Below are 57,671 nucleotides of genomic sequence, written 5' to 3'. Positions count from 1 at the left end.
AGGCAACTGGGTTCAAGCTATCGGCCTGGCCATCTATGGCGGTGCAGTCATTTCACAGCTCGACAACCTGATACGCTTCATCATCCAGAAGAAAATGGCAGACATTCATCCGCTTATCACTGTCTTCGGAGTTGTAATCGGCTTGTCCCTTTTCGGATTCATGGGTGTCATCTTCGGGCCACTGCTCTTGTCACTATTCTTTCTGTTCGTGGATATGTTTAAAAGAGGGTATTTGGATGCAAGGGGGAAGACGACGGAATAAGTACTTAATAAAGCATGACCATAATAGGGTTACCTTCCTCTTCTACTCCCATTCTCCGTTGATTATCATCACTGAGTTCATCCGGTTGTAACAAAGCAAAAAAATGTCCATCCGAAGTGACTCCCCTGATTTGGATATGCTGATTATTCATTTTATCAAATAAGCTATCACCCTTTTGGCAAACAACAGTTTTCTTTTCCTTATGGTAAAATCCACAATATGACTGACTTTCTTCTAAATATAAGCTTGTATGAAAATGGAAATAGATGTACTCTGCATTCTCCAGAATATAGTCTATGGCTATTTTTTTATCACATCCTTCTACATCCAATTGCTGCTGCTCATTCCAGTGCCACTCACCCAGTTCAAAAACCAGATATGGAGTAAGTCCCTGCTCTGAAATAGTATAGATAGTATCATTAAAAGCTTGTTTCACTCGGATGGCATCCTTAGATTTCCATAACGAAGGGCTATTGATTGCCGTATAATATTTCCGGTCACCAACAAATTCTGCCATTGCCAAGTCACCTCCATAAGCAACATTGCCCCCCAACAAATTTGAAACCGACAAAACCTCATCCATGGGAAGCAGGGCTGAATTCCATGTAGCAATACCGGTCAATGACATCGTATTTCTATCCATATAAAAGACTGATGGCGTCTCCGGAGAGAGTTTCATTTTATTATGTCCCCAAATTCTGTCCGCATCCATCAAATAGTAATTTTGGGACAGAATACAATTGACTGTATCTTGCAATCGAATTCTATCCTTATATTTCCCATCAAATCCATATAGTAGGAAATCATTATTCCATCCCAATAGATAAACGGTTCTCCGAACCGCATCAGCCCAAAAGCTCACTTTCCCCCATGAATCCTTTGCATATCCTTCCGGATCAGTACCTACGTGTCCAATATCCCGAATATACTTCCCGTTAGTACGGTCAAAAAGCTTCAGATTCTGATGGACAGAAGATACCAATATCGCACTATCCATAATTATGCACTCCGGATATTTTCCTATAATAGCCTGCTCATTAGTCTCCAAAGGAATATAACTTATGCTGGAAAACAAATTTTGTACAGATTGTCCTTCTGACAATCTACTCATTGCTTCCGCAACATTAATTACATTGCCATCAATCTGCTTTTCGGAACACGAAGTTACAACCAACATCAATAATAAAAAGAATTTCCACATATATCTCATACCATTTCTATTCATTACTCTGAAAGTAGTAAAATATCACTTATCATCATTAATTACATTATTTAATCGATTCCGGCTCCATCACAAGGCGAAAACCTCCATACTCGTCACTATAATTCTCAATGTCGTAATCAATGTACGACACCCGACACCCCTTTGCTGTTCCTCCCCAACTTCCACCTCGCAATATTCGGCGGAAAAAAAGATAAGTACCCTCAAAAGGCCATCCCGGATGGATAGACTTACCACCTTGCTTGTATTCTTTAGTGTACAAATCACCACACCACTCCCAAACATTGCCACTCATATCATACAATCCCAATTCATTGCTTTTTTTCAGACCTACCGGACGGGTAGTTCCAGCTTCTCCATATTGTCCGCCAGAGGAATTCCCAACATACCAAGCCACCTCACTTACCTGATTGCTGCCACTGTATTTATAGTGCTTACTTTTGTGTCCACCACGCGCTGCGTATTCCCATTCGGCCTCAGTCGGAAGACGAAATGTTTTACCGGTCATAGCATTTAATCTACCGATAAACTCCTGCGCATTTTTCCAGCTTACATTTTCCATCGGGCAATCTTCGCATCCCCCATTAAACGGCAAAATGGAATCAGTATCCATAACCGCCCTCCACAGCCTTTGAGTAACTTCATATTTTCCTATGTAAAAATCAGATACCGACTCCTTACGTGCTGGTTTCTCGTTATCCTCACAGTCACATCCCTGCTCATCTGTACATCCCATCATAAATGTACCTCCTTTCACAAAAACCATCTCAATAGAATCCCCATTCACAACAACTATAAGTTGCTGAATAGGAGTTTCATTCGACTGACATCGAATAAAAACAGTTATAAGACATATTGCCAAAACAACAGTCAATGCTTTAACTCTTCTTTTCATACTTTCATTAAGAACATTCTCTTCCTTAGTATTTCATACTATATATACGAATAGCACAAACATACTAAAAACAAATGAATTACGAAATTTACATAGAACTATTTTTCATATTCCACCACTTTCCTCAACGGAGCCAACAACCTTTCCAATACATTCTTGTCAGCAAGGATAATGTCTGCCGTACCTTTCAACTCACGCGAAACAGGCAGCTGTTTGCCGTAGTTGGTCTGCATGCCGTCAGGCAAAGTTATTTCTACTATATACATTCCCTCTTCCGTTGGAGCAGGAGAGATACTTGCAACCTGCCCTTTTACATAGCCAAACTCCTGGTCGGGATAATTATTCAGACGTATATGCACCCGCTGTCCCACATGTACCTTACCCGAACCCTGCAAAGGAAGTAGAGCCTTACCTAACACCCTTGAACTGTCGGATGGCTGAATCGTGAAAACCGTCTCACCGGCTTTCACATTCTGGTTACGACTCCAAACCGTCATAAAAGTAACCTTCCCCCTGACCGGACTTTTCAATAAATAAGAGTGCTCCCATGCACTCAATTGCGCGGCTAACTGCCCTATGGCATTCTTTAAATCAGTCCGACGACTCTGTTCCTCATCGTATGCTTGCTTACGTATATCCAACATATTCTCCTCATGTTGCACCAACTGCATTTCTGCCTGAAGCAAACTCATACGTACCTCTTCTTTAGAACGCAAACTTTGCAAATATCTGCTTCCAGACTCCTCAAATTCCGCAGCAATCATCGCCTTGCGCACATATAAAATAGAATCACGGATATACATACTCTCGGCAAGCTTTATATCCTTATCAATCAACTCATATTCCCGCTCTGCCAACCGAAGATAGGAGCGTTGTCCACCCAGTTGTTTTTCCTGAAAACAAAGTTTCCGAGCGTAATAGTCCAACTCCATAAAACGTGCATATTCTGTAAGTGAAGTAATGAAAGCTGCAAAAGCCGATTGCAGTTCCCCCAACTGCCAGCGCCTGCCGATAAAAAGCTCCACTCCTTTCTGCCAATCATAATCCTGCGTTTCCCATGCCTTCATCCATTTCTTAAGGAGACGTACATCTTCAGAACATGCCGCATTACCAATCACACCCAAATCCGTATCTGCCTCCACCGAACTCCCGTTCTTCACATAAAGCGTATCGAGTTTCCCAGTAGCATGTGACAGCACAAAGGCGGGAGGTTCCTCCGTGGCCAGAGTCACCTCTGCCGCCAAGGTGTCCGGATACCTGAATATCCAACAACCAACCAGTACCATCAACAGAATCACTGCCAAGACAGTAATCCCACACCTCACCACCCAAGGAGAAATGTGGTTCATCACCTCCTGCACTTCTTCACTGCGAAGTTCTATATCCTTATATATCTTCTCTTCCTCCATTCATTAGCTACCCAATTCCAGCTGATTCTTAACCAGCCGATAATACATTCCTTTCCGCTCCGTCAGTTCCCGATGGGTACCTTCTTCCGCAATGCATCCCCTATCCAGCACCACAATCTTGTCGGCATCCTTCACCGTACTGAGCCTATGCGCCACTACCACTACGGTTTTCCCTTTATAGAATTCATGCAGATGTTCCATAATCTCCTTTTCATTATTCGCATCCAAGGCATTGGTGGCTTCGTCGAAGAAAAGAAATTCCGGATTTTTATACACGGCACGCGCTATCAGCAAACGTTGTTTCTGCCCCTGACTGATACCGTTTCCCTCCATACCGATTTTGGTGTTATACCCCAATGGAAGCGAGTCTATGAAATCACGGATATTGGCTACCGCCACGGCATGGCGCAGCCGCTCCACATCAATCTGCTCCTCTCCCACAGCAATATTCTGCGCAATGGTTTCCGAAAAGATAAAGCCGTCCTGCATCACGGCTCCCGTCTTGGCACGCCACAAGTGGGGATTTATGTTCTCTAACGAAGCATCACCCACCTTCACAGCCCCCTTATTGGGCGAATAGAAACCAAGCATCAGTTTCACCAGAGTAGTCTTTCCACTCCCGCTCGCACCTACAATAGCTGTCACTTTATGTTCGGGAATCACTAAAGAGACATTATCCAGCACATAGTCTCTATCCGCTCCATCGTAACTGAAGCACACATTTTCCATCTTTATATCCCGTCTCTCAGGCAAAACGGACAATTTGGAAGCAATATCCTGCTCCTCATCCGGTTTCCCATGTACCTCATTCAGCCGTTCCAGACTTATCTTGGCGTCCTGAAACTGCTGCGCAAATCCTATAAAAGAAGAGACCGGCGCACTGAGCTGACCGATGATATAAGTCAGAGACATCATCATACCCAGTGTCATCTCCCCTTCCACCACCGCCTTTGCCGCAATAAACGAGATTATAATATTCGTGGTCTGATTGAAAAATACAGAACCTACTTGTTGTACTTGCCCCAAAGCCAACCCTTTTACGCTGATTTTAAACAGTTTCACCTGAATACGCTCCCACTGCCAGCGCTTCTGTGTCTCGCAGTTATTCAACTTTATTTCCTGCATAGCGGTCACCATCTGCACAAGGTTACTCTGCTCTCCGGCTGCTTGTGCAAACCGACGGATATCCAATTCACGGCGATATTTCATAAAAGCAAGTATCCAGGCAATATACAAGCTGTTACCTAAAAGAAAGATTCCCAATACCACCAAATTGTAGTAAGCAAGTACAATAGCAAAGATGAAAAAACTGACAAAGGAAAAGAGCGTACTAATAGAAGAACCTGTCAGAAAATTCTTTATACGGTCATGGTCACCAATGCGCTGTATAATGTCTCCCACCATCTTCGTATCAAAAAAATGAAGCGGCAACTTCATCAACTTTGCCAAAAAGTCCGAAATAAGGGAGATGGATATACGCGTATTCACATGCAACAATATCCAGCTACGGATAAACTCTACCGATAGTTGTGATACCGAGATTATAATCTGCGCAACCAGCACTAAGGTAATAAAGCTCAAATTTCCGTCACTGATACCCACATCCACCAAGGCTTGCGTAAGAAAAGGTAGGATAAGCTGAAGTAAGCTCACCACCAACATGCCCAATATCAGCTGAAACAACTCTTTCCTATAGGGAGTCAGATAACGGAAGAAAAAACGCAACCCTCTTTCTTTCAGTTCCGGTTCTCCCTCACCATTATAAAAGTCAGGAGTGGGTTCCAGTGCAAGTGCAGTCCCCTTCTCTTCTCCGTCCGATTTGGTAGCTAACCAGCATCGCTTCAATTCCAGTTCATTATACGTAACCAACTGAGTTGCAGGGTCTGCTATTCTAAACGAGTATTGCCCTTTCTTTTTCTTAACATCATAGCAAACCACAAAATGACTCTGATTCCAATGCAAAATGCAAGGCAGAGGAACATCTTCCGCCAATTGTTCAAAAGAGACACGAACTCCGGACGTTCTGAAACCAATAGACTCAGCGGCATCGCTGATGCCTAACATGGAAACACCATTGCGAGAAATAAAAGAACGGGCACGCAAAGTCTGCAAAGAATAGCTCTTACCATAAAACTTAGCTATCATACGTAGGCAAGTAGGACCACAATCCATGGCATCAAGCTGACGATAATATGGGAATACGTCCACTTATTCAATTGGTATATTACATAAATTGTTTTTTCCTATCACCAGCTCATAATTAGAGATAGAGGGACATAAATCCCTATTAACACATTGGTTACAAGGTTTTTCATTGCCTCTAATTCTAAGCCAAGCATTTCCTTCTGTTATTTCTTTATAGAGAAGTTCCTTTAAAGATGAATCTTGTATATTTCCTAATACACTGCAATTCACATTGGCATAGACTTCTCCCGAAGGATAAATTGTTAACTTACCGAAAAAATTATCATTCAAAGTCCGATGCCTAAATATCGTTTTTCTATCAATAGGGGCAGCCAATATATCTTGCATATCCAAGTAGACATACTCTCTAAAGAAATCTTTATTTTCCGCTGTATAAAAAGGTTTTATTTGAACTACCGTTTCTGCAGGTATCTCCATTTTTTCTATACGTTCCATATCAGATTCATTGGATACTATCAAATTCCACTTCACTCTATCGTACGGGAACTTCTGCATATCTTCAGTCAGCTGATTACCAAAACCTTCAGCATGGACTAAAACTTCTAAAACACATTTGGTCTGTTGCACCAATTCTTCATATTCACTACACAAGAATGTATTATCCAAATACAAATGCACATCTACCTTTGATTTTTCCATGTCAGGAAGCAATTGCCTAACATAGCTATTTTTATTCGGATTTCCTCCTGCAAATATATTAATCCGTTTAATGCCATTCATCAAGAATTGGCGTATTAATCGACGATAATCGTCTGTTTTCAGTCCATCACCGGAGTGAACAGTACAGTGATTTATTTGATGGAAGTAAGAAGTACAAGCCGGACACTCCAACTCACACGTTGCCGGTAAATACAGATTTACTTCATTAAGGTTTTCCATAACACGATTTCCCAAAGAGGCTTTTTTTTCCTCATCTTTGACACGTATATCTGAATTCAAGAACAAAGTTGGCTGAAAGATATAAGGCTTAGGAAATTTCCCGTCATATTCTATACAATCACCCGAAAACAATTCTCTTACAGCCTCAACAAAATGTCTTACAACTTCGTTTTCCATCATTTCCTTATCCAACAAAACACTATACCCATTCGTCGGATTTTGCCACTGTTCAATAATCAACTGTACAATCGGATAATCAGGACAAATCAAATAAGTTGCATTCAGAGTATTATAAACTACTGTTTTGTCATTACTACGCAACAAAAACGCATAAGGCTCCAAATAAAATAAATAATTCATTGCATTTACTCCTTTTTCAATTAATCGACTACAATAGAAGATAACAACTCCTCATAATGATTCGGATAATTCTCAGCATACGTTAAAAAAATCCCAAACTCCTCTTTCAACTTAGCATCCGTTTGTATGCCGGGACATATCAATTGCCCATTCTTTTCCTTCAACAAAAACAAGCACTGACCGCAGCTCCTTTTTAAATAACAGTGTCGACAGCTTTTTACTACCTTTTCGTACATCGAACTATAATATTTAGCTACAGCTGCACAGTCCAAATTCAGTTTTCCATCCTTCAGATATCCAATAGCATGTTCTTGTCCAATCTTTTCGCATGGAAGAATTTTTCCACGAACTGTCAAAAATAATTTGCGTTCAAAAGGGCGACAAGTGCCTGTGGGAATGTATCGGTCTTCCCACCCCGTATCAAACAAATCCAAATAAGTAGCATAACGATTACCACCATATCGCATCAACATCGAATGATAGCTCACGGAACGGCTGCCATCCTTAATGAAAGTATACTTCAAATCCTCGTGTTGCACTGCTTCATCAAAGCTCCTCACTCTATCATTAAACATTTTAGAAAACTCTTCAACACGTTCCGGAATAAGCCCAGTAGTATTTAGCTGCGCCATACGAGGATTCTTCCCAAACAGTTCTTTGATGGAATAATAACATTCTGCAACAGAATTCAAGTTATGCAATACAGAGTTGAAATTTACTTTCTTTTCAAAATAATCCGGATAGGTTTCTTGCAGTTTCTTTACGTTTCTGACTACACGTGAGAAAGACGAATTTCCATGCTTATCTACCCGATAAGCAGATTGCACCTCATTCCCGTCCAAACTAATCAGAATACTAAAATTCTTTTCCACCAAATAGTCCATATACCGGTCCAGTAGCATAGCATTCGTGGTTGTATTGTAATTAAAAATCAAAGAAGGCAAATTCAAACTCTCAATATAGGCAATTGTTTCCTTCACCAGTTTCATATTCAGCAGAGGTTCTCCGCCATAAAATCCAATTGTAATCTCATTTTTATGAGAAACATTATAATCAGAACACCATAGTTTAGTCAAATAATCTACCAATAGTTTTACGTTTTCAAAAGACTGGTCACCTGTTTCTCGCCGGTCATAATTAGAATAAAATTCACCATAACCACAATACTTACATTCCAAATTACACCTATCAGTTACTTCAATCAATAATTGCCGCAACCCTGCAAGGTTTCGTTTTACCAATTCTTCACTATAATCTGTTTGAAATGTTACCTCTCTCTTTTCAAAAAAACAATGTTCTTTCAGAAATTTCAGTTTACGTTCGTAATAATTTGTTCTATCAACAAGTGATGCATCCATATGTTCCATTACAGTTGCCATTTCTTCCGGCACATAAAGAAAATAGCACAAAGCATCCGAATATACATATTGATGCTGATTCCCAGTAGTTATCAAAAAAGACTTATCCATCATTTACTATTTTAATGTAGCAATTACCAATATCGGATTACTCTCTTCCTCTACATTCTCCAAAGTATGGATGAATTTTGCTTTTAGAGATTCATCCTTTACGTCAGAAGTTCTCATCTCGTCTATATCTATCCAGTTGTCTTCACTGTTCGGAATAAGTACATCTATCCAATACTTTCCTTGTGAACGATAATCTACATGGAACGACCCTCCACACAAATCATTATCCAAGATAAAGTACTTAGCACCTTCCAGCCTACGAAGGGTGTGATTACCCAGCATTCGTTCCGTAATCTCGGATTTTCGCTCTTTTACTTTCACTTTTCCAGTCTGTTTGCCATAACAATAAGTATAAATGGTTTCCCCCTTACTGCACAGCAGATAGATATTATCCTTACTCGGATAATAAGAATATATGGAAAAATAATCGAAAGCGCTTCTTTCCCTAAACCAAACATGAGTCGCCCCATAATCACCTTTTTCTTCATGGGTTGAAATGATATATTGAGGTACCAACTCATTCGCAGGGCTGTCATAACGATAAATCGTATCGGTATCCGGATATTTCAAGGTCAACTGATTGCCATAGGTATCTATACTGGTAAAAGGTTCTAACCAATAGTTAACAAACTGCTGGAAATTAATTCCGTTCTTCATAATTTCCTCTTCACGCCCGATATGTGCCGGATTTTTGAATATCTTTTTTTTCTGGTAAGTACTATCAACCCATGCAAAAGACCATACCGAATCTTTTGGTGTCGGTTTATTGATAAATGCCAGATTTTGAGCTATAAAGAACTTGTTATCATACAATGCAAATTGGAAATACATTGTCATAAATACATCATCCGGAGATGTTTTTGCAGCTGTCCGCTTATAATTGCCTTCATAATCATAGACTTTAACTCCAACTATTGTCGTCTGGATATATACTTCTTTGGTGTTCTCGTCCACGAAGAAATCAGCCATTCTGATATATTCTTCCGGTCCTTGTCCAACTTTGCCTACCTTATTCAAGAACTTTCCGGAACGTGAAAATCGGAGGACATGATTGTCTTTATAATGTTTCACCCAGATGTCAGAATCAGTCACCTTCATTTTAGTAATTTCTCCTATTAGAGATTCGTCCGTCACCTCCAACGAAACAATCTCCACTTTCGCAGCAGCTTCGCTCAATGGTAGTAAAGCAACCTTAGACACATTGTCTGATGATAGATTAATAACTGGAGTACCCTCTTCATCTTGCAAAGTATTCTCCTTTTTATTGCCACTACATCCTAATAAGAATGAAGCAATAGCTATCAGTAAAAAACAATTTTTCATAAATACAATCATCAATATACCTCATTCTGAAAGTAGTAGAAAACACACATATCATGCACTTCCACTACTTCCAAAATAACGGTACAAATTACTTACTTCACAATTCAAACAGTTGCAAAATACAATTTTTATTCTCCTATAAACAAGGCAAGAATAAAAAACATCAAACTTGTATTATTTACTACTATTCCTACATGCTATGTGATCCATGAGTACCGCCAGTCCACGATGGAGAGTACAGACTACCTGCAACATTTGCATTAAAGTTGTCAACCGGTCCAGACGGTCCAGCGCAAGCACACAAACAACAGTTTTCTCCTCCCAAAAGGCGATTCAACTCCTTTTCACTGAGTTCAGCTTTATTAAGCTGATCCAATTTAATCTTACCTAACTTTTTCATTGTCATCAAAATTTTAATTAAACATTCAATTTATGTATAGCATAAAACTATCTCTATTATTTATCCACAAATATTATTTCACGATATTTCCAACGCAAAGTATTCTTTGGGAAATTACAATGTAACAAAAACTCCATTTCAGGTAAAGCATATAACTTAGCTAATACATTTTTTACCGACTCACATATACAAACTTTCTCCACACACAGTAACCATTCACCTAAATCTCGCCAAACATCAACTGGAAATAAAAACAATGGTTCAACATACCTCACTCTATACTCAAACTGACAGAAAAGCCGTTCAACACCTAATACTATTTGCTCCAACATCCAAGAAGTCCGAGAGCGAAACAAAGAATTCTCGTCATAGAAACGAAATAGAAAATAATCTCCTACCCACAATAAGAACTGAAATGTACCCATATAAGGCACTTTCATCTCTTGCCACAAAGCTATCAAGAATTCATCCACATCTGTAAGTTGTTCATCCACATCCATCTCTATCAAAGACTTTTGAGCTAAACATTCTATCAAACATCCCCATTTGGCAAGCCTAATCCCATTTTGTTCTGTAAACACTTTTTGTTGTATTTGCTCCAGCAAATTAAAGTTCTCTCCCTCCATTTGCTTTTTGCCTCCCACATAAGTATCACTCAAAAATCCGGAAAGGCAAAGTGTAAATTGTTTATCCAGCAATAAATCTAAATCCGGATATTGTATCTTATACTGATTCCAGACCAAAGAATTGTTAGGATAAAAGCACCACAAATCTTCTCCGAAAGGGAACTGTTTAGGATGGACTGACGGATTTTGATTCAAGAAAAGTAAAAAATGAGTATCGACCCTTTCCTGTATTTCAACCATATTCTCAATATCAAACGAAAAAGTGACTTTGATATGTTCTCCTTGTTGTTCAGAGAAATAAGCCACAAAATAATGAAACAAACTTTGGAACTCACGATAGAATGAGACAACCTCAGTCAAGAGGCTTCCCCACGCTTTTCGAGAATAAAAAACAGAAAAACAACACCACGCTTTTCCTCCCATCAACGTATAATTCTGTTTCATATTATGCCAAGAGTATTTTATTAGTATAATCAAAATTCCGATATACAATCCCTTGTCCGAACCCATTCGGATTTACCGTTTTACAATCATTATCCATTTTTTTCATCTTCAGATAGTTTATAGCCTCTGTTACACCCATGACAATTACCACTATCAGATTCGCATCTTTAACTTTATAATATTGATGATTAAAATCATACAAACAATTAGATTTGTTTCTAAGTATCATTTCCTCATCTTTAAAATTCAGTCGAATTCCGTTCTCCATCTCATCCCATATTCCTTCTTTCCATTCTCCTTTTATCACAAGTCGATATTTATCCCCTATACATTGTTTTAGCATGTCTGATTCATCCGGATGATTATAATTCATTGCAATATTGTTCTGTATCACTCCTATGCCAAAACGTTGTCCTTTATACAACATCAATACTCTCGTAGAGTAGGGATTTATATAATCCAGATAGACACTCTGCAACTTCTTCAACAAAAACTCTTGTGCTATCCGCTCTTCATCTGCATGCATCAAAACATTATAAAATTCCTTCTGATTAAAAATTTCCTGCACAAGCCCTCTACACAACAAACGATTGAAAAATTCAACATCTTCCAAACCATATCCTACAAACACTTCATTGTATCCTCTCGCCTCAACGAATTCCTTTCTTTCCAAGCAGACCCTTCCGAAAACATCACGATAACAAAGATTACTCGTATAAAATAGACGCTCTTTATTGTTAAATTCTTTTAACATAAACTCTGCAAACCCTCTACCTAAGTAATTATCTGCATCCAAATTGCATACTACTTCTCCTTCTGCCAATCTGAAAACCATATTCCTGCTATGGCTGCGTCGATAATAAGCTGGTTCAGTAGTCCTATAATAGACAAGAATACCCATCTCAATATATTTCATCATAGATTGAGCAATCCATTCTTCTAATCCATCTTGCGAATTATAATCCAGCACAACAAACTCGACCTCATCTACTAAGAAATTATCAAGAATATTCTTCTCCAAAGTTTCTTGTAAATGTTTAAGCCGATTCATACAAGTGATGCAAAATGAGATTTGTTTCATAGTGCTATATAGCCATTATTAATGAATAGTAAATCTACCGAATGCATAAGCTCCATCCAAACCTTTTATCTCAAGTAAAAAATCACCAACTAAGCCTTTCTGTAATTGTACTTTTCTCAATATTGGAGAGTCAATATTCTCAGTAGAAGAGTAAACAACATCCCCATTCTGAGAAATTACAATTTCAATCTCACCTATAGATTGATAGAACTCCAAGTCAATGGAGTGGTCATCATTCAAAAATGCTAAAAAAGGAGTCACTGGAGGAATAGAACGGTGACCATTCCCCGGACCATCCGGTAAATCAAAATCCTCATCCATGATGATTTCTACTCTTGAAGGAAAAGTTACTGACTTTCCATTCACTACATTTACCACAAAGAAGCAGTATAAACTTAACAAAATAAAAAATGATTTCATAGTATCTTTAGTTTTGAATGTAACAAAGATAGCCATTTAATCACTTCTTAGGGAAAGTACAAGTGGACAACACAAAAGAGAATAACAAACTATATATCAAGAAAATACTAAAAAAAAAGCTACTAAGTTAATGGACGAAAAGCAAGAAGTTCTTCTAATAAAGAGTTATAAATTCTTCCAATTTATCAGTAGTATCCAAATTTAAGCTCTCCCTCAATCTCCGTTTTTTCGTAAAAATAGAATTCATCTCGCAGTCAAAAGTAAACATCAACTCAGTGGTAGTGAAACCAACTTTAAGCAAAGCTATCAATATCAGGTTACCACTCGTTAATTTAAAATCTTTCTTTAACCGAGAAATCAAATTACCATATATCAAATCCATGTATTCAAGGAGCTGTTCTTTCTCTTGTTTGGTCATATTCTTCACAATCAGCTTTTCCTTCTTCAATTGATCCAAGAGATAAACACCATTTACACATACATTTTCACGTATTTTTTTATTCTCACTCTCCAACAGCAAAATCTTTTGATTCAATTTACCAACCTTCTCTCTATTTGTTTCCGCTGTTTCACCTGCTTTTTGTTTCAACACATCAAGTTCATAAACATATCGTTTAATCATGCACTCATTCTCCTTTATTACTTGCATATTTTTCCGGAACATCTCTTTGTATCTTTTTCTTAAAAGAAAATACAAAACAAGACATAATAGGATAATAAATAAAACGATTACCATCCCAAAATAAAACTGTATTTTCTTTTCGTGTTCAACTTGTTGCTTTTCTAAAAGAAGCTTTCCTTTTTCATATTTACGTTGCAAAGTCAAAATTTGAGATGCTTGTTTAGCATCCAGGTCAACGGACAACAACGAATCAGACTTCTCTTTGAAATAGAGAGCCATTGCATACTTTTTCTGCCTCTTTTCCAACAGATACAAATAGTGGTATGCCCCTGCCAGAGTACGAGGCCTTTCTGATTTCAAAGCTAAAGTAAAATATCTTTTTGCCTCATCCAACTTATTTTGATTTAAATAAATGTTCCCCAATGACATTGAACAGTGATGCATAGAATGCCTATCTTGTTCAGTCTCTACCGCAGTTTTCAACAAGATTATTGCATTTTCCAAATCTCCCTCATTTCTTTTTGCAATTCCTTTTACTTGTAACAAAGAAGGAGTTACTCGTTCAAAATCGATACATCCTTTCTTTTCTTCACACAAGGACAAAGCCCTATTGATGTAGTTATAAACACTGTCATATTGTTGTTCTACATAATAAATACGAGCAATATCCCGATAAGCATATATAACCCCTAAAGTATCGGCTGCCTTTTGAAAACAATATACCGAACTTTGATAATTATCAAGAGCATCTTTGTGTAGCTTTCTATCTGCATTCAAAATACCGATATACTCATATGCCAAGCCTTGTAGCTTATACTCTTCCGTTTTCTCCAATTTAGCCAAAGCATTCAAATAGGCTTGCATAGCCAGCGTATCATTCCCCTGCAAATCCATCACTTTGCCATAATAAAACAATGCCTTCCCCGCTTTCACGTTATCACCCCCATTCTTATAATAATCTACCGCCAACTTTATCAACGAATCCGACTGCATGCTATCCAGATAGTTCTTATCACGGGCTTGTGTCAACAGCAGCACATAGTCTGCCCGCTGCTTTCCACGAAGCTTCTCCGGATGAGGAATTTGCTCCAACAGCAGCAATGCACTGTCAGAATATACATCCATATACCTCTCTACCTTATCAAAAGCATTGAATACGTTCTTCTCTACGCAAGAACCTAACAGTACGCAAACGGACAAAAGTCCAAGATATAGCAGTTTTTTCATATGAACATGTTCTTTACCAGATTATCATTACGTATAACTCCTATGCCCACAGAATCCTTTTGGAGATAAATATTCACACCAGCCAACGGCAATCCTTTTTCCCCATCAGTCACAATGCCATTTGTCTACGCATTAGAAACAACTGCACAGCAGAATGTTATGAACAGTACTATACATCGCTTCATAATCCATGTATATATAATTAAACTTTGGATGAGAATAAGCTTTTTTACGGCCTCTCCCTTCAAAGATACAAAAAACCGCTTCAACAATGTACAAAAACAAGATAAATGTGGCAAACAAAACAAATAGCTCAGAGCTTGTTTCCCCTTACATAGGCTTCCTTTCCATTTTCTGTACGGAGTTATCAGCGCCTATCGGCCGTGATGCGCTCTGCCAACGGCCGTCAACCACTCGACTAACGACCGTCAACAAGGTGCTTCATAACCGTTGAACACCTATTATACTCATAGTTTCCCCATACTGTGCACCTATCTTATTCCTATTATGAGCCCAGCTGCAGTCTATCGGTAAACGGTCTTTTACGAAGTTAATACCGTGTTTACACGAAACGCTTATCGTGTAAACAAGATATTTGCAAAATGCTGCACATTCTATTAATACACTAACAAACAAGATATTAACTTACCTTCCGGCGTATTTCCGCTGTGGAAGCAAAAGTTGCTTCCACCTTTTTGAGTTGCTTCCACAGCACTTGTAATGCCGATGAATAAAGGGATGCAGGAAGTAGGTGGAAGTGTGGAAGCAGAAATGATAAAACTAAGCAGAGATAATTTTCCCTTAAAAGCAATAAAACTCCAGAATCTGCTGGAGCAAAGCATCCTGCTTTCCCGGACCTTTTTCCAACTCCACACTTTTCAGGTTATAGAGTTGTGCCAGCAAAGCTGACGACTGCTTCTCGCAAAGACGGGAATCATGTACCTGCTCCATCCAGCAGACGGTCTCTCCCCAAACATCTACCGAAAGATGTGACAAGACTTCTGTCGGGGCTCCCCCCTTCTCCACCTTACGGAAGATTTCGACCAAAGCACACAACAAGCTGGACATTATCTGTTTACAACGGGAATGGGAACGGGATTCCCGGTTTCTGAAACGTAGCAGGAAATAGTACCCCAGCCATAAATAAACGGTGGTGACTTCTGCATGGATTTTCTCTATCCTCTTCCAATGCGCAACCAAAGCAGCATCAATTTCTTCCAGAATCGCATCCGTATCATCTTCTATGTAGTATTTCTGCGCAAGACACTCTATCACGCACCCCCATTTCGCCATATCCACACACTCTTGCGTACGCCCCATCCATACATGGGCTTCCTCCAATATCCGGAATGCCTTTTCTCCACATTCTGGAGCATCATAAAACCGATACTGACGAAACAACAGAAGAGACTGACATAATAACTCATCCAAAGAGTACTCCGCACTTTCCATATTTAAAATTCAAGTATCCATTCAGGTAACAAAATCGAGCAAAAGTAATCATTTCCTAAGAAAATCACGCTGTTTCAGCACAAAAACCGGCAGGAAAAAGAAGATACCGATGACGGACATCACCAGTCCGCCAATGGTACCCGCCGCCAATGGAAACCAGAAAGCTTCCTTGTCCTCACCTATCATGAAAGGGATAAATCCCAGAATGGTAGAAACTACCGTGAGGAAAATAGGAACGACCTTCGCATTCCACGCCTTGACGTAGGCACGAAGAGCGGAAAGACGGGGGAAACGACGTCGGATGCTGTTGTACTCGTTCAGGATATAGATGCTGGCATTCACCGTGATGCCGCACAGCAGGACGAACGAGGCAAAACCGCCCTGGTCGAAGTTCAGCCGGAACCAATAGAAAGTAAGAAATACCCCGATATAAGAAACCGGAATCACAAAGATGATAGCAAGCGGCTGCTTCAGGGAGTTGAACAGAACGCTGGTCGTAAAGAAGATGATGGCTATCACCACCAGCAGAAGCAGGTATTGGCGGTTGTCCTTCTCGCCCCATGACCAACTGTTGCTGTCCGACTCGGCTGTATAACCCATCGGCAACAGTTTGTTGAACTCCTCCAGGACACGTTTCTGTATCTTGTTGCCCATCTCATTGGAGCCGATATATTCGTATTGCAGGCAGAGGCGGTACTGCTGGTTTTCTTTGGCAATCTCCTGCGGCATCTGTCCCTTTTCCACAGTAGTCAGTTCGGAAAGCTTGTAATGCTTGCCGTTTCCTACTCCATAGGGAAAGAACTGCATCGCCCAGATGTCATATTCGGCAGACTGGCGGGAAGAGAGCTTGATTTTCTCCGTTCCCTGCTCGGCCGCTACCGAGCCAATCTCCAGATTCTTGCCGAAGATGGGGCGCACCGCAGAGAAAAGCACTTGCGCGTCGATGCCCTCTTGCGCCATGCGCTCCTTGTTCAGGTTGAAGTAGAATTCCCGATAGTCATCCTTCCACCAGGAGAACTCCGAATTGATGAGCACTTCCTTGATACGCCGGTGCGTCAGCAGCTTGGCCTTCAGCTTCTCCGCCCACTCATAGAGTTCGTCGTAGTTGTAGCCGTACATCCTGATGCGGTAGGAGCCGGCACTCTCGCGGACGTCATTACTGAACCCCTGGTCCTGCAATCCGTAGATGCCCCAGCTGCCGCCTCCCAGTTCCAGTGCCTTGCTTATCATATTGGCTTTCAGTGTATAGGGAAAACCGCTGTTCCGGGCTTCCTTCTTGAAATAAATCTGCATACTGGCACGCCGGGGGCTGTAAATGGAAGTATGAAACTGCCTGATTTCCTTGAACCGGCTGAGGTAGGTCTCCATACGTTTCATCAAAGTGTTCATCTGCTCGAGGGTGCTGCCATTGGGAAGGTTGGCGTTGGCATAGAGCACCACCTCCTCATTACGGGTGAAGTAACTGCCTTCGTACACCTTCTGTATGAAAAGCCGCAAGCTGCCGCCCAGCGCCTTGTCCACAACGGGTTTCACCGACTCCTTATAGGTATCCGAACCGAATACCTTATTGTAAGCAGCTTTCCATTTTCCCCCTCCTTCCAGTTTGCCGGGCAACAGAAAAACGGGCAGACCGAAACCCAACAGTAACAGCAGGCATACAGCCCAGCGCCAACGGCACAGAAAACGGATGAGAGCAGAGTAGCAGCAGGAGAAATAAACGGGGAAACGTCTGAAAATCCGTCCCAACCTTGTTTTGAATGTTTGCGTCAGCCCCGGCAAGACAAGACGCCTCTTCTTCCCCGTAATCCGCCTCACCAGTCCTATCTTCTCAATCATCGACGGAACAAAGAACAACGCCACCATCAAGGAAACAGCCAGATTGATGATCACTACCGCTGCAAAGTCCTGCAGGTTGAGCCGTATCCTCTCGTCAAGGAAGAAAATGATAACAAGCGCACCCATCGTAGTGAGGGTTGCCGCCAACACCGACAGGAAGGCCTTGAGATTACGCCGGTGCAGAATGTGGTCGGTCATGACAATGGTACTGTCTATCACCAGATTCAGCGAGACAGTGATACCCGCCAGCGAATAAAGCTGCATCTCAAGTCCGAAGAGGTAGTAGAAGATAAGTGCCACCGCTATATTTACAGCCAGGCTGGTAACTATCAGAAAAAGATATTTCAACTTACGAGTAATGAGCCATACGAATACAAGCAGGATGAGTACCGTCAAGCCGGTACGGAAGTAAATCTTGTCCAGTTCTTCCCGTATGTACTCGGTCGCATCATAGCTGGTATGCACTTCATATCCGACAGGAAGTACCTGCCGAACAGCTTCCATCTCGTCCATCACGGCACGGTTCAGTTGCAACTGGTTGGCAGTTTCTTCCGCAGTAATGGATAGATAGACGGAATTCAGCCCATTGATGCGGTAATAGCTTTGCGGCTCCTCCTCCATACGAACAGCCGACACCAGTTCGTCCAAGCGGAGCAGTTTCCCGTCGGTAGCCGTCACGGTGATGGCAGCAGGATTAAAACCAAGGGAGTTGCTCTCCGGCACCAGTGCCAGGCGTATCCATTCCCGGCTACCGTTACCTGTATCCACATTGTGCGTACCCAAAAATTCCTTCCGGTAATGCCGCTGTACTGCCTCGCTGATGTCCGATAGGGTCACACCCAGCAAGCGCAACTGTTCACTGTCATATTCCAGTCTCCACTCCATGGGCGTGGCACCGCTGAGTTCCACCTTATAGATACCCGGAATATTTGCCAGCCGCGGCTTGATATGCTCCTCGGCATACTGCTGAATCAATATCGGAGTGGAAGGGGCATTCAGTGTGAAGGACATGAAAGGGCGTGAGGCGTTCTCGTCGGGCACTTTCATGTGAATGGTGGGATAGCTGACACCTTCGGGCAATTGGGGCCACGTCTGCCGGATGATGGTGGAAGCTTCGAAGCGGACTGCCTCGACATCGGCATGCTTGTCCAGCTCCACAGTAATGTTGCCGTAGCCGTTGCCCGAGGTGGAGTTCAGCCGCTTCACTCCGCGGATACGCGCCAGCATGGATTCCAGCTTGCTGGTCACTTCCATCTCCACCACCCGCGACGAAGTGCCAGGCATGCTGAAACCCACCGTGAAGCCGGGCAGGCTGCGTGACGGATTCAGCTTGACGGGAAGCAGCGGTATCAACGCCACCCCTACCAAAGCAAGGCAGACAAACGCCACTATGACGGTGAAGGAAGAAACTCGTTTCATCAGTTATTATAATCAAATTTTTCCGACAGCGAAAATCCGCTGGCAAAGTCGTGCAACGTCAGTTTCCGTATCTTGTAATAATTCAGCCAGTAGTCCTGCAAGGCGGAGATGTAATTGCGTTGCGCTTCCTGCTGGCGGTTCAGCGAGAGGGTCAGGCTGTTGATGTCTGCCTTGCCGATAATGAAGCGCTGGCGGGTTTCGTTATACGCCAGGATGGCAAGGTCGAGGGCCTCTTCGGCACTGGCGACGAGGGCTTGCTGGACGTTGAAGTCACTGACGGTCATGATAACCTCCTCCTCAATGCTGATTTCACTCTGCCGGGCAGAAGTCTTCACCACGTTCAGATTGTTCCTCGCCATGTTGTATTTGCCTTTCCTCACGCCCCAATCCACCAGTGGAATGGAGACACTGACCGACACCATCTCCTGCTGCATGGGATGCCTGTATGCTTCACCGAATTTCTCTGCCACCTGGTTGAAGCCGACGCTGGCGTTGATGCTGGCGTTGAAGCGCGATTCCTTCTTCGTCTTGTCTACTGTCTGCTCGGCTTCCAGCACTTCCTGACGAAGCCCCAGAAATTCCGGATTGTTGGCTTGAGCGGCCAGCAAAGCCTCATCAACCGGTATGGTCAGCGCCCTCGGACGTCCCGGAAGCGACACCCTGATATCCGTGTTCTTCTCCATATTCAGGAAAGATGCCAACGAAAACATGGCGCGCTTCAAGGCACTGGCGGCATTCTGCAAAGTATTGCGGGCGTTCACCACGTCGAGTTTCAGCGTCAGCAGGTCGGCACGGCTGATGGCGGCTATTTTCAAGCGCTGCATGCCGATGCGGTAGAGGGTATCGGTGGAGACGGCATTGTCCTTGGCCAAGTCATATTCCGCCTGTGCCATGGCAAGCGCAAAGAAATAGGTAGTGGCCTGCTCGGATACTCGCTCTGCATTGTAAATATACTCCTTCTTCACCTTTTCGTACTTCAGCGGCTCAATCCTGCGTTCCCAACGGAAAGGATTGTAACCGACCAGACTCTGCGAGTAGCCCAAACGAACCGGAACACTGGTGAACTGGGTATACTTGTTTCCACCGAAGCTCCGCATATAGCCCAGCTCCGTATCCAGATAGAACGTACCGCCCGTCAAGTCGAAATTCTGTCTGACGGCAAGATTGCCGTATGCATAGAAGGATTGCTGGCTGCGATAGATGTCAAGGTCCTGTTCGGAGTCGTAACGCTTGGTGATATCGCGGTTGTACTGTGCCGGAGTCATGTTCAGCGTCAGGCTGGGAAGGCGGTTTGCCTTATAGGTGCGGTATTCCCAATAACCGGCCAGATACATGTTCTTGGTGCGGAAGGCTTCCAGCGAACTGTCATTCGCCAGGGCAATGGTCTGCTGCAAATCGAGCGTTATCCGCTGTTGGGCAAAAGCGGAAAGGGCTCCCAGACTGAACAAAAGTATAAGACTTAATTTCTTCATGCTCTTTCTTTTCTATAAATAAACCAATATATCAACGGGATGATGAACAGACTGACCAGTGTCCCCACGAACATCGCCCCAATCATCGCTATGGAAAGCGGCTTCTGCAGCTCCGAGCCCATGTCGAACGAGAACAGCAGCGGAACCATAGCGAAAATGGTGGTGAGCGATGTCATGATGATGGGCCGGAGCCTTCTGCGCCCCGCCTCGTGGATGGCCTCGAGCAACGGCATACCAGCCCTCCGTAATTCATTAATGGCATCCAGCTTCAGGATGGAGTCGTTGATGATGATACCGCACGTCACAATCAGTCCGATGGCGGACATCAGGTTCAGGGTATGCCCGCATATCCACAACAGAAGCAGGGCAAACGCCACATCTATCGGAATTTCCAGCAGCACGATGAGCGGCTGCACGAAGCTTTCGAACTGGGCGGCAAGAATGAAATACATCAGCAGGACAGAGATGAAAAGAATCACCACCAACTCGTCCAGCATCTGGCGGTTGGAGAAGAAACTGCCGGAGAAGGCCGTATCCCAGTCACCCGTGGCATCTGCCTCCCGCTTCACCTTTTCCATCAACTCCGGAGCATCGTCCACTTCATAGAAACGGAACGGTATATATTCACCGTTGCGTCCTGCCGTAATCGTTTTCAAGTCCTCAGCCGGACGCACCTTTACCAGCTCCCGAAGCGGAATATACTCCACTTCGCCCTTACTGTCCGGACGGGTCTGTATCAATGTCTGCTGCAGCACCTCATTCACTGTCCGCTCCTCGCCCACAATGCTGATAGGCAGGTATTGCTGGTAGGAATGGAGCATAGCTACGCTGTTCTCCTTGAACGCTGTCCGCAGCGTACGGTAAAGCTCGTCATACGAAACGTCATAGAGCAACAGCTTTTCCTGCAGGATGCTTATGTCAAGCTGGTTCTCGAAAGCGATACCTACGGGCGCTGTCCCCGTAAGCTCCGCAAACTGTTGTTCCAGTCCGCGCAATTCTTCCGCCGCCGGCGCCTTCTCCTTATTGCGGGCATAAAGTCCCGCCACCACATCGGCCTCCCCGGTCACGAAAAGCTTCTCGAACACGGTTTCGGGTGGAGAAAAGGAGACTGTCGCCAACGGATATTCCCGTGTCAACCACTCGCCCGCCTGCTTCTGCAAGGGAGCAATCCCGTCAGGCGAGGAAGTCTTGAAATACAATTCTGCCTCCGAAGAAGAGAGAGCCTGCTCACGGTTCAGCAGATAGTCCTGCTGGCCTATGGCAGCCGTCTGTTCCACAGTCTTGTCCAACAACTGTCCGAACAGCACATTCACACGATGCCGGTTCTCGTCCACATGTATATTTTCGTTCCATTCCACATGGACTATCAGTTCATTCTGGTCTATCTGCGGCATACGCTCCTTGGCTATGGAATAGAACAGAAAGACACAAAGAGGAATAGAAACCACACAGAATATGATACTTACCGTCTTGTGGGAAAATACCCAGTCGATGCCCGCATCATAAAAACGGTCCAGCGTATGTTCCTTCAACGGATTGTTGATGCGGATGCGGGAGAACCACGACCTGCCGCGCAACCCCGTCCGGTAGACCAGCATATAGAGGACCGGCAGCAGCATGATACCCGTGAAGTAGGAAACCAGCAGCCCCACCGTAACAGAGAATGCCTGGTCGTAGAACAACGCCCCTGCAATGCCGCTCATGAATATCAGCGGCACAAATACGGCAATAGTGGTCAGCGACGAACTCAGCATGGGCGTAATCACCTCACTCGTTCCCGTCACGCAAGCCCGCCGCAACGAATAGCCCCGTTCGCGATACTGCGAAATGTTCTCCGTCACAATGATACTACTGTCAATCATCATACCCAACGCCAGGATTAATCCCGACAAAGAAATGATATTGAGTGACATCTTGAACAAGTAGAAGAACAGGAAGCAGATGACAATAGATACCACCATACTCAACCCGATGATGAACGGTGACTTGATGTCACCCAAGAAGAGTACCGCCACAATGCAGATGAACAGGAAACCCAACGACAAATTTTGCTGAAGATTGGAGATGGTATAGTCCAGCAACTCCGTCTGGTTACGGCTGATGCTAAAATCAATGTCGGGATATACTTTCTTGAAGTAGTCCATCGTGCTGTTGATGGCAAGCTTCATGTCTTCCATATTCTCGTCCACCTGCTTGATGACGGCAAGGGTAACGGCACGCTTGCCATTGCTCATGGAGACACCTTTCTCCTTGGCAGGAACAATCTCTACCCGGCAGAAGTCTCCCAAGCAGATGATACGTCCTTCCTTTCGCAGCAGGATGCCCTTCACGTCCTCCTCTGTCCGCAGCAGGGTGGAGAACTTAATGTTGTATTCGTAGTAGCCGTCGCGCACGGTCATGCTGCCCGGCTCCACGTTGTTTTGCGCCAGCACGTTTTCTATGTCTTCAATGGAGAGCCCCAACACAGCAAGCTTATCCGGGTCGGGCACAATCTGTAACTGGCGTTCGACCAAACCCGTGACATCCACCATTGCCACTTCCGCCAACTGCTCGATGCGACGCTTTATGACATTTTCGGCAAACTCGCACAAATCAAGAAACGCGCGTTCGTCCACCTTGCCGTATGCACTGTCGTTTTTTAGGGTCAGATTGAGGTAGAAGACAGGAATGTCCGTCGCACTTGCCTTTATCACCTTCGGGCGTTCGGCATCCTTGGGCAGATAGTTCATGGCGGCGTCAATCTTCTCGTTCACTTCTATGAAGGCAAGGTCGGTATTCGTACCGAAGTCGAAGCCCAGGCGGATGATGCCTGCACCATCGCGCGTCTCGCTGTCCATGTCCTTCAGTTTCGCCACCTGGATGAGCTGCTGCCGCAGAGGTTTCACCACCGTATTCTCTAATTCACGCGCCGAGGTATTCTGCGCCGACACCTGCACTGTAATTTCCGGGATGGCAATATCGGGCAGCAAGGATACCGGCAAGGTGAAGTAAGTCACCAGCCCGACAATGAAGCATGCTGTAAATGCCATCAGTACGGCAATAGGCCGCTGTATCAAAAACTTTATCAATTTTCAATTATGAATTTAAATTGTGAATTATGAATTTTCAACTTTCAATTTTCATCTTTCAATTTTCCACCACCTTCACCGGCGCCTCATGTGCCAAATTCACATTTCCCGTCACGATGACCGTATCGCCTTCTTTCAGGGCATCGTCGGCCATGCTGTAGCTTTCCGCATTCTCCAGTCCGGTCTGCACATAGTTCCACTGCGCCTTTCCGTCTTTCAGGGTAAAGACGACTTGCTTACCCGAACGCAGTACGACGGCACTTTTGGGTATCACGAGCTGACTGTCCAGAGAACGGTGTACATTTACCCTCACATTCATGCCGCTAAACAGACGTCCCCTGCCATTGACGGATGCCTTTACTTTCACCATTCCCTTATCATCTACCAGAGGATTGATTTGGGTGATGCGGCCCTCTTGTTTGGAAGCGGCATCCGAGTAAGGGGTGACAATCACCTTGTCGCCACTCTTTATCAGGGGGAGTTCACTTTCCAGTACCGTAAAGTCCACTTCCATGCTCTGAGTGCCAATGATGGAGCAGAAAGATTCCGAAGTGCTTGCCTCGTTAAAGGGCTTGGAAAAGAGGTTCGCCACCACGCCGTCGAAGGGGGCAACCAGCGTAGCATGCTCTTCTTCATAGGCGGCGAGTTCGTACTGGGAGAGACTTTGGTCGTAACCGCTCTTTACTCGTGCCAGCTTCATGATGTCGGCAGGAATTTTGGAAGTATCACCCACCGGATAGCCTTGCCCTATCAATACGTCCTGCAGCTCAAGTTCCGCTTTGTCCAGAGCATCCTTGGCTTGCGCGGTCTTGTTCTTCAGACGGAACTTATCCAGTTCGGCAAGTTTCTGCCCTTTGCGCACCGGGTCACCGTTCTTCACGTAGATGTGTGCCACTACACCGGTGGTCTCAAAACGCAAATCCGCCATGGCACCGGCGGTTACTTTTCCGTTGCTCACCAGTTCATGTTCAAAGGTCGCCCGCTTCAGGACTTTCACGGTCACTTCATTGCTTTCACTTGGCAGGACGGTTGCCACCCCTTCCTCGGACTCTTTTCCCTTTCCGGCATCGGAGCAGGCGGCAAGCAGTGCAACGGCCATGCATAGCAGGTATCGATAGTTCTGTGTCTTCATATTCATACTCAATTATAAATTGATAAAATTAATCGTTTCAAAAAAACGAACCGATATTTGCATGTGGACACTTTTTTCATAGCACTTTAGCAATTAGTTCGCTCATTATTAACACTTTCCGTTTTTATTCATCTTTTTTGATATGGACAAAAATAAGCTGAATCTTTTTTATTTCCTCCCTCATCTGTCGTATTGCCGTAGAATGCACTTTCGGCTCTTTCGTCAATACCATCCGCTTCATTTTTTCAAACTTGTCCGGTTGTCTGAATCCTGGTTCCGCATAAAGCTTCGCAAGCAGATAATAGGGATAAATACGCCCCGGCAACCGATGGGTGGAACGGATAAACCAGTCTTCCGCTGATAAGCAGTCACCCATCTGCTGATAATTCTTGCCTATCACATTCAGTATCATCGGATCACAGCTGCGCTGCAAAGCTTCTTTCAAAATACGGTTGGATTTACCGAACTGCTGCTGCTTGTGCAATCCATGCCCATATTCGAACAAGAAAGATGCCCGGTCTCTCAACAGAGGATAAAGGCGCCCGTACTCTTTCTCTGCCGATTGATACGCACCTGCACTATACAACACACGCGCATTCATCCACTCCCGACAGGCCTGCTCCACTTGCAAGTCATTCTTCAGGCGAAAACCGCCAATGATGCCTACTGATACAGCCAGCCCCAACCATTGCCAACGGTCGGCACCGGACAAGCACGCCACAAGCAATCCTCCAAATGTAACGATAAATACCGGAAGTTGTAGCGGATAGGAGGAAAAAGAGAATATCATCAAAGAAAGAATAGCCCCACAGATACCATAACGTCCTTTACGGACTCCCCTATACAAACACAGCACGACCACAACCAATAGACATACCGCCAAAGGAATGCCCAGTTCGACCGCAGCCTGCAGATATTCATTGAATGCATATTCCGGACTTCCCGCCACACGTTCCTCCCACGGTTCATAATCACCTGCTGCAAAATAAGTTTCCTGCGCATTTCCGTAGGCTGCTGCGAAATTATGAATCCCATATCCGGTCAACGGCTTTTCTGCAATGGCACGACAAGTTATCTTCCACATGAAAAGACGGCCACGTGCAGAATCGGGTTTCAAGACAAACAGTAAATAGCCTGCCAATAGCAAGACACAGAATCCACCGACCACTACCATCACCACACGCTGCCTTTGCTGCTGCCATAATAATCTGAACTTATCCGTCCAATCCATATGCCAAGCATATACACACAGACAGGAAACTCCTGCCGCCAACCATGCCGAACGGCTCATTCCTGCCGGAAGCACACAAAGGATAAGCAGCATCACACCACCAGCGACCATAGTTCCAGCCTTATCCATCACCTTTTCCCATCTTCTTCCATCATTCCGGTCAGAGCAGAGAATCTCCCCCCTCTTGGTCAGCCATTGATACAGACAGACCGGAAGTATCATGGCCAAATAGCCGGAATAAGGCCCCGGATTGAAGAAAGAACCTGTCAATACATACAAGGAATGGTTGGACACAGCATAACCATAAAGCTGCCTCAATCCCCAAACAGCCTCAATGCCCCCCAGCATTACCAATACCCACGAAACCGGTATAAAAAGAAAATACCTTTTTTCCATCATCAATCCAGCCATCAACAGACATCCTGCAACTACCAATGCACTTTTATCGAAATAGAGCCATTGCCCTATAACATCAGCTACAGGAAGTCCGGAAGAAACGTTACATGCCAAAGACAATAAAACTATACAAGCAATGTAGACCAAACTTCCAGTCAATAGATTACGTACATTATTCATTCTATCTATCAAATATTCAATAGTATTCTATAATTCACCAAAAGATTTGTTTCCCGTCTTTATATTCAAAAATCCGTTCATCTTTACCGGCTGTGTGATTCTTCAGATAAAATAAAGCACCTTGAAACCCTGAATAGACAATAGAATCTGACACAGCCATTTGCCGCCCGACAGAATTCCATTTTCCTCCACCCCAATAAAACAATTCATACAAATTACCTTTATAAATAAAATTCACCTCATTACGAGGAGTATACACCACCTTCTCCACACGATGGGGACTTCCAAAGTCCATCCCGGTCCATCCTCCATCCGGATGTATATAATCAAATGAAGTATCCGGATTACCGTCAAATGCGTTCAAATATTCATGTGTATTGTCTTCAAAACTTCCCGGAGTACCTATGATTTCCCCATATAGAGGTATGGTATCTTCCGTATTCTCATAAAAAGCCAGTTCCGAGATATTACAGAAACATCCGTCAGCACCCTTATAGCGCATATACCGATACGGTTTATCAGACTTCAACCGGGCCACAGTATATAGCCGATACGGAGCCTCCTTTATCAAAAGTAGAGTATCCTTCCACCCAAAGTCTGCCCGGTCGCTTCCTTCCACTACTCCCCCAATCATCCGGTCATTGAAAAGAACACTCAAAGTAAGATGGCACTTCCTATACAAGACCAATTCCTGCTTTTCAGCTTCCGGAACAATGAACCGTATCTTTCCGGTTTCACGCTCCAGAAGAAAAGGAGAAGATACTGCAGCGTATTCCTTTCCGTTCCAGGCAGCCAGCGTAAAGACCGCCCCGCCTCCCACATCCTCAAAACGAGCCTCCCCCTTCTTAAAGAAAGTATATCCTATAGGTTGCCATTGTAGTCTGTTGGCAAGGCACAAATACACCATATCCCCCTCACGAAACTGTCCGGAAAGCAAAGAATCCGGAAGAGCTACAGTCCAATTCCTGTTACCGGTATAAAGTGCAGTGACATCGCGGAAGAACGGACGTCGGAATGCCGGGTAAACATCGGAATATTTCCCCAGTTTCCGTACCGCCTCCTTATCAATACTATAGGTTGCCCGGTACATTTTTCCCCTCGAAATGCTATATTCTTCCGCTTTGCTCCATACTTCTTCATAAGGAAGATTTGCAATGTATGTCTTTCCTTCCTTATCCAAAACAAAATTCCAGAAATGAGAGGCATTGTTGTCTCCCAATACCATCACCCTATCTACTCCGCACGGAATGCCCAATGCCCGCAACACATATATCATGGCATCCGTAAACTCTCGGCAACTGCCCGTATGCCATTTCAGTACATCCGGTCCCAAATGAGGCCCCACCGGAAAAAGAGCCGTATTCCGGTAGTTCGCTTTCCGCAACGTATCCATCAACAACTGGGCGGCAACCTTAGGATTATCAGCCTCATCTGTCTTCCTGAATTCATCCAAAATCGGGCTATAGCACTCATAAATTTCTTTGCGCCAGAGAGAAAGCGGCTCATCCCCTATTCTATAAGGCAATATATATTCGCAGAAAGTATCAAAATCAACATGCTTTCCCCAAGGTTGCTCCCGCCAGACTTTGAATGCCCATTCTATATGATTGACCAAAAAAGCGGAATCCACCGTCATAATGTCCCTCTTATAAGTCAATTGATTTATAGAAAATTCTCCATCTGCTCTTTTCAAGGAATCAATCAACTCTTGCACATGCCTGGAATAAGGAAATGAAACGTATTCACTGAAATACTTCCTGTAATTCTCCAAGGCCTTTCCCTCGTAAGCACCATGAAAAGGCATATTCTCTATCAGAAAACAAGCAGCACGATATTTGTCACCGTCCTCTTCCTTGTAACGGTCCAGTACCTTTTGCAACTCCGCACGGTTATCACCGGCAAGATTCAAAGCTGTGTCCAACCACTGATTTTCCGAAGAACAAGCCATAAACAGACCTGCTGTAAACCATACCCATACACACCAATGTTTCATATCACTATTCCATTTTTTTCTATTCCAATCTGAAAGACAATCCAATCAATCCTTACAATCCGATACAAATACCTGCTTACCATCTTCCATATGAAATATCAGTTCTTCTTCTCCACGGGTACTGTCATGCAAATAGAGCAAAGCTCCCGATGGTATCCCGTCATATGGCAGAAAAGGTTTTTCTGCCATTTTCTTCCCCAATGAGTTCCAACAGCCCTCTCCCCAATAGAAGAGTTCATAACAATCCCCTATCCTGACAAAGTTATCATCGTTACGGGGCATATACATAAAATTGTCTATAGTAACAACCTTTCCAAAATCCACCGTTACACTTGCACCGGGTTTTGATGAAATGAAATACGACAACGGTTCATTATCATAGACCTGATAGGCAAAAGTATTTGCTGTGGCTGGAGCATCTCCCCAACTGTCTATAGGGACAATCTCTTCCTCTCCTTTATAAAAATGCATTTCGGCAACTTCCGCATATCCCTCTGCCGAAGAACAAAAACGGGCATAGCGACCCCTTACCGGTTTCTCAAGAATAACGTGATTATAATTGATACCGGGCGTATCTTTCACAGTACACAACAACTCCGCATTTTTAAAATCCTTATCACAAGCCGCCTCAAAATGCCCGTCTTTTATCCCTCCCATATAGTTCCTGATACGTTCCGAAAGAGGGTATTTCCGATACAATTCAGCAGAATAGCACTTGGAGGTATCTGCAACATAAGGATGTATATCCTTGCCATCAAAATAAAAAGGATTTCCAATAGGGCGATACTGCCCGTTTGCGAATGCCAACAATATATAAACCTGCCTCGAAGCCAAATTCCTGAAAAGCGCTTTTCCACTTTCTACCTTAGTAAAATCTATTCCCCGCCACCCATAAGCACTGAACAACCCCACATAAACATAATTCCCGTCCATCCCTTCTACCGGCAGTTCCAGATTCGAATCAAAATAATTATCCGACACTTTTCTTGCAAACACATCCTTAAAAGCAGCCGGTACGGACCGGTTCCGCATAAAATCACCATCCATGTCCCATTGCCTGCCAAAACACCGGCGGTAAACCACGCTCGGGCGCCGACTGTCAATATAGAAACTTCCCCGTTCCGGCTTCCGGGAAGGGAAAGTAAAAGGAAGGCAGACACCCGTTACATCCCTCACCACATTCCACACATGCCCTTTCCGTGTTTCCGCATTGAAAGTATAGAAATCATAGGCTACCGGGACGCCGATGGCCCGCATCACATAAATCATAAAATCACAAGCATCCTGACACTTGCCGATACGATTATGCAGCAGGTACTCTCCTCCCAAATGCGGATAGTTAAAGACCCACGTAAACCGGTAAGGGTCTTCCTTCTGCAAATACTCCCAAACTACGCTAATCGCCTCCACTACATCGATACCCGTATAAACCTCGTCCAGCAAAAAGGAATAACGGTCATGGTATATCTGCCGCCAGTTGTCCGGAGTCTCATTTCCGATACGATAGGGAAGCAGCCATTCACAGAAATCTGCAAAAGAAAGGGAAGCATTCCACGGACGCTTTTTCCAACCATCAAAAGCCAAATCAATGTTATTTATCAAGAATTCAGCCCTTATATTCAGTACATCCGGTTTTCTCTGCAATCCGGAAGGGGTATAATAATCCCAATCCGGTACGGCAGTATCCTTCAGCATCACCCCATAAGCATCTGCCGAAGCCAGCACTGTTTTCAAAGAATCCAGTTCTTCACCTTCAAGGGCATAGTGATAAGGCATATTTTCTATCAAGAAACAAGCGGCTTTATATTTTTCAGGCTCATCTTTATAATGTTCCAGTACCTTTTCCAGTTCGCCTTTGTTGGTTGCAGCACACTCCAGTGCGTACTCCAATCTGCCGGAAGCATTGCAAGCCTCCAATATCCCGGCAATCAATAATATCCAGAGCAATTTAAACAGAACTTTCATCTTAGTCTATTCTTTTAAAGATACGTTTCCATCTCATTTTTCCAGTATTCGGGCTGACGGACTTCCATACCAGCCATGCCCTTCCCACTATAAATGGTTCCGGCAGTAATCCCCAGTAGCGGGAATCTTTTGAATTCACCATCTTGTCACCCGAAACAAAATAATAGTTCTCACAGAAGCGGTAATTGTGTATCACACTGTCCCCCAGCAGAACCGAATCTCCATGCAATGTCAGTTTCTTTTTCTGTTCCCACTCTATCACGTTCCGATACAGCAACCGTGTTTCCGGATTCATTCCTACCACGCTGCCTTTGGCCGGTATATAAAGAGGCCCAAACTCGCTGATAGTCCACCCATTACAGCCACCATCGGGAAAGCTCTTAAGAACAAGGCCCCGTTCCTCCGTCATGCCCGAAGATATCAATTTACCTAATTCCTCCTGCGCCTGCACATTTCCTGCGATACCATCAAATCCGGACACACGATAATGTGTATTCCTTATCTCCAACGTATCACCCGGCACGGCGATACAGCGCTTCACGTAATACAACATCACGTCCAGCGCAATGCTGTCCCACCTGCCCGGATAAGGAAAATTGAACACTAGTACATCATTCCGCTGAAAATTTCTCCATCCGGACATACGTTGTATCTTCACCTCCTTTTTCTCCACGGCATCAAGCACATTGAATAGGCGTGCTCCACCCGAACATTTATCCACCAGAATACAATCACCCGCCAGCAACGATGGTTCCATCGAGTCCGACGGTATCTTGAAGGAGGTCACCACAAACACCTGCAATACTATCAGTATCACAACAAGCAGGCACAGACAGAATAATACATTCGTTATTCCATTCAACCATTTTTTCAATTGCAGCCGCTCCTTCATCCCATCAATCAGTTATTTTGCATCCCCGCTAATCTTCAATACCAACGGAGAAGTTTCTGCATTGCAATATACCGTTATCGTCTTGTCAAAGTGCTCCGGATGTTCAGCTTTATAAACCACTTCCAAATCTATTTCCTTACCCGGTAATGCCGGTTCCTTTGAATAAGCTACGGTAGTACAACCACAAGAAGTAGCAACATCTTGTATAACCAATGGGTTATCTCCGATATTCTTCAATATAAAAGTTGCTTTTTGTTCCTCCTGCCAATCAAAGTTACCTAAACGCAAAAATGAGACATCTATATGGACTTTAGTCTGGGTAATGCCTTTTCCAGCAGTTGATACAATATCATTCCCACGAATAATTTTCAGATACAATTCTTTTATTTTAGGATTAAGAATTGGATTCCCCATCGCTAACACTTTATTATCCTTATCCAGCAAAAAAGTTTGGAAAGCCATATCAGATGGAAAATGATTTAAGCGATTAAGTTTATCATTTTCATCTATACAAACTGGATAGTCAAAGCCATTCTTTTTTAAAGCATACAATAATTCTATTTCACTTTTTGAATGTAAAAACAGTAATACAGAAACCTTTCCTGGATAAGTTGAATCCAACCGATGTATAAACTCCCTCCACATAGGCAGTTGCAATTTACAACTGAAACATCCAGCCGAATCCACATAGCTAAGAATTGTATATTGCAAATGAGCCGGATATTGAACAGTATCCTTTCCATATAATGTAAAATATAGATTATTTGGGAAAATAATTTCTTTTTTTTCCCACTCTTTTACTAAATGTGTCATATCATCATTTTTTCTTCTCGTACAAGCAAAAAAGAACAATACAATAATCGACAATATTATAAATAAATACCCATCCTTCATCACCAAATTATTTCATTAACCACATTTTCTCAAATTCATATTCTATCACTTCAAAAAGAGCAAAATTACACATCTACAGAAAAGCCGAAAACGGCATATTCCAAATCATTATTTAATCCTAAACACAATACCATGTTTCTCTTTTTATCATACGTTATACTTTTTATCGGCCTATCCAGCTCAACAATAAAACGGGGAGTACCATTCCAATCAAATAACAGAACTTTCTTTGAGAAGAAAACCTGTGCTCTATTTTGTGCGGCTTGTTCCAAATTTCTCTCATTATAAAGAGCATATATATAATTATCGTCCGAGGTAACCGATGAGACACTCAGCTTTGTCTGAAAGCCCAATGATCCATCGCTACTATTAAACACAGGAAGAGTGCAAATATGTGATTTTACAAGAGCAACATTGTTTAAGTCGCTGTAATCATATATCTCCATAACATCACCGTAGACGGAAAACCAAGCAATCCGTTTTTTCTCACTCGAAATAGTACAAGGGCCCTGCAATGTTTGGGAAACAATCTCCGGAGAGATATTAGGAATCACGATGTTTTCACCAATTTTTCTATATTGTCCGTTTGCTTTCATCAGAAAACGTTTTTCATCGCCCACCAATAAGAAGAAAGCCAATTCATTATCATAGGCAACTTCACAGAATCGAGTATCGATACTGATAGAATCTTTCCTTACTTTCTTTATTTTATTATTAAACGATAATAGAAAAACAGACTGAGTTGCTAAATCCGAAGCATACACTTCTCCTGCACTCTTGCCAACACCTATAGTCTGAACACTTATGGCTTCATCTCGTCCCTGCCCTTTATTCAATCCATGAGAAAATATTTTCTTTTCGCAATCATAAAAAGTCAGCAGTTGAGGTAACGCCGGTTCTAAAAACACAAGATAATCACCATCCGACAATATAGCTTCTGGCATGCTTAATGAATCAGTTGGAACGTAGTCTTGAACCACCATTTCTTTACTTATGCTATTTGAAAACAAGTCCAAGAATGTTTGAGGCTTATTTTCACAAGAGCACATTACAATCAATAATAAAAGAAATTTTATTTTCATAATATTTTCACTTAACGTAAAACAATCAACATCAAAATAATCACTAATAAAAACGCTGCATTCAAAGCATTAAATACATCTGCAATGATTTTTAAAATAAGGAATCAAAGCATTTATTAAGTACGTCCTAATTACATGACAATGATTCCTTACCTATCTCATAAGTATATCTAATCTATATTCAAGAATGTCATAGATGACTACAACGAAAATCAACAATACAAATTAGATAACACTAATTCATCATACCTCAAATCATCTTGAAGCACACACATATGGGGCTTTAATATCCCCCTTACAAGTGCCCCAAAGTGCCAAACAACATTCTATAGTTGTTTCACCACTACCTGCCAATGCTTCCACATTAGCCAATGTCAAATCAGATAATACTTCAGATTTCTGATTTGCATAAACTCCATATCCTGCAATCGCTGCAAATGCTGCAACAAAAGCTATCTTAATCATTTTCTTCATACTACTCTTCAGTTTTATTAGTATAAGATTATTCTTTTTTTATCATTTACCACAAGCATAATGCTTGCGTACCAGAATCAAGATATAAAAATCTTGGAGAACTCTTTTCTTGCCATACCTATCGAAATGGCAGAAAACACACTCTGTTTTCAATTCAAATTACTATCTTTGCCTCGACCTCCTTTCTTGGTGGGTTATGGAACGGACGGTACGAGATGCACCAACCAAACGTGAACCGTCCGTTCCTCTCCATCCATATTATAGTTTACTTTATTTCATACTATACTCTATTATCGGATCATCTTTATTCACATCCGTTGCCAAGATTATTCCTTTTTGTTCATCTACCGATATGCCATAAACATAATGATCTAACACATACCTGCAGAGAGGTTCGCCGGTCAGACTAAAAACATAGATATACCGTCCTCCATCCGGCAAATAGACACCTTGCTGTACATTTTGCGCAATTTCCTTAAAAGAGCGCCCATGAAAAACCGCATAGATAGCACTGTCTGTCACTTGGACATCGCTAAATCCCATGATACCCGTAGGAATACCATAACCCTGGGAAATCTTAAACTCCGGTTCACCGTGCGGACCGATGCGTACCACATGCGTACTATCTTTCAAATTAAAGACTTCAAGTACTTCGCCCAACTGGGTAACTGCTGCCAGCACTCCATTTCGGGGATTATAGTCGATGAAGCTACGCCATGCCTGAGCCAATGCAGGACGGGCATTCTGTAAAGCCTCCACGTTGGCTGACGGTATTTGACCGGTTCTGCGCAATAATTTCCCTTGATAGTTTACCCAGCAAAAGCGGCTGCTGCCAGATTCGTCCGGAACAATGAAGGTAAAGTCGTCAACCATCACAAAGTCTAAAACGCGAAGCATGTCAGCATCCATATTTATCACTTTCTGAGGAACGATTGAGCAACCCGACGAAGTAAAATCATACTTGGTCAATACGGACTTACCAGCATCAAGTCCCCACAGAGATTGACCATGCCATCGGATATTTTCAGCAGAAAGCATCTCTTCGGGAGCCTCGCCCCGCTTGCCGAACGAAGCCAAATAGCGGAAACCCGGATAGTGGAAAACATGGCAAAAGTAGTCCGTGCCATGCAAATCCATTACCACAGCCTTATCACCCTGCACCCGAACGCGGAACGGATAACGGAACAAAGCGGTGTCCAATGGCTGCACCCTCGCCTTCAGCTCGATTGTTTGCGGAAAATCCATGTAAGCGACAGAAGTTGCTACTTTTTTCTGCGTACAAGAGGAAAAGGATAGTGCGGATAGGCTAATGAGGCAGGCTATAATAAATTTGCACATGAGCTACTCCTTGATTTGTTAAAGGACAAACTATTGAACCACTCCCCAAACATTGGCCGTCACTTCCACTCTCACCAGCAGCCAATGCCTCTATATTTTCCAATAGTAAATCATCCAGCTTTTCCGAATGACTAATTTGAACATAGCTTAAAACTGAAATGGCACTAATTGCCAAAGTTCCTAATAACTTCACCTTGCTTTTCATAGTGTTTTTGTTTTTTGTTACACAAGCAAAGATAAAAGGATTATTTTGGCTTTTGCAAGTCTTTATTCGGAAAACGCCCAAAGTTGGGGCGTGAAAAAAAGTTCACACCCGACACACCAATATGGGTTAACATTTCATCTACTTGGAGATAACAATTTGATACCCCTTCCTTTCCGGCAGAAGAAGAATCTGAATGGAATCGTCCGCCTCAAAGAGTTTACCCAATAAGCTTATTGCTTTTCTGCGGCGGCTGCCTAAATTCAAATCACTCAATGGCCAACCGCAAATTTCCGCTATTTCATCGTTCGTCAGGAAAAGTTCGGACGACTTGGCAAAACCAAGTAATAACTTCGCGGCTTGTGGCGTACAAGATACTTTTTCACCTTCATAAGTCAGTGTATGGTTGACGGAATCAAATATATACTTCCCGAACCGATAAGTGCTCTTTGTCAACGTATCAGCCGTTTTTCTCTTTCTATACTGTTGACCCCCTACATAAATCGCCAGTCCCAATAACAGAATGCACAAAATGCAGGATAGTATCTGCAGTACATGGTCTGCCCAATCCACACAGTGCCAAAAATCAGGCAGCATATAAGCTGTCAACCTCATTGTGTACATACCGTTCAAATAGTAAGTACCTAAATCATTCTGTGAAGCAATTATAGTTTCATCTCCAGTAAATGATTCTTGCACAATGCCCTTTCCCATCGGATTAACCTTCAGAAAAAGAGCACACATGGCTCCGCCATACCGATCATTCATCTCAGCTTTCCACTCAAGACAAATCTCTTCCAATGGAAATTTTCCATAATAATTCAACATATCGGCTTTAAACCCTACGACATCCAACGGAAATAGTCCTTGTGCCTCTTTCAATGAGTCTATTATCACTTCAAATTCACCATTTTCTGATATCGCTTTCCTTTTGGTATGCTTCTTACCACTATCAGACCCAAATGCATAGAACATCCCCAGCCCATCAAATTCCCGATTCACGACCCGTTCCGCAACCTTCCGCAGAGTTTCTACAGCAACCTCCTTAGCCACGTCTTGTCCCTGGTTGGCATTATCATATAATGCTACTATCACAGACACTGCCACCACTACAATGGCACATATCCATATCATAAGAATCTTCTTATAGCGTTTCATCAACTCCTTCCTTTCTGTTGCTTATTCATTTCTACCCATGCACTCGAAGAGGCATCCGCTTAATAGCGCCAAAGTTAAACAATAATATAAAAGAAAAAAGAAAAAATGAATACAAAAGTTACTTTTATTCACCTATACTCACGATGAAAAAATATTCCTATTAAAAATCCGTTCGGTTATCGATACTGGTAATCAGTATATCCTACACGCCATGAGCCGTCAATTAATTATCTTATAATTCATATTTCACCAAGACAAAATCCGGATTCACCCCTATGGCATACAACGTATTACTCTGTTCTTCAGAAGCTATACGCATTACGGGAATACCCAAATCAACAATCTTCACTAAATTTCCATCATAATCATACAAGAAAACAGTATGAGGGCATTTGCTTGCATCCCTTCCCACTGTAGATTCATCCGTATCATCTTTTCTACGGTCTCGTTGCAATGTAATAATAAAATCCTTACTCATACAGAGTCCCCGGACACCTTTTACCCTGCGGTCAAAAATCACCTCATTGTTCCGAATCTCGTATTCGTCACCATCTGTTCGCCATTCCCACACTAATGAAAATTTATCCTCATCCTGCTGATACAATGCTAAATAAGGGAAATCATAACAAGAATAGACAAATACTCCACGAGATGCATTATATCCTCTCTCCCCCCCCTAAATATTGTTTCACCTGCGGAATGGGATAATTGCCAAACGAAGAAGCCTGACCATGCAATAGGGTTTCAAAACAATGTTCCGCACCAGCATCCACAATTCCAATATACACATTCTTTGCATATTCAGCCATGGCAGGACGCGATAACCGTTCGTCTGACAAGCACTTATTTTAGGCTTTGTCAGATGAGAGATTCCATCATTCATTCAAGGATTTTTTCAATGAAATGGGACTTTTTAGTTGATAACAAAATTTTTTATTTTCTATCCCCCAATCAGAGACTTCGGACAGGGCTTTTCGTAATCTTGTTATTACAGTATGTACATTACCCGGTGTTACTGAACCGTCCGGCCACAATAGTTCCATAATTCCATTGACTGACAACCTATAATCTTCCGCATCCAAGAAGGCTTGCAGCAGTCTTGCAAGGGTTGCCGTCAACTTCACCCTATTGTCTACTCTATACAGCACACCGGAATCAGCATCAAAAAACAAATCATCTTCCAACCGATAAACATGCGCCTCACTCCTATCTACTGCAATCATCGGTATTTCTTTCTCCACAAATATCGGAACTGTTTTTTCTACCGTCACCTCTTTGACAAAAAAACGGCGATAGACTTTAGCAATGTATTCTTGCAGAAAAAACAGCAGAAAGCAACAAAGAACAAGAGCGCACAAAAGAATCTTATCCTTAGCAGTAAAAATGTTCAACCAAGAATAATACAAATATCCCGTCACACCAATTTCGCACCTATAGCCCAAATAACAAGACATAAGACTATCCGGTTTTAACATATAAAGTGAATCGTCCGAAAAAGTATAAGTTTCACGTTCATCCCAATCAGCCACAGATATACGTACTACCGTTTTCCCAGAATAATTCATTTCTTCCAGTAAGCGATACCATATCCTATTCAACGAATCAGCTTGCAAAGGGAACATATGCAGTATATAAGAGTGCATCCCTCTCAAATTAGAAGATTGCTCCACATTATGAAAGTACTTTTCATAAGGAACAAAAAAGTCCTTTTTACCATATTCACTTTCCATTTCCACCTTTATCGGCTCCTTCTTAATGTCAATGGAATCATCCGGTAACCTAATATTCCCTGACGAACTGAAATACACGTCAACTTCATTCCTTTTCTGCAACTCCTTCCCTAAAGCTACACGAAAAGCACTGCGTGCCTGCGTTTCCCAGTACTCCATCCGGTTTTGATATACAAACCAACCAGTAATTACTGCTGCAATAATCCCTATAGCAACGTATATCAATAGCATTTGCCGTCTCCCTCTTTTCTCGTCCACGTTGTGTGTGTTCAAATATTAATCCGCCTCAAAGTTAGATATTTTTTTAACAAGAGACACCCATCTTAATCATCTTCTTACCGTTTGCTTAATAAAGGACGGCGTGATACCATTGCGCAGCAGGTAAAATGCTTAAGAAAAACCAAGAACTGATAAGAAACAGTATTTGGATAGAGCGAGCCAACCATAAACATAACTTAATCTATTTCAAAGTATACTGTACCAGTTCCACTTCACCTTTATCAGCCAAAGCATACAAGACATCATCATTATCAGAAACACAAAAATTTGTCAGTGGATAATCAGTTTCAAACTTATTTATCGGTTTTCCATTCCAAGATAACTGATAAATGACATTAGCTTTAAATGCATCCATACCAGCATCTCTAAAATTCTTTCCGGAATACAGCAGATAGATGTAATTATCCGTTGCATATGCCATGGTAAAAGACATTTTATTATCTGCACTCATTGGAGCCGATCGATATTCACCTGTTTCTTCTGTAACATAATTGGGATATCCACCTATCAATTCATAAGTTTTCTCAATTCCATCTTTATTTACAGAAAACAGCATAAAGATAGGAGCACTACACACAGCATACAAGAATTTGTCCAATGACCGATTAGAGCACAAAGTCCCTTGATAAGCCATCCCTCGCAAACGATTTGAAATAGCTTTCTCGCGACTATCTTTATAAGGATATTCAAAAAAGAACTTACTTCCAATAGAATTATCCGTAAGACTCAACATGTTACTTTCATAGAATCCTAATCCAAGATATGCGTCATATTTTGTCGGGGATAGCTTAATACTCGATAAAGTATCTTTAAAAACAACTGGAAAATTCATTTCTCCACGCTTAACCTTATCTAAGTTTATCTCACGCAATTCATGTTTATATGCATCATAAACACCAAGAATAGAATCGGACTTCATATTACAGAAAGCAAAAACTTGCAAGAATTCATTATTTCCTTCACCTTTTTGCCCAAAACGATAAACCCTATCGTTTTCTTTCAAATCAACCAAAAGAAAAAGAGAATCTCCAATATCATCATAAATAAGCAAAGATGAATCTACATATTGGATTAAAAAAGGACGTCCCAAAATTAATTCTCTATCCAAACAAGCCTCTGAAATAAGCTTCTTTGTATTTATAAAAGTACGATTCCAATCTTCTACACTACTATCTGGTTTTTGCACACATGATGCAAAAACACTCAATATGCAGAACAAATATAAAAAGCTGTTTAACCTAATTAATTTCATGTTTCCCTAATTTATTAATAAAGTTTCTTCTTCTAATCCGCTTTAGCTATTTTCCACCCGCCAATCGTCCGCGTAGCACTGTCAAAATTCACACCAATCTTGACCACACGCCTGCCGTCCGCCCGGTAAGGGATGGCATACTGCTTGCTGTCAATCTGAGCCAACGCCTCTTCCGGGGTACCGTCGTATTTGAACTCGAAGACATAAACGACATCCTGCAACTGCACCACCACATCCGCACGGCCTACGGAACTCTTCACTTCCGACTCCACATATTGTCCCATCAACCGGAACAGCAAATAGAAAATGGTCTGATAATGCTTTTCGGTCTTGTTCTCCAAATCATTGGGAATGGAGGCAAAGAAGGAACGGGTACGCTCCAGGCAGCTCTCCACATCACCCTTCATCAAGTCGCGAAGGAAAGAGACGACGTAGAAGGTGTTGTTCTGGGCAGGCAAGTGCACGTAAGAGGGAAGCAGGGATTCAATGAACCCTTTACGGACCTCACCGTTGGGATAGGCCAAACGATAGATTTGGAAATTACGGTCATAGCCCTTAATGGTCAGATAACCGCTCTGGTAGAGCACCGGGATGGGACTCGTTATCTGTTCCGTAGGCGCATCAAACTGCTCATCGGTAGCCTCAACACCTTCCAGCGCACGCACATCGAAGTCTGCATGGCGCAGAATATCTATCAGGAAAGTAGGCGTGCCCGTGGAGAACCAATAGTTCTTGTATTCTTTGGAATTGAAAGCATTGAACAGGCTGAACGGGTTGTAAATATCCGCACAAGCCTTACTGAAATGATAACCGTCATATTGCCGCTTCAAATGCAAGCATGCCTCCTCGTAAGTCTCATCATTAGCCTCGGCCATCCGCTCAATATCGGGTTTCAACTGCGTCAGCAGTTCCTCCTCGGTGATGCCGCAGAGGGCACTGAAGTCATCGCGCATACTGATATTTTGCAAATTGTTCAGTTCGCTGAAGATGCTCAGCTGGCTGAACTTGCTGATACCCGTGATAAAAAGAAAACGGAGATATTGCCCCAGCCCCTTGAGAGGACTGAAGAACTTGCGCATCTCGTTGCGAAGCTGTTGTTGCAAAAGGGCATCGGAATTACTGTCAAGCAGAGGAGCATCGTACTCGTCAATCAGCACTACAACCGGCTTTCCGGTCTTGGCGTAGGCACGCAGGATGATGCCTTGCAGACGCTCTGCCGCCCCCTCTTCCTCTTCCTTTTTTCCGTAAATTTCTTCCCAACGGGATAAAAACAAATTCAATTGCCCCGTCAAGTCACGCAGCTCAGTATATTTCGTCAAGCTGAAATCAACGTGCAGCACCGGGCAAACCTCCCATTCCTGCTCCAGACGTTCCATAGCCAGCCCTTCGAAAAGTTCCTTTTTCCCCTGGAAATAGGCCTCCAGCGTAGACACGAGCAAGCTTTTGCCAAACCGACGGGGGCGGCTGAAGAAATAAATTTGGTCTGTATTCACCAATTTGTACACCAGCTCCGTCTTATCCACATACACACAATTCCGCGTACGCAGTTGCTCAAAATTCTGTATCCCTATCGGATAGCGTCTGCCACTCAATTCCATAGCTGCTACTGTTTAAATTACAAGTATGACAAAGATAGCACATATTCCGCAAAAAAGAAAGCACGCCCATGGCTTTTTCATCACAAGCCCTCACTGCAAACCTACTGCACATCTTTTGCAGTAACACTGCAAAGGCGTTGCAGTAGCACTGCAAAACAGTTGCAGTGGCACTGCATCTATGTTGCAGCGGCACTGCAAAAACGATGCACTGGTTTTGCAGTGAGTATTTGGTATCTTTAACATTGGCACCCAAAGCCTTACAGCGGAGCAGAGCCCGTTTTCATCACATAACGCCCTGTCCTGAAAACAGTCAACCAAAATCAGGAGAACAAAAAGGGTGAGGGCAAAATTTGCCCTCACCCTTTTAAATTGCTCTCACTCACCCCTGAAACACCGATGAACAAGCAGATGCAGACAAGCGGTGAGGGTGGTGAGGGTGGAATTGCAAAACTTTTATTAGTTTGCTTATTTCAGCAAGCTTTCCGCATCCAGGTGCTCTGCCTCAATATCCTTGAAGTAGCGGTAAGTACCCACCTTCAATTCTTCGGTGGCCGCATCGTCACAAACGATGATACCCTTTTCGTGCATCTGCAAGGCGCTGATAGTCCACATCTGCATCACGGGACCCTCGACTGCATGATAGAGGGCACGTGCCTTGTTGTGTCCGTTTACGATAATCATTACCTCGCGGGCGCTAAGCACAGTACCGACACCGACGGTCAGGGCAGTCTTGGGCACCTTGTTCACGTCGTTGTCAAAGAAACGGGAGTTGGCAATGATGGTATCGGTAGTCAATGTCTTCTGGCGGGTGCGTGACGAAAGGGAAGAACCCGGCTCGTTGAAAGCGATATGTCCGTCGGGGCCGATACCGCCCATGAAGAGGTCGATGCCACCGTAGGACTTGATTTTCTCTTCATAGCGTGCACACTCGGCATCCAGGTCGGCAGCGTTGCCGTTCAGGATATTGGTGTTCTCCGGCTTGATGTCTATATGGCTGAAGAAGTTGTTCCACATAAAGGAATAGTAGCTTTCGGGATGTTCCTTGGGCAAACCTACATACTCGTCCATATTGAAAGTCACTACGTTCTGAAAAGACACGATGCCTTTCTTGTTCAGGTCGATAAGTTCCTTGTACATGCCCAACGGAGAAGAACCGGTGGGGCATCCCAATACAAACGGTTTTTCAGGTGTCGGATGAGCGGCCTTGATTTTGGCAGCCACATAATGTGCCGCCCACTTTGATACGGATTGATAATCCGGTTGAATGATTAGTCTCATTGTGATTGTTTTATTAGGTTAATAAATTAGGGGTAATTTTCAACTACTTCCTATCCTTCTTCAAACGCTCTGCCATGGCACGTGCCAGGTTTTCGCATTGTTCGTAAGTAATGTCCTTCATGGCCTGCTTCATCTCTACCGGGTCGCCCACAATCTCGAACTTGCTCTTTTCGGCAAACTCGCCCATGCGCTTCACGGCGGCACCCGCCCAGCAGAAGGAGCCGAAGTATCCCAGATAGCGTCCCTTCACTTCGCGTACCAGAATCTTGGAGAGCAAGGATTCTATCTCAGGATAAATCTGGTTGCTGTAGGTGGGGCTGCCGATGATAAGTCCGCGATACTTGAATATGTCGGCAATGATATAAGAAGGATTGCTCTTGCTCACATTGTGCATCACGATGTTCTTGATGCCTTGTGCAGAAAGTTCCGCCGCAATGGCTTCCGCCATCTGCTCCGTGTTGCCGTACATGGAACCATAGGCAATGACCACACCTTCGTCAGCGGCGTAGCGGCTCAACTTGTCGTAGATGCCGATAACCTTGGCTATGTTTTCCGTCCACACCGGCCCGTGCGTGGAGCAGATGGTGGAAATGGGCAGACCGCCCAGCTTGGCAAGTGCCTTCTGCACCGGAGAGCCGTACTTGCCCACGATGTTGGAATAGTAACGCACCATCTCGTCCCAGTATCTGTCCAGATTGATGCGCGTATCCAGGAACCCGCCGTCCAACGTACCGAAACAGCCGAAGCCGTCACCGGCGAAAAGGACTCCTTCCGTTTCGTCAAAAGTCATCATCGTCTCGGGCCAGTGCACCATCGGGGTCATATAGAAACGGAGCTTATGATGCCCCAAAGCCAGAAAATCCTCGTCCTTCACCATGTACTGTTCGCCCGTCACGCCATAAAAGCCCTCTATCATGCCGAAGGTCTGCTTGTTGCCCACAATGATGATGTCGGGGTAATGCTGCTTTATCAGGCGGATAGAGCCCGAATGGTCCGGCTCCATATGGTTGATGATGAGATACTGGATGGGGCGCTCGCCGATAATGCTCTTTATCTTGCGCAGATACACCTCGAAGTAGCAGATGTCCACCGTATCGACCAAAGCGACCGTCTCATCATCTATCAGGTAAGAGTTGTAGGAAACCCCATACGGCAACGGCCACATACCTTCAAACAAATGCTTATTGCGGTCATTCACTCCCACGTAGTGGATTTTTCCTTTTATCACTGTTTTTGGGTTCATAATTATTCTTTATTTAGATTGATTCCATATTTAAAGTTGCGGCAAAAATAATTCTTTTTTCTCACATTTCATACTTCTTTCCCTGATATGCACCGAGTTCTTTCATTCTTTTTTGAACCCGATGATTAAATTCATAATTTTTCAGTCCCCAGTCAGGTGCAATGAGCAGTTCCTTAGGAGACTGGGAGACGAAACGCTCCAGCACCAAGTCCGGCCGCAGATGCTCGATATAGTCTATCACGAGGTCGATATATTCGTCCACACCGAACAGATGGAAATCTTCGGGATGCTGCCGGTACTCTAAAGCCATGCGGGTGCCCCTTATCAGTTGCAGCTGATGCATCTTCAGGGTAGTGAGCGGCAGACGGGACAGTACGCCGGCTTGTACCACGATACTTTCGTGCGTCTCGCCCGGCAGTCCGAGGATGACATGCCCACCGGTCAGGATTCCGCGTGAAGCGGTTCTTTCCACCGCATCGGCGGCGGCATGGAAAGTATGCCCGCGGTTGATGCGGCAAAGTGTCTTGTCGTCGGTACTCTCTATGCCGTACTCCACTAAAAGGAATGTATGCCGGTTCATCTCCTCCAAATAGTCCAGCAGGCTGTCGGGCATACAGTCAGGACGGGTGCCGATGACCAGGCCCACCACCCCGTCTGCCGACAAGGCTTCCTCGTATTTCCGCTTCAGGTCTTCCAGTTCACCATACGTATTGGTATAGGCCTGGAAATAGGCGAGATACTTCATCTCCGGATATTTGTGTGCAAAGAACTGCTTGCCCTCTTCCAGCTGGCGGGTAATGGATTTCTCCGTACGGCAATAATCGGGGTTGAAGGTCTGGTTGTTACAATAGGTGCAACCGCCGACTCCTTTGTTTCCATCCCGGTTGGGGCACGTAAAACCGGCATTCAGCGATATTTTCTGTACCTTATAGGAAAAATATCGCTTCAGAAAAAGAGGGAACTCATTATAGAGCGTAGATTTGGTTTCCATACATATTCCTTATGTAAGTGGCAAATATAGGATTTTTCCGTGGGATGAACCTGCAAAAACAAGAATACTTTCCACCCGATTTGTTAACGAACATAAAACAAAGAATTTCCACCTGCACTAAAAAATGTTTCATCCACTGATATATAACTAATTAATTGAGAAAGAGTACATCCAAGCGCAATTACATTAAACACAATTTAGTGATTAGACACTCTTTTTACACACAATTTCCTCAGTTTATACACCTCAAGAATGAAATAAATTCATAGCTTTGCATACAACCTTAATGAATCAACCTATAAATACTATAACACCATGGCAACAATCGCATTGGACATAGGCGGCACAAAAATAGCCAGCGCCATTTTCTTTCCGGACGGAAGCATGATGTTTAACCGCAAACGGCTCCTGAAAGGAAGAACCGGTCACGAAGTGGGCAAGCTCGCCGCGGATATCCTCGCCAAACTTCTTACCGTAGCACGCAGAAGCCGTATACACGTCGACGGAATAGGTGTCTGCATCCCCGGTATCGTTTACTCCCAAACCAACCGGGTATGGGCCCCCAACATACCGGGCTGGGACAACTACCCCCTCTATGAGGAGCTGCGCAGTGTAACGCCTCCGGGCATCGAGATATACATCGACAGCGACCGTACCTGCTATATGTATGGAGAGATGTGGCAAGGTGCCGCCAAAGAATGTCACAGTGCCATATTCATTGCCGTGGGAACCGGTATCGGTGCCGGCATCATCATCGACGGGCACGTGTTGCACGGAGCCAACGACATTATCGGCGCCACCGGCTGGATGGCCCTGCAACCTCCCTACCGGGAAGAGTATGACGCATGCGGATGTTTCGAATATTACGCTTCCGGCAATGGTATCGGGGCACGGGTACGCGATGCCGTACGCGCCAACAAGTCATATAAAGGAAAACTGCGCCAGAAACCCATCTGTCGCATATCGGCCTATGATGTGTTCAGTGCCTATAATGAAAAAGACCCTATTGCCATCTCCGTATTGCACAAAGCTGTCGAGATGTGGGGCATGGCTTCCGCAAATCTGGTCAGCCTGCTCAACCCGCAGAAGATAATTTGGGGCGGAGGCGTATTCGGCCCTGCCGGTATCTTTATAGATGACATTTACAAGGAAGCCTGCAAATGGGCGCAACCGCTCAGCATCAAGCAGGTGGAATTTGTACCTTCTCAATTGTCCGGTAATGCCGGACTGATAGGAGCAGCGTTTCTTGCCATCAAAAATCACTTGTATGAGTAACAGTTATCACAAGAATCTCGTATTCACGGCAGCGTGCATCGGGATGTGTTTCTTCGGAGTCTCCATGATTACATTGGGAGCAGTGCTGCCATCCCTCATAGCCAAGCTGAATCTGAGCGGGTTGCAGACAACCTCACTGGTCACTTTCCTGCCTCTGGGCATGCTGGCCGGTTCCCTGATTTTCGGTCCCATCGTAGACCGGTTCGGACATAAAGCCCTGCTGGTGCCCAGCTGCATCATCGTACTGCTGGGGATGGAAGGACTTGCCTTCTTTGAAAGCGTGCCACTGCTGCAAGCTTCCATCGTCGGCATCGGCCTGGGCGGAGGCATCCTCAACGGAGAAACCAATGCATTGGTATCCGACATCTCAGGAGAATCCGAAAAAGGCTCACGCCTCAGTTTTCTGGGCATGTTCTACGGACTGGGCGCATTGGGCATACCGATGTTGCTGGGCTCCCTTTCCAGGCATTATTCATTCGAAACCATCTTACTGGGAATTGGCGTAGTGATGCTTGCGGGCATTATATTCTGTATCCCCGTACGCTTCCCCGCCCCTAAGCAGGCGCAAGGTTTCCCGGTAAAAGAGGGATTGGGACTGCTGAAAGAAAGCAGCTTACTGCTACTCAGCTTCATTCTTTTTTTCCAAAGCGGCATCGAGGGTGTCTGCAACAACTGGTCCACGAGTTACTTTGGGCAGATGACGGATATTCCGGCCAATCAGGCATTGATTGCACTGACCTGCATGGTAGCAGGACTGACCGTGGCACGTATGGTGCAGGTTGCGATATTCAAGAAGATAAAACCGGAAACCGTGCTGCCCTACAGCCTTACGCTCACTGCCATAGGCTTCTGTTTCCTTATGTTCTCGCCGGGGTTTGCACGCGCGGCAGTCGGCATGGTGCTGGTAGGTATGGGGCTGTCGGCCACGTATCCCGTGATACTCAGCATTCTTGGAAGCCGGTACCCGTCCTTATCGGGAACAGCATTCAGCGTGGCGCTTGCCATAGCCCTCGTCGGCCAGACTGCAATGAACGGCCTGATGGGCATGATTTCCCAATACGCCAATGGCATCGGACTTTATCCTTATCTGATGATTGCCTCACTTGCCGTCATGCTCCTTTTGTATAAACGCTCACTCAAATAAATTTATTAACTTCTTAAAAAACAAAAAAGTTATGTTAGCACTCGAATGGTTAAAGAATGCCCATGGCATTATGGAAAAACTGGAGGCTACCCAGTTGGAAAACATCAAAAAAGCAGCCACTGTTATGGCAGACTCCATCGAAGCCGGTCGTTGGGTCCACACGTTTGGTTGCGGCCACGCAACAATTCCCGTAGAAGAAATGTATCCGCGTATCGGCAGCTTTGTAGGATTCCACCCACTTTGCGAATTGCCTCTGACATTCTTCACGCAGATTATCGGCCAGATGGGTATTCATCAGTTCCTCTTCCTGGAACGGGCAGAAGGCTACGGCCAAGAAATCATGAAGAACTATGATTTTGATTCCAAAGACTGTATGTGGATTTTCTCACATACCGGTATCAATGCCGTCAATATAGACATGGCATTGGAAGCCAAGAAGCGCGGCATGAAAGTTATCGTATACGGTTCGGCCAGCGAAACGGGCGACAAGGCCAGCCGTCACTCCAGCGGAAAGAACCTCTTCCAGTTGGCAGATATCGTAGTGGATTCCTGCGTTCCCCTGGTAGACGCCTCCGTACCTTTGAAGAACCACTTCGACAAGGTAGGCCCGCTGTCTACATTGAGTTTCGTCACCATGGTATGGATGACCATCACTACCGTTGCTGAAATCCTTGCCGACCGTGGCGTACACTTGTACATCCATCCGTCGCACAACGTTCCGGGTGACACAACCGCCCACGAACGACTGGATGCAGCCATTGCAGAATATCAAAGAAAAGTCAAGTGCTTGTAACGAAAGATATTCCAATCATCATCTCATCCAATCATCATCTATGAGTGACGGAGGCCCGTCCCTGCTTCGCCCCCAAGAAGCAGGACGGGCTTTTTCTGTTCAAAAAGAATAAAATCGGCCCACTGCTTCGATAAATCTTCCCTTTGTTGTATATTTGTTCCCCAGAAAAAATAGGGAAACAGATAAGCATAAAAGATAGATATGAAACAGATAAGCATCGCACTTCTCCTCTGCCTCTGTACGCTGGCAGGTTTCGCCCAAAGTGGCAAGGCGCTCGATTTGAAAGAAATCGTATCGGGCAAGTTCACTCCGAAGAATATTTCCGGCGTTATCCCCATCCCGGGAGACGGGGAACATTATTCGCAGATGAATGCGGACAGGACACAAATCATCAAGTACTCCTTCAAAACGGGAAAACCCGTGGAAGTGCTGTTTGATGCCGCTACCGCACGCGAATGCACGTTCAAGACATTCGACAGCTACAGCTTTGCTCCGGACGGCAGCAAGCTGCTCATTGCCACCGAAACAACTCCCATCTACCGTCATTCCTATACGGCTGTGCATTACATCTACAGCCTGAAGCGCAACCTGGACGGTAAAATCAACAATATTGTGGAAAAACTTTCGGACGGCGGCCCGCAGCAGGTGCCCGTATTTTCACCGGACGGCAATCAAGTGGCTTTCGTACGCGACAACAACATCTTCCTTGTAAAACTGCTCTACGGCAACAGCGAAAGCCAGGTGACGGAAGACGGGAAACAGAACGAGGTGCTGAACGGCATCCCCGACTGGGTTTACGAAGAGGAGTTCTCCTTCAACCGTGCGCTGGAATTCAGTGCCGACAGCCAGATGCTGGCTTTCATCCGCTTCGACGAGAAAGATGTTCCCTCCTACTCTTTCCCTCTTTTTGCCGGACAAGCCCCCCACTTCACCCCTTTCGAGAAGTATCCGGGAGAGTATACTTACAAATATCCTAAAACGGGAGAAGTAAATTCCAAAGTGTCCGTACACACCTTCGACATCAAGTCGAAAGTGACCCGCAAGATAAACGTGCCGGTAGATGCAGACGGCTATATTCCCCGCATCCGCTTTACCCAAGACCCCAACAAACTTGCCGTCATGACACTGAACCGCCATCAGAACCGGTTCGACCTATACTTTGCCGACCCTCGCAGCACGGTAGCCAAACTGGCTCTGCGTGATGAAAGCGATACCTATATCCGCGAGAATGTATTCGACAACATCGTCTTCTATCCGGAAAATTTCAGTTTTGTCAGCGAAAAGAGCGGATACAACCATCTGTACTGGTATAGCATAGGCGGCAATCTGCTGAAACAAGTGACAGCCGGACAATATGAAGTGCAGGAGTTCCTGGGTTATGACCCCGAAGAAGGAAGCTTCTACTTCAGCAGCAACGAGGAAAGCCCCATGCGCAGTGCCATCTACAAGATTGACCGGAAAGGTAAAAAGACCAGGCTATCGTCACAAGCCGGAACAAACAGTGCGCAGTTCAGTGCGAACATGAAGTACTATATGAACCGTTATTCCAATCTGGACACTCCGACCGTCATTACGCTGAACGACAATACCGGCAAGACTCTTGCCACCCTGATGGACAATGCGGCATTGAAGCAGGAAATCAGCGGCTATGACATGCCACGGAAGGAATTCTTCACTTTCCAGACTTCCGACGGAACCACATTGAATGGCTGGATGATGAAACCTGCCGACTTCTCTGCCGGCAAGAAATACCCGGTACTGATGTACCAGTACAGCGGCCCCGGTTCACAGCAAGTGCTTGACAAGTTCAGTGTAAGCTGGGAAACCTACATGGCATCACAAGGCTATATCGTGGTTTGCGTAGACGGGCGTGGCACCGGAGGACGTGGTGCCGAATTCGCCAAATGCACCTATCTGAACCTGGGTATCAAGGAAGCCAAAGACCAGGTGGAAACCGCCCTCTACATGGGCAACCAGCCTTATGTGGACAAAAAACGCATCGGAATCTGGGGATGGAGTTACGGTGGATACATGACCATTATGAGTATGAGTGAAGGAACACCGGTATTCAAGGCCGGAGTAGCCGTAGCTGCCGTTACCGACTGGAACTACTACGACACCGTTTATGGCGAACGCTTTATGCGCACACCGAAAGAAAACGCCGAAGGCTATAAGGCCAGTTCCACCTTTACCCGTGCCGACAAGCTTCACGGCAACCTGCTGCTGGTACACGGCATGGCAGACGACAATGTACACTTCCAGAACTGTGCCGAATATGCCGAACAACTGGTACAACTCGGCAAACAGTTCGATATGCAGGTTTACACCAACCGCAACCACAGTATCTACGGAGGAAATACCCGGTTACACCTATACACGCGGTTGACCAACTTCTTCAACAAAGAATTGAAATAATGCCCGAAAGAGTACGTAAGCCTGAGTGGCTCAAAATAAGCATCGGTGCCAACGAGCGCTATACCGAGACCAAACGCATTGTCGAATCGCATTGCCTACATACCATCTGTAGCAGCGGCCGTTGCCCCAATATGGGGGAATGTTGGGGGAAAGGCACCGCAACCTTCATGATTGGGGGAAATATCTGCACCCGGTGCTGTAAGTTCTGCAACACGGCAAGCGGGAAGCCCTTGCCACTGGATGCCGATGAGCCTACACATGTGGCAGAGTCCATTGCCTTGATGAAACTCTCCCATGCAGTCGTCACCTCCGTAGACCGTGACGACCTGCCCGACTTAGGCGCGTCGCACTGGGTACGTACCATCCGGGAAATCAAGCGGCTCAACCCTGACACCACCGTCGAAGTGCTGATTCCCGACTTCCAGGGAAGAAAGGAACTCGTGGCACAAGTCATCGATGCACAACCGGAAATCATTTCGCACAACATGGAGACTGTCCGTCGTATCAGCCCCCTCGTACGCAGTGCCGCCAAGTATGAAACAAGCCTGGAAGTGTTGCGGCAAATTGCAGAAAGCAATACTACCACCAAGTCCGGCATTATGGTGGGATTGGGCGAGACTCCGGAAGAAGTGGAAGAACTGATGGACGACCTCCGCCGGGTGGACTGCCACATACTGACCATAGGCCAATACCTTCAACCCACACACAAGCATTATCCGGTAGCAGCATATATTACTCCCGAACAATTTGCACTCTACAGAGAGAAAGGATTGAAAAAAGGGTTTCAGCAAGTGGAAAGCGCTCCATTGGTACGCTCCTCTTATCATGCGGAAAAACAGATCCATTTTATACAAAAAAGAAGTAAAATAGGAAACATTTAAATTTCCCAGTTGTTATGATGTAAACGACAAAATCATAATACGGATAATGAGCCATCAAAGAATTTTATCATCAAGATTCAATATGTCGCTGGGATTCATCCCCGTTATAATATCCATCATATTATGCGAGTTTATAACGCAGGACATGTCCATCTACATCGGTGCAGGTGTAGGACTCTTGTTTAGCATCTATTCGGTGAGGCATAGAGGAACGCATGTTCCGCAAATCATACTTTACTGTACTACCGGAATGTTACTGCTGTTATCGGTAACAACCCTATTCCTCGTAAACTACTGTCCCCGTTTCATGCTTCCGTTCACGCTGGAAATCAGTGCCATCATTCCCCCATTCGTCATCTACCTCAATAGGAGAAGGTTTCTGGACTACCACATGTCCCAGACACAGAAATGCTGTAAGCAACTTTTTGCACAAGGGGCAGAAGCCGCCATCGTATCCTCACGCGTAATCCTTATCATAAGCCTGCTGCATTTTCTGATTATCTTCTTGGCGGTTCTGGTCAGTTACCCTTTGGGAGACACTACCCGCCACATTCTGTTTTATGTGGCGCCTCCCCTCGTCTTTATATCAGGCATTCTGTTCAATCAGTTCGGCATTTTCTATTTCAATATAGTGATGAACCACACGGTTTTCGTACCGATAGTCAATACCAAAGGAGATGTCATGGGGAAAGCCATCGCCTCAGAGGCCATCAACCGGAAAAACGACTATATCAATCCGGTCATCCGGATTGCCGTTGCCTCACACGGCATGCTGTTTCTCCTCCCCCGCCCCAAATGCAACGTTTTCGAGAAAGATAAAATCGACTTGCTGATGGAGGGTTACCTGATATATGGAGAAACATTGGAACAAGGCGCACACAGAATTTTACGACAAACGCTTCCCACCGCCCCATTAGACCATTTGCACTTCAACTTCATGTATCATTTTGAGAATGAAGCCACCAACCGCCTGGTCTATCTCTTCACACTAGACCTGGACGATGACTCCATCCTATGCAATAAGAATTTCAAGGGGGGAAAGCTATGGACATTCCAGCAAATGGAACACAACCTGGGACGGAACTTCTTCAGCAGTTGCCTGGAATATGAATTCGAGCACCTGGAAGCTATTATTTATACAAGAGAAAAATACAAGGAATCTTAGAAAGGTCGGGAGTCTTGCCCTGCCACTCCCTCACGGTCTTGGTTTTGATATACTCCCCTTCACAAGTAATGTTCGCCGCAATGCAGAGCTTGGTCTGCGGACGGCAGTTATGAAGAATATCCTCTATCATCTTATTATTGCGATAAGGCGTTTCAATGAAAAGCTGAGTCTGATGTTCATTATAGACGCGTTGTTCCAGCATTTTCAGCTTTTTGGCACGCTCTGCCGGTTCAATGGGAAGATAACCATGGAAGGCAAAGCTCTGACCGTTGAAGCCGGAACCCATGACGGAGAGGATAATGGAAGAGGGCCCCACCAAGGGGACCACTCTCAAGTTTTTCCGTTGTGCAATAGCCACTACGTCCGCTCCCGGGTCGGCCACAGCCGGACAACCGGCTTCGGAGATCACGCCCATCGGATGCCCCTCCACCAGCGGCTTCAGATAGCCGGAGATGTCTTCGGGCGACGTATGCTTGTTCAACGTATAGAATGTCAGCGCATCAATATCTATTCCCTTGTCCACCTTTTTCAAAAAACGGCGTGCCGAGCGCACATCCTCCACGATGAAATAGCGGATTCCCAGTATTATCTCCTTATTATAAGGAGGCAACACCGTTTCAATAGGCGTATCGCCCAGCGTGACTGGCAAAAGATAAAGTGCGAGTTCCATTAGCCGTAAATGATATTTCCGTTTTCGTCCTTATACTCATCCAGTCCCTTCTCGTAAGTAGCCATGGCGCGAAGGCTCATACCTACGCTGGAGAAACCTCCATCGTGGAACAAGTTCTGCATGGTGACCTTGCGGGTGAGGTCGGAGAACATGACGATACAGTAATCGGCACACTCATCGGCAGAAGCATTGCCGAGCGGAGACATGCGGTTGGCAAAGTCGAACAACTTGTCCATACCCTTCACACCGGAACCGGCAGTGGTCATCGTGGGAGACTGGGAAATGGTGTTGACACGTACATGGTGTTCGCGTCCGTAGATGTAACCGAAGCTGCGGGCAATGGATTCCAGCAGTGCCTTGGCATCTGCCATATCGTTGTAACCGTAGAACGTACGTTGCGCAGCCACATAACTCAAAGCCAGAATTGAACCGTAGTCAGCAATGGCGTTGAGTTTCTTGGCAGCTTGTATCATCTTGTGGAAAGAGACAGCGGAGATATCCAGCGTCTTTTCCAACATATCGTAATCCAAATCATCATATGTACGTTTCTTACGCACATTGGGAGACATACCAATGGAGTGCAGCACAAAGTCGACCGGGCCACCCAATACTTCCATAGAGCGTTTGAATACATTTTCCAAATCTTCTACACTTGTAGCATCTGCAGGAATCACCTCGCAGTTCAGTTTCTCCGAAAGAGCGGACACTTCGCCCATACGGACGGCAACCGGCGTATTCGACAAAGTGATGGCTGCACCTTCTTCTACTGCTTTTTCTGCTACTTTCCAGGCAATGGACTGCTCATTCAGAGCACCGAAAATAATGCCTCTTTTTCCTTTCAACAAATTGTAACTCATACCTATTTTTAGTAAAATTCGGCTGCAAAGATAGGAAGTTTTTGCATAAAAAGCCCGAAAGTGTGCAAAGAAAAGGGAAGAACGGCAAAAAATACACCGATCACCCACTGCAAAACTACTGCAACGCTTGTGCAGTGCCACTGCAATACAGTTGCAGTATCACTGCAAACATATTTGCAGTAACGCTGCACTCCATCTGCAGTACTACTGCAAAACGCATGCAGCAGGAATGCAGTAATAACACACTGATTATCAACTCAGTGATTCCTATTCTGCAAATACCTGATGAAACCCGAGACAGCATTTGAACATGAGCGCAAAAAGCCCTATATTTGCAGCAAACTAAAAAATAGAGAAGGCAATGAAGAAGTTGATTATATTTGACCTGGACGGAACTTTACTGAATACAATAGCCGATTTGGCACAAAGTACAAACCATGCCCTGCAAGCGCTTGGCTATCCCACTCACCCGGAATCGGCCTATAACTTCATGGTTGGCAACGGAATCAACAAACTGTTCGAGCGCGCCCTCCCGGAAGGGGAAAAGAGCGAAGAAAACGTCCTGCGCGTCCGCAAGGAGTTTGTGCCTTATTATGACGTGCACAATGCTGATAAAAGCTGCCCTTACCCCGGCATCCCCGAACTACTGGAACAGTTGCAGGAGAAAGGGATGATATTGGCAGTGGCTTCCAACAAATATCAATCGGCTACCGTGAAACTGATTTCACATTATTTCCCCAACATACGTTTTACCGCCGTCTTCGGACAACGGGAAGGGGTCAACGTGAAGCCCGACCCAACAGTGGTGCATGACATTCTGGACATCACCCGGATATCCCGTGAAGACGTGCTATATGTGGGAGACTCCGGAGTGGATATGCAGACGGCCGCCAATGCCGGAGTCACTGCCTGCGGAGTCACCTGGGGATTCCGTCCCCGCACAGAACTGGAAGAGTTTCATCCGGCACATATCGTAGACAATGCTACGGAGATTGCCGTTATCGCCGCTCTTTGAGAGGGCACTCCCTCCCCCCAGCTATCCGAGAGTGCATATTTACATTATGATATTTTTTAGGCGCGGATTACGCGAAAAACACGGAGTTTTTCTTTGTCTCTCCGTGAAATCCACGTACTTCCACGCCTAAAAAATAATCAGAAAGAGAACAGCCTCAGAACAATTTTCGCATCGCTCCTTTATCTCCTACCACAAGATAGGTATTCCCGTCAATCAGTAAAGCGCGCCCACGTTTCTTCTTTCGGTTTTCCTCGTTATCCACATTCACTCCAATCACCCGTCCATCATAGAAAGTGGAAATATCCTTAAAGATAGTATGCCCCACAATGATATGTTCGACGTCATAACGTTTCAACATCAGTTGCAGGGAGTCTTGTGCCAATGGATGGTATTTTGCATCCGTCCGTACCAATCCACGATACCAGATAGGGCCGCTATTACCATATAGGAAAGCCGTGAGAGGCGATAGAGCCTTACGTTCCTTCTTGCTCATGAACAATGCACGGCTCATTTCCTCATTCACTGTGGGAATATTCAAGTCACTGTCATAAAACTCCTTTCCCAAACCTGCATGCACATACAGATTAGGTCCGATGGTCTGCATCGTATTACGGGTACCAAGCCATTTGCCAAGTTCTGTGTCCGGACCGAACAATGCCGGATAATCCATACCCAGTTTTCGGGCCAATGTCTTGTACTTTTCTTTGGTATAACGCAAATCATTTGCCGTCACAAGCGGTTCATGGTTACCCAACAGAAACGAGACATGACCACCTGCATCCGCCGCCTCCTTCTCCAATTTATAGAACAGCCAAAATATCTGCGGCACATCTTTGCCACGGTCAAATATATCACCGATAACCACCAGATGGTTGGTTCCAAAACTCCAATGGTAGTCTTTATCAATGACATTGTTGCCTCGCAGCAAGCTCATCACGCAATTCAGCTTGCCATGGGGGTCAGACATCACAAACACTTTATCCGGTTGTCTGTATTGCCATTCCGGACGTTTGACCGGATGCAGCTTCACATCAAACGGATAACGCCCTTTGTGGTCCGTGACATGAAGGGTGAAATCCTGAGGAAGTACTGTATAAGTCGTATCTTCTATCTGCCCTTGGGCTGTAACGCTTATGACGCGCACCTTTCCGTCCGGTTCATAAATCACATAAGGTCCGTCTGCCGACAATTCCTCCTTCTTCTCCTTATCACCGTCTAAACCAAGAGTTCCGGCACTTAGGCCGGAACTGATGAAGGTTAGAATAAATACAGTAAAGAAAGACTTTACAATAGTTGTCTGATACTTCATATTCTCACTTTTTTGGAATTAATCACCATAAGTCGGATTCTGCTGCATATTCGGATTGGAATTCATCTCCGCCTTAGGAATGGGCAATACTACACGATAATAGTTCCAATCAAAAGATACGCTCTCATCCACCATCTTCAGATGTGAAGTCTCGGCTATTTCCGGGAATTCCTTGGTCGACTCCTTGCGCACGATAGTCTGATGATTACGAAGGGCGTCGAAGAAACGGTGTCCTTCACCGAACAACTCTTTACGGCGTTCCAACAGAACATCATCCAACGTCACCGTCTTACCCTGCACGGTCTTTTCCGGGTTGGCACGGCTGACAATGGCATCCAGATACTTCACTGCCTTGTCATTGTTATTAAGCTTTGCAGCCGCTTCGGCAGCAATCAGATAAAGTTCGGACAGACGAAGTACCGGAATATTGGAATCTTCCACAGCCTTGCCGCTCTGCGGCTGATACTTGGCTATGTAAGCTCTCTTTGTCTTAGGAACAACCGTATATGCCTGATTTCTGACATCATCCGGATCTTCCTGCATCAGTTCATAGAAAGAACTGGTCAGGCAATAATCATCATAACCCGCCTGCCAGCAAAGGTAAGCCACACTTTCTTTACCAACGCCGTCCACTGTCAGATTCACCAGCTCAAACAAGACTTCTCCCGGATCGGAAGAGGCAAAATCAGTTCCCCATATCGTGCCATACTCATCATTGGTCCACAAACGGTACTTGTTCTTTTCCGCT

At 44.5% G+C, this 57,671-nt stretch carries 47 protein-coding genes (2 of these 47 cut by a window edge); 8 read left to right on the top strand and 39 right to left on the bottom strand.

The features are described from left to right. Positions 1-262 carry the end of an AI-2E family transporter gene (locus DXD65_RS04770; protein ID WP_005823830.1) on the top strand. It extends 761 nt beyond the left edge of the window, so only the last 262 of its 1,023 coding nucleotides appear in the window; its start codon lies off the left edge, out of view; its stop codon occupies positions 260-262. Positions 263-266: 4 nt separating this feature from the next. On the opposite strand, the gene DXD65_RS04765 is transcribed toward DXD65_RS04770, so the two are convergent. The 35 genes from DXD65_RS04765 to DXD65_RS04590 form a co-directional block, all read right to left on the bottom strand. After that, positions 267-1,472 carry a 6-bladed beta-propeller gene (locus DXD65_RS04765; protein ID WP_034533025.1) on the bottom strand — a complete coding sequence of 402 codons (1,206 nt, stop codon included), beginning with the start codon at positions 1,470-1,472 and terminating at the stop codon, positions 267-269. 58 nt (positions 1,473-1,530) lie between these two features. Further along, positions 1,531-2,379 (bottom strand): formylglycine-generating enzyme family protein, encoded by an 849-nt coding sequence (locus DXD65_RS04760; RefSeq protein WP_008665558.1) that lies wholly within the window; start codon positions 2,377-2,379, stop codon positions 1,531-1,533. 98 nt (positions 2,380-2,477) lie between these two features. Beyond that, the gene (locus DXD65_RS04755) at positions 2,478-3,788 is read right to left on the bottom strand and encodes an HlyD family secretion protein (protein WP_005823836.1); all 1,311 of its coding nucleotides are present in this window, start codon (positions 3,786-3,788) and stop codon (positions 2,478-2,480) included. A 3-nt stretch (positions 3,789-3,791) separates the two neighbouring features. Further along, positions 3,792-5,996 (bottom strand): peptidase domain-containing ABC transporter, encoded by a 2,205-nt coding sequence (locus DXD65_RS04750; protein WP_009037125.1) that lies wholly within the window; start codon positions 5,994-5,996, stop codon positions 3,792-3,794. Then, the gene (locus DXD65_RS04745; protein ID WP_005823840.1) at positions 5,997-7,232 is read right to left on the bottom strand and encodes a TIGR04150 pseudo-rSAM protein; all 1,236 of its coding nucleotides are present in this window, start codon (positions 7,230-7,232) and stop codon (positions 5,997-5,999) included. Positions 7,233-7,252: 20 nt separating this feature from the next. Continuing rightward, positions 7,253-8,704, bottom strand: a complete 1,452-nt coding sequence (locus DXD65_RS04740) for a radical SAM peptide maturase (RefSeq protein WP_051009014.1) — start codon at positions 8,702-8,704, stop codon at positions 7,253-7,255. Positions 8,705-8,707: 3 nt separating this feature from the next. Beyond that, a complete protein-coding gene (locus tag DXD65_RS04735; RefSeq protein WP_009037127.1) occupies positions 8,708-10,024 on the bottom strand; it encodes a 6-bladed beta-propeller in 1,317 nt (438 codons plus the stop codon). 190 nt (positions 10,025-10,214) lie between these two features. Continuing rightward, positions 10,215-10,424, bottom strand: a complete 210-nt coding sequence (locus DXD65_RS04730; RefSeq protein WP_005835287.1) for a TIGR04149 family rSAM-modified RiPP — start codon at positions 10,422-10,424, stop codon at positions 10,215-10,217. Between the two features lie 56 nt (positions 10,425-10,480). Then, positions 10,481-11,494 (bottom strand): hypothetical protein, encoded by a 1,014-nt coding sequence (locus tag DXD65_RS04725; RefSeq protein WP_117887395.1) that lies wholly within the window; start codon positions 11,492-11,494, stop codon positions 10,481-10,483. A gap of 1 nt (position 11,495) precedes the next feature. Beyond that, positions 11,496-12,575, bottom strand: coding sequence for a glycosyltransferase (locus DXD65_RS04720; protein ID WP_005835286.1), 1,080 nt, complete (start codon positions 12,573-12,575; stop codon positions 11,496-11,498). An 18-nt stretch (positions 12,576-12,593) separates the two neighbouring features. Then, positions 12,594-13,031 carry a DUF3244 domain-containing protein gene (locus DXD65_RS04715; protein WP_005823851.1) on the bottom strand — a complete coding sequence of 146 codons (438 nt, stop codon included), beginning with the start codon at positions 13,029-13,031 and terminating at the stop codon, positions 12,594-12,596. A gap of 118 nt (positions 13,032-13,149) precedes the next feature. Continuing rightward, complete coding sequence (locus DXD65_RS04710) at positions 13,150-14,844, bottom strand: tetratricopeptide repeat protein (RefSeq protein ID WP_005823853.1); 1,695 nt, start codon at positions 14,842-14,844, stop codon at positions 13,150-13,152. Positions 14,845-15,645: 801 nt separating this feature from the next. Then, entirely contained in the window at positions 15,646-16,296 is a 651-nt protein-coding gene (locus tag DXD65_RS04700; RefSeq protein WP_005823861.1) for a hypothetical protein, read from the bottom strand. A gap of 48 nt (positions 16,297-16,344) precedes the next feature. Continuing rightward, positions 16,345-19,551, bottom strand: coding sequence for an efflux RND transporter permease subunit (locus DXD65_RS04695; RefSeq protein WP_117588644.1), 3,207 nt, complete (start codon positions 19,549-19,551; stop codon positions 16,345-16,347). Next, positions 19,551-21,023, bottom strand: coding sequence for a TolC family protein (locus DXD65_RS04690; RefSeq protein ID WP_005823863.1), 1,473 nt, complete (start codon positions 21,021-21,023; stop codon positions 19,551-19,553). The genes DXD65_RS04695 and DXD65_RS04690 overlap by 1 nt, the downstream gene beginning before the upstream one ends. Continuing rightward, on the bottom strand, positions 21,020-24,091 hold the full coding sequence (locus DXD65_RS04685) for an efflux RND transporter permease subunit (protein WP_117887394.1): 3,072 nt from the start codon (positions 24,089-24,091) through the stop codon (positions 21,020-21,022). Before DXD65_RS04685 ends, DXD65_RS04690 begins: the two co-directional genes overlap by 4 nt. 58 nt (positions 24,092-24,149) lie before the next feature. Then, on the bottom strand, positions 24,150-25,223 hold the full coding sequence (locus tag DXD65_RS04680; RefSeq protein ID WP_022402360.1) for an efflux RND transporter periplasmic adaptor subunit: 1,074 nt from the start codon (positions 25,221-25,223) through the stop codon (positions 24,150-24,152). A gap of 124 nt (positions 25,224-25,347) precedes the next feature. Continuing rightward, a complete protein-coding gene (locus DXD65_RS04675) occupies positions 25,348-27,030 on the bottom strand; it encodes an O-antigen ligase family protein (RefSeq protein WP_022402359.1) in 1,683 nt (560 codons plus the stop codon). Positions 27,031-27,064: 34 nt separating this feature from the next. Next, complete coding sequence (locus DXD65_RS04670; RefSeq protein WP_022402358.1) at positions 27,065-29,023, bottom strand: transglutaminase domain-containing protein; 1,959 nt, start codon at positions 29,021-29,023, stop codon at positions 27,065-27,067. Positions 29,024-29,068: 45 nt separating this feature from the next. Next, positions 29,069-30,988 carry a hypothetical protein gene (locus DXD65_RS04665; RefSeq protein WP_057088512.1) on the bottom strand — a complete coding sequence of 640 codons (1,920 nt, stop codon included), beginning with the start codon at positions 30,986-30,988 and terminating at the stop codon, positions 29,069-29,071. A gap of 1 nt (position 30,989) precedes the next feature. After that, a complete protein-coding gene (lepB, locus tag DXD65_RS04660) occupies positions 30,990-31,880 on the bottom strand; it encodes a signal peptidase I (RefSeq protein ID WP_022402356.1) in 891 nt (296 codons plus the stop codon). Positions 31,881-31,892: 12 nt separating this feature from the next. Next, on the bottom strand, positions 31,893-32,693 hold the full coding sequence (locus DXD65_RS04655) for a DUF1573 domain-containing protein (protein WP_229126664.1): 801 nt from the start codon (positions 32,691-32,693) through the stop codon (positions 31,893-31,895). Positions 32,694-32,839: 146 nt separating this feature from the next. Beyond that, positions 32,840-33,856 carry a BF3164 family lipoprotein gene (locus DXD65_RS04650; RefSeq protein ID WP_022402354.1) on the bottom strand — a complete coding sequence of 339 codons (1,017 nt, stop codon included), beginning with the start codon at positions 33,854-33,856 and terminating at the stop codon, positions 32,840-32,842. A 255-nt stretch (positions 33,857-34,111) separates the two neighbouring features. Further along, positions 34,112-34,330 (bottom strand): NVEALA domain-containing protein, encoded by a 219-nt coding sequence (locus tag DXD65_RS04645; RefSeq protein WP_022402353.1) that lies wholly within the window; start codon positions 34,328-34,330, stop codon positions 34,112-34,114. A 270-nt stretch (positions 34,331-34,600) separates the two neighbouring features. Further along, positions 34,601-35,668 (bottom strand): BF3164 family lipoprotein, encoded by a 1,068-nt coding sequence (locus DXD65_RS04640; RefSeq protein ID WP_022402352.1) that lies wholly within the window; start codon positions 35,666-35,668, stop codon positions 34,601-34,603. Then, entirely contained in the window at positions 35,637-35,873 is a 237-nt protein-coding gene (locus DXD65_RS04635) for an NVEALA domain-containing protein (protein ID WP_022402351.1), read from the bottom strand. Before DXD65_RS04635 ends, DXD65_RS04640 begins: the two co-directional genes overlap by 32 nt. A gap of 138 nt (positions 35,874-36,011) precedes the next feature. Further along, positions 36,012-37,028, bottom strand: a complete 1,017-nt coding sequence (locus tag DXD65_RS04630) for a transcriptional regulator (protein ID WP_022402350.1) — start codon at positions 37,026-37,028, stop codon at positions 36,012-36,014. Between the two features lie 232 nt (positions 37,029-37,260). Further along, positions 37,261-37,599 (bottom strand): hypothetical protein, encoded by a 339-nt coding sequence (locus DXD65_RS04625; protein ID WP_022402349.1) that lies wholly within the window; start codon positions 37,597-37,599, stop codon positions 37,261-37,263. An 85-nt stretch (positions 37,600-37,684) separates the two neighbouring features. Next, on the bottom strand, positions 37,685-37,837 hold the full coding sequence (locus DXD65_RS21000; protein ID WP_155519660.1) for a hypothetical protein: 153 nt from the start codon (positions 37,835-37,837) through the stop codon (positions 37,685-37,687). 66 nt (positions 37,838-37,903) lie between these two features. Then, the gene (locus DXD65_RS04615) at positions 37,904-39,016 is read right to left on the bottom strand and encodes a transcriptional regulator (RefSeq protein ID WP_227212813.1); all 1,113 of its coding nucleotides are present in this window, start codon (positions 39,014-39,016) and stop codon (positions 37,904-37,906) included. 202 nt (positions 39,017-39,218) lie between these two features. Continuing rightward, entirely contained in the window at positions 39,219-40,289 is a 1,071-nt protein-coding gene (locus DXD65_RS04610; RefSeq protein ID WP_022402346.1) for a BF3164 family lipoprotein, read from the bottom strand. Between the two features lie 32 nt (positions 40,290-40,321). Further along, complete coding sequence (locus tag DXD65_RS04605) at positions 40,322-41,887, bottom strand: ATP-binding protein (RefSeq protein WP_008665600.1); 1,566 nt, start codon at positions 41,885-41,887, stop codon at positions 40,322-40,324. A 465-nt stretch (positions 41,888-42,352) separates the two neighbouring features. Then, the gene (gene nagB, locus DXD65_RS04600; RefSeq protein WP_005823882.1) at positions 42,353-43,165 is read right to left on the bottom strand and encodes a glucosamine-6-phosphate deaminase; all 813 of its coding nucleotides are present in this window, start codon (positions 43,163-43,165) and stop codon (positions 42,353-42,355) included. 43 nt (positions 43,166-43,208) lie between these two features. Then, on the bottom strand, positions 43,209-44,408 hold the full coding sequence (locus tag DXD65_RS04595) for an FprA family A-type flavoprotein (RefSeq protein ID WP_005835258.1): 1,200 nt from the start codon (positions 44,406-44,408) through the stop codon (positions 43,209-43,211). 61 nt (positions 44,409-44,469) lie between these two features. Continuing rightward, entirely contained in the window at positions 44,470-45,399 is a 930-nt protein-coding gene (locus tag DXD65_RS04590; protein WP_117680619.1) for a TIGR01212 family radical SAM protein, read from the bottom strand. A gap of 315 nt (positions 45,400-45,714) precedes the next feature. On the opposite strand from DXD65_RS04590, the gene DXD65_RS04585 reads away from it, so the two are divergent. The 6 genes from DXD65_RS04585 to DXD65_RS04560 all read left to right on the top strand — a co-directional run bounded on the left by DXD65_RS04585 (position 45,715) and on the right by DXD65_RS04560 (position 53,072). Further along, positions 45,715-46,674, top strand: coding sequence for an ROK family protein (locus DXD65_RS04585; RefSeq protein WP_009037141.1), 960 nt, complete (start codon positions 45,715-45,717; stop codon positions 46,672-46,674). Next, positions 46,667-47,818, top strand: a complete 1,152-nt coding sequence (locus DXD65_RS04580; RefSeq protein ID WP_022402345.1) for an MFS transporter — start codon at positions 46,667-46,669, stop codon at positions 47,816-47,818. The genes DXD65_RS04585 and DXD65_RS04580 overlap by 8 nt, the downstream gene beginning before the upstream one ends. A 31-nt stretch (positions 47,819-47,849) precedes the next feature. Continuing rightward, on the top strand, positions 47,850-48,611 hold the full coding sequence (locus DXD65_RS04575; protein ID WP_005823892.1) for a sugar isomerase domain-containing protein: 762 nt from the start codon (positions 47,850-47,852) through the stop codon (positions 48,609-48,611). Between the two features lie 201 nt (positions 48,612-48,812). Next, positions 48,813-51,026 carry a S9 family peptidase gene (locus DXD65_RS04570; protein WP_022402344.1) on the top strand — a complete coding sequence of 738 codons (2,214 nt, stop codon included), beginning with the start codon at positions 48,813-48,815 and terminating at the stop codon, positions 51,024-51,026. Then, positions 51,026-51,907 carry a lipoyl synthase gene (gene lipA, locus DXD65_RS04565; RefSeq protein WP_005823900.1) on the top strand — a complete coding sequence of 294 codons (882 nt, stop codon included), beginning with the start codon at positions 51,026-51,028 and terminating at the stop codon, positions 51,905-51,907. Before DXD65_RS04570 ends, lipA begins: the two co-directional genes overlap by 1 nt. Before the next feature lie 46 nt (positions 51,908-51,953). Next, positions 51,954-53,072, top strand: coding sequence for a hypothetical protein (locus DXD65_RS04560; RefSeq protein ID WP_117887393.1), 1,119 nt, complete (start codon positions 51,954-51,956; stop codon positions 53,070-53,072). On the opposite strand, the gene DXD65_RS04555 is transcribed toward DXD65_RS04560, so the two are convergent. Together DXD65_RS04555 and DXD65_RS04550 are read right to left on the bottom strand one after the other, a co-directional pair. Beyond that, the gene (locus DXD65_RS04555; protein ID WP_005823906.1) at positions 53,038-53,742 is read right to left on the bottom strand and encodes an SAM-dependent methyltransferase; all 705 of its coding nucleotides are present in this window, start codon (positions 53,740-53,742) and stop codon (positions 53,038-53,040) included. The genes DXD65_RS04560 and DXD65_RS04555 overlap by 35 nt on opposite strands. After that, the gene (locus tag DXD65_RS04550) at positions 53,742-54,599 is read right to left on the bottom strand and encodes an enoyl-ACP reductase (RefSeq protein ID WP_005835244.1); all 858 of its coding nucleotides are present in this window, start codon (positions 54,597-54,599) and stop codon (positions 53,742-53,744) included. The genes DXD65_RS04555 and DXD65_RS04550 overlap by 1 nt, the downstream gene beginning before the upstream one ends. Before the next feature lie 361 nt (positions 54,600-54,960). Between DXD65_RS04550 and DXD65_RS04540 the strand changes: the two genes are divergently transcribed. Further along, positions 54,961-55,614 (top strand): HAD family hydrolase, encoded by a 654-nt coding sequence (locus tag DXD65_RS04540; RefSeq protein WP_117887392.1) that lies wholly within the window; start codon positions 54,961-54,963, stop codon positions 55,612-55,614. A 154-nt stretch (positions 55,615-55,768) separates the two neighbouring features. On the opposite strand, the gene DXD65_RS04535 is transcribed toward DXD65_RS04540, so the two are convergent. Further along, on the bottom strand, positions 55,769-56,923 hold the full coding sequence (locus DXD65_RS04535; RefSeq protein WP_117887391.1) for a metallophosphoesterase: 1,155 nt from the start codon (positions 56,921-56,923) through the stop codon (positions 55,769-55,771). An 18-nt stretch (positions 56,924-56,941) separates the two neighbouring features. After that, a protein-coding gene (locus tag DXD65_RS04530) for a RagB/SusD family nutrient uptake outer membrane protein (RefSeq protein ID WP_117866950.1) crosses the window boundary here: on the bottom strand, positions 56,942-57,671 show its end. Its footprint extends 737 nt past the window's final position; the window shows 730 of its 1,467 coding nt (coding positions 738-1,467); its start codon lies off the right edge, out of view; the stop codon is at positions 56,942-56,944.

The organism is Bacteroides sp. 4_1_36, from assembly GCF_003466325.1.
Lineage (GTDB): Bacteria > Bacteroidota > Bacteroidia > Bacteroidales > Bacteroidaceae > Bacteroides > Bacteroides uniformis.
Note: the sequence above shows the minus strand (reverse complement) of the source record. Positions and strands in the feature narration are given on the sequence as shown.

What these genes read in the sequence shown, in the direction of transcription:
- lipA (WP_005823900.1), top strand. Translation starts at nt 51,026, where the DNA reads ATGCCCGAAAGAGTACGTAAGCCTGAGTGGCTCAAAATAAGCATCGGT.
- DXD65_RS04675 (WP_022402359.1), bottom strand. Translation starts at nt 27,030, where the DNA reads ATGAATAATGTACGTAATCTATTGACTGGAAGTTTGGTCTACATTGCT.
- DXD65_RS04580 (WP_022402345.1), top strand. Translation starts at nt 46,667, where the DNA reads ATGAGTAACAGTTATCACAAGAATCTCGTATTCACGGCAGCGTGCATC.
- DXD65_RS04560 (WP_117887393.1), top strand. Translation starts at nt 51,954, where the DNA reads ATGAGCCATCAAAGAATTTTATCATCAAGATTCAATATGTCGCTGGGA.
- DXD65_RS04645 (WP_022402353.1), bottom strand. Translation starts at nt 34,330, where the DNA reads ATGAAGAAAATGATTAAGATAGCTTTTGTTGCAGCATTTGCAGCGATT.
- DXD65_RS04640 (WP_022402352.1), bottom strand. Translation starts at nt 35,668, where the DNA reads ATGTGCAAATTTATTATAGCCTGCCTCATTAGCCTATCCGCACTATCC.
- DXD65_RS04695 (WP_117588644.1), bottom strand. Translation starts at nt 19,551, where the DNA reads ATGAAACGAGTTTCTTCCTTCACCGTCATAGTGGCGTTTGTCTGCCTT.
- DXD65_RS04635 (WP_022402351.1), bottom strand. Translation starts at nt 35,873, where the DNA reads ATGAAAAGCAAGGTGAAGTTATTAGGAACTTTGGCAATTAGTGCCATT.
- DXD65_RS04665 (WP_057088512.1), bottom strand. Translation starts at nt 30,988, where the DNA reads ATGAAAGTTCTGTTTAAATTGCTCTGGATATTATTGATTGCCGGGATA.
- DXD65_RS04595 (WP_005835258.1), bottom strand. Translation starts at nt 44,408, where the DNA reads ATGAACCCAAAAACAGTGATAAAAGGAAAAATCCACTACGTGGGAGTG.
- DXD65_RS04735 (WP_009037127.1), bottom strand. Translation starts at nt 10,024, where the DNA reads ATGAAAAATTGTTTTTTACTGATAGCTATTGCTTCATTCTTATTAGGA.
- DXD65_RS04690 (WP_005823863.1), bottom strand. Translation starts at nt 21,023, where the DNA reads ATGAAGAAATTAAGTCTTATACTTTTGTTCAGTCTGGGAGCCCTTTCC.
- DXD65_RS04630 (WP_022402350.1), bottom strand. Translation starts at nt 37,028, where the DNA reads ATGAAACGCTATAAGAAGATTCTTATGATATGGATATGTGCCATTGTA.
- DXD65_RS04535 (WP_117887391.1), bottom strand. Translation starts at nt 56,923, where the DNA reads ATGAAGTATCAGACAACTATTGTAAAGTCTTTCTTTACTGTATTTATT.
- DXD65_RS04655 (WP_229126664.1), bottom strand. Translation starts at nt 32,693, where the DNA reads ATGACACATTTAGTAAAAGAGTGGGAAAAAAAAGAAATTATTTTCCCA.
- DXD65_RS04650 (WP_022402354.1), bottom strand. Translation starts at nt 33,856, where the DNA reads ATGAAAATAAAATTTCTTTTATTATTGATTGTAATGTGCTCTTGTGAA.
- DXD65_RS04575 (WP_005823892.1), top strand. Translation starts at nt 47,850, where the DNA reads ATGTTAGCACTCGAATGGTTAAAGAATGCCCATGGCATTATGGAAAAA.
- lepB (WP_022402356.1), bottom strand. Translation starts at nt 31,880, where the DNA reads ATGAAGGAGCGGCTGCAATTGAAAAAATGGTTGAATGGAATAACGAAT.
- DXD65_RS04610 (WP_022402346.1), bottom strand. Translation starts at nt 40,289, where the DNA reads ATGAAATTAATTAGGTTAAACAGCTTTTTATATTTGTTCTGCATATTG.
- DXD65_RS04710 (WP_005823853.1), bottom strand. Translation starts at nt 14,844, where the DNA reads ATGAAAAAACTGCTATATCTTGGACTTTTGTCCGTTTGCGTACTGTTA.
- nagB (WP_005823882.1), bottom strand. Translation starts at nt 43,165, where the DNA reads ATGAGACTAATCATTCAACCGGATTATCAATCCGTATCAAAGTGGGCG.
- DXD65_RS04550 (WP_005835244.1), bottom strand. Translation starts at nt 54,599, where the DNA reads ATGAGTTACAATTTGTTGAAAGGAAAAAGAGGCATTATTTTCGGTGCT.
- DXD65_RS04555 (WP_005823906.1), bottom strand. Translation starts at nt 53,742, where the DNA reads ATGGAACTCGCACTTTATCTTTTGCCAGTCACGCTGGGCGATACGCCT.
- DXD65_RS04720 (WP_005835286.1), bottom strand. Translation starts at nt 12,575, where the DNA reads ATGAAACAAATCTCATTTTGCATCACTTGTATGAATCGGCTTAAACAT.
- DXD65_RS04760 (WP_008665558.1), bottom strand. Translation starts at nt 2,379, where the DNA reads ATGAAAAGAAGAGTTAAAGCATTGACTGTTGTTTTGGCAATATGTCTT.
- DXD65_RS04540 (WP_117887392.1), top strand. Translation starts at nt 54,961, where the DNA reads ATGAAGAAGTTGATTATATTTGACCTGGACGGAACTTTACTGAATACA.
- DXD65_RS04765 (WP_034533025.1), bottom strand. Translation starts at nt 1,472, where the DNA reads ATGAGATATATGTGGAAATTCTTTTTATTATTGATGTTGGTTGTAACT.
- DXD65_RS04590 (WP_117680619.1), bottom strand. Translation starts at nt 45,399, where the DNA reads ATGGAAACCAAATCTACGCTCTATAATGAGTTCCCTCTTTTTCTGAAG.
- DXD65_RS21000 (WP_155519660.1), bottom strand. Translation starts at nt 37,837, where the DNA reads ATGGCTGAATATGCAAAGAATGTGTATATTGGAATTGTGGATGCTGGT.
- DXD65_RS04740 (WP_051009014.1), bottom strand. Translation starts at nt 8,704, where the DNA reads ATGATGGATAAGTCTTTTTTGATAACTACTGGGAATCAGCATCAATAT.
- DXD65_RS04680 (WP_022402360.1), bottom strand. Translation starts at nt 25,223, where the DNA reads ATGAAGACACAGAACTATCGATACCTGCTATGCATGGCCGTTGCACTG.
- DXD65_RS04745 (WP_005823840.1), bottom strand. Translation starts at nt 7,232, where the DNA reads ATGAATTATTTATTTTATTTGGAGCCTTATGCGTTTTTGTTGCGTAGT.
- DXD65_RS04730 (WP_005835287.1), bottom strand. Translation starts at nt 10,424, where the DNA reads ATGAAAAAGTTAGGTAAGATTAAATTGGATCAGCTTAATAAAGCTGAA.
- DXD65_RS04755 (WP_005823836.1), bottom strand. Translation starts at nt 3,788, where the DNA reads ATGGAGGAAGAGAAGATATATAAGGATATAGAACTTCGCAGTGAAGAA.
- DXD65_RS04670 (WP_022402358.1), bottom strand. Translation starts at nt 29,023, where the DNA reads ATGAAACATTGGTGTGTATGGGTATGGTTTACAGCAGGTCTGTTTATG.
- DXD65_RS04585 (WP_009037141.1), top strand. Translation starts at nt 45,715, where the DNA reads ATGGCAACAATCGCATTGGACATAGGCGGCACAAAAATAGCCAGCGCC.
- DXD65_RS04715 (WP_005823851.1), bottom strand. Translation starts at nt 13,031, where the DNA reads ATGGCTATCTTTGTTACATTCAAAACTAAAGATACTATGAAATCATTT.
- DXD65_RS04570 (WP_022402344.1), top strand. Translation starts at nt 48,813, where the DNA reads ATGAAACAGATAAGCATCGCACTTCTCCTCTGCCTCTGTACGCTGGCA.
- DXD65_RS04605 (WP_008665600.1), bottom strand. Translation starts at nt 41,887, where the DNA reads ATGGAATTGAGTGGCAGACGCTATCCGATAGGGATACAGAATTTTGAG.
- DXD65_RS04725 (WP_117887395.1), bottom strand. Translation starts at nt 11,494, where the DNA reads ATGAAACAGAATTATACGTTGATGGGAGGAAAAGCGTGGTGTTGTTTT.
- DXD65_RS04700 (WP_005823861.1), bottom strand. Translation starts at nt 16,296, where the DNA reads ATGGAAAGTGCGGAGTACTCTTTGGATGAGTTATTATGTCAGTCTCTT.